Annotated in this window: 53 protein-coding genes and 1 pseudogene (1 of these 54 running past the window's edge); 23 read left to right on the top strand and 31 right to left on the bottom strand. The window is 59.9% G+C overall.

From position 1 onward, the window contains the following. The 5 genes from ACSQ2A_RS21060 to ACSQ2A_RS21040 all read right to left on the bottom strand — a co-directional run. A protein-coding gene (locus ACSQ2A_RS21060; RefSeq protein ID WP_436073817.1) for an iron-containing alcohol dehydrogenase crosses the window boundary here: on the bottom strand, nt 1-1,086 show its 5' portion. The gene continues 69 nt to the left of window position 1, outside the view; the window shows 1,086 of its 1,155 coding nt (coding positions 1-1,086); its start codon is at nt 1,084-1,086; the stop codon falls past the left edge of the window. Nucleotides 1,087-1,239: 153 nt separating this feature from the next. After that, complete coding sequence (locus tag ACSQ2A_RS21055) at nt 1,240-2,622, bottom strand: aldehyde dehydrogenase family protein (RefSeq protein ID WP_436073816.1); 1,383 nt, start codon at nt 2,620-2,622, stop codon at nt 1,240-1,242. A gap of 171 nt (nt 2,623-2,793) precedes the next feature. Continuing rightward, on the bottom strand, nt 2,794-4,152 hold the full coding sequence (locus ACSQ2A_RS21050; protein ID WP_436073815.1) for a glutamine synthetase family protein: 1,359 nt from the start codon (nt 4,150-4,152) through the stop codon (nt 2,794-2,796). A gap of 148 nt (nt 4,153-4,300) precedes the next feature. Continuing rightward, nucleotides 4,301-5,845, bottom strand: coding sequence for an amino acid permease (locus ACSQ2A_RS21045; protein ID WP_295414256.1), 1,545 nt, complete (start codon nt 5,843-5,845; stop codon nt 4,301-4,303). 42 nt (nt 5,846-5,887) lie between these two features. Next, entirely contained in the window at nt 5,888-6,658 is a 771-nt protein-coding gene (locus ACSQ2A_RS21040; RefSeq protein WP_436073814.1) for an N-formylglutamate amidohydrolase, read from the bottom strand. A gap of 92 nt (nt 6,659-6,750) precedes the next feature. On the opposite strand from ACSQ2A_RS21040, the gene ACSQ2A_RS21035 reads away from it, so the two are divergent. From ACSQ2A_RS21035 to ACSQ2A_RS21015, 5 genes are all read left to right on the top strand, one after another. Beyond that, nucleotides 6,751-7,584, top strand: a complete 834-nt coding sequence (locus tag ACSQ2A_RS21035) for a MurR/RpiR family transcriptional regulator (RefSeq protein ID WP_436073813.1) — start codon at nt 6,751-6,753, stop codon at nt 7,582-7,584. Nucleotides 7,585-7,717: 133 nt separating this feature from the next. Beyond that, nucleotides 7,718-8,755, top strand: coding sequence for an agmatine deiminase family protein (locus tag ACSQ2A_RS21030; RefSeq protein ID WP_436073812.1), 1,038 nt, complete (start codon nt 7,718-7,720; stop codon nt 8,753-8,755). Between the two features lie 66 nt (nt 8,756-8,821). After that, nucleotides 8,822-9,652, top strand: a complete 831-nt coding sequence (locus ACSQ2A_RS21025) for an amidohydrolase family protein (RefSeq protein WP_436073811.1) — start codon at nt 8,822-8,824, stop codon at nt 9,650-9,652. Between the two features lie 208 nt (nt 9,653-9,860). Further along, on the top strand, nt 9,861-10,694 hold the full coding sequence (locus ACSQ2A_RS21020; RefSeq protein WP_436073810.1) for a sugar phosphate isomerase/epimerase family protein: 834 nt from the start codon (nt 9,861-9,863) through the stop codon (nt 10,692-10,694). 4 nt (nt 10,695-10,698) lie between these two features. Further along, nucleotides 10,699-12,438 (top strand): PAS domain S-box protein, encoded by a 1,740-nt coding sequence (locus tag ACSQ2A_RS21015; RefSeq protein ID WP_436073809.1) that lies wholly within the window; start codon nt 10,699-10,701, stop codon nt 12,436-12,438. A gap of 17 nt (nt 12,439-12,455) precedes the next feature. On the opposite strand, the gene ACSQ2A_RS21010 is transcribed toward ACSQ2A_RS21015, so the two are convergent. From ACSQ2A_RS21010 to ACSQ2A_RS20945, 14 genes and pseudogenes are all read right to left on the bottom strand, one after another. After that, a complete protein-coding gene (locus ACSQ2A_RS21010; RefSeq protein WP_295414245.1) occupies nt 12,456-13,214 on the bottom strand; it encodes an iron ABC transporter ATP-binding protein in 759 nt (252 codons plus the stop codon). Then, nucleotides 13,211-14,200, bottom strand: a complete 990-nt coding sequence (locus ACSQ2A_RS21005) for an iron chelate uptake ABC transporter family permease subunit (protein WP_436073808.1) — start codon at nt 14,198-14,200, stop codon at nt 13,211-13,213. The genes ACSQ2A_RS21010 and ACSQ2A_RS21005 overlap by 4 nt, the downstream gene beginning before the upstream one ends. Further along, nucleotides 14,190-15,152: an ABC transporter permease gene (locus tag ACSQ2A_RS21000; RefSeq protein WP_436073807.1), complete on the bottom strand. Its 963-nt coding sequence runs from the start codon at nt 15,150-15,152 to the stop codon at nt 14,190-14,192. Before ACSQ2A_RS21000 ends, ACSQ2A_RS21005 begins: the two co-directional genes overlap by 11 nt. A gap of 55 nt (nt 15,153-15,207) precedes the next feature. Continuing rightward, entirely contained in the window at nt 15,208-16,131 is a 924-nt protein-coding gene (locus tag ACSQ2A_RS20995; RefSeq protein ID WP_436073806.1) for a siderophore ABC transporter substrate-binding protein, read from the bottom strand. A 182-nt stretch (nt 16,132-16,313) separates the two neighbouring features. Next, on the bottom strand, nt 16,314-17,225 hold the full coding sequence (locus ACSQ2A_RS20990) for a LysR family transcriptional regulator (protein ID WP_295414240.1): 912 nt from the start codon (nt 17,223-17,225) through the stop codon (nt 16,314-16,316). Between the two features lie 100 nt (nt 17,226-17,325). Then, complete coding sequence (locus ACSQ2A_RS20985; RefSeq protein WP_436073805.1) at nt 17,326-18,069, bottom strand: sulfite exporter TauE/SafE family protein; 744 nt, start codon at nt 18,067-18,069, stop codon at nt 17,326-17,328. Nucleotides 18,070-18,221: 152 nt separating this feature from the next. Beyond that, complete coding sequence (locus ACSQ2A_RS20980) at nt 18,222-19,523, bottom strand: hypothetical protein (protein ID WP_436073804.1); 1,302 nt, start codon at nt 19,521-19,523, stop codon at nt 18,222-18,224. A gap of 59 nt (nt 19,524-19,582) precedes the next feature. Further along, entirely contained in the window at nt 19,583-20,653 is a 1,071-nt protein-coding gene (locus ACSQ2A_RS20975) for a heparan-alpha-glucosaminide N-acetyltransferase (RefSeq protein ID WP_436073803.1), read from the bottom strand. After that, nucleotides 20,640-22,490: a DNA helicase RecQ gene (gene recQ, locus ACSQ2A_RS20970; RefSeq protein ID WP_436073802.1), complete on the bottom strand. Its 1,851-nt coding sequence runs from the start codon at nt 22,488-22,490 to the stop codon at nt 20,640-20,642. The genes ACSQ2A_RS20975 and recQ overlap by 14 nt, the downstream gene beginning before the upstream one ends. A gap of 77 nt (nt 22,491-22,567) precedes the next feature. Then, nucleotides 22,568-22,744, bottom strand: a pseudogene (locus ACSQ2A_RS20965) (plasmid stabilization protein); the annotation flags it as partial. Between the two features lie 204 nt (nt 22,745-22,948). After that, a complete protein-coding gene (locus ACSQ2A_RS20960; RefSeq protein ID WP_436073801.1) occupies nt 22,949-23,551 on the bottom strand; it encodes a DNA-3-methyladenine glycosylase in 603 nt (200 codons plus the stop codon). Then, a complete protein-coding gene (locus ACSQ2A_RS20955; RefSeq protein WP_436073800.1) occupies nt 23,502-24,563 on the bottom strand; it encodes a D-TA family PLP-dependent enzyme in 1,062 nt (353 codons plus the stop codon). Before ACSQ2A_RS20955 ends, ACSQ2A_RS20960 begins: the two co-directional genes overlap by 50 nt. Further along, the gene (locus tag ACSQ2A_RS20950; RefSeq protein ID WP_436073799.1) at nt 24,560-25,339 is read right to left on the bottom strand and encodes an SDR family oxidoreductase; all 780 of its coding nucleotides are present in this window, start codon (nt 25,337-25,339) and stop codon (nt 24,560-24,562) included. Before ACSQ2A_RS20950 ends, ACSQ2A_RS20955 begins: the two co-directional genes overlap by 4 nt. 213 nt (nt 25,340-25,552) lie before the next feature. Beyond that, on the bottom strand, nt 25,553-25,936 hold the full coding sequence (locus ACSQ2A_RS20945; RefSeq protein WP_035079531.1) for a RidA family protein: 384 nt from the start codon (nt 25,934-25,936) through the stop codon (nt 25,553-25,555). A 195-nt stretch (nt 25,937-26,131) separates the two neighbouring features. On the opposite strand from ACSQ2A_RS20945, the gene ACSQ2A_RS20940 reads away from it, so the two are divergent. Next, nucleotides 26,132-27,589 carry a M81 family metallopeptidase gene (locus ACSQ2A_RS20940; RefSeq protein ID WP_436073798.1) on the top strand — a complete coding sequence of 486 codons (1,458 nt, stop codon included), beginning with the start codon at nt 26,132-26,134 and terminating at the stop codon, nt 27,587-27,589. Nucleotides 27,590-27,768: 179 nt separating this feature from the next. Here the strand turns inward: ACSQ2A_RS20940 and nudI are convergent, their stop codons facing one another. The 5 genes from nudI to ACSQ2A_RS20915 form a co-directional block, all read right to left on the bottom strand. Then, nucleotides 27,769-28,188 carry a nucleoside triphosphatase NudI gene (nudI, locus tag ACSQ2A_RS20935; RefSeq protein ID WP_436073900.1) on the bottom strand — a complete coding sequence of 140 codons (420 nt, stop codon included), beginning with the start codon at nt 28,186-28,188 and terminating at the stop codon, nt 27,769-27,771. 129 nt (nt 28,189-28,317) lie between these two features. Then, the gene (locus ACSQ2A_RS20930; RefSeq protein WP_436073797.1) at nt 28,318-28,785 is read right to left on the bottom strand and encodes a hypothetical protein; all 468 of its coding nucleotides are present in this window, start codon (nt 28,783-28,785) and stop codon (nt 28,318-28,320) included. A 46-nt stretch (nt 28,786-28,831) separates the two neighbouring features. Then, a complete protein-coding gene (locus ACSQ2A_RS20925; protein WP_436073796.1) occupies nt 28,832-30,463 on the bottom strand; it encodes a tyrosine-type recombinase/integrase in 1,632 nt (543 codons plus the stop codon). 355 nt (nt 30,464-30,818) lie between these two features. Continuing rightward, nucleotides 30,819-32,750 (bottom strand): hypothetical protein, encoded by a 1,932-nt coding sequence (locus ACSQ2A_RS20920; protein WP_436073795.1) that lies wholly within the window; start codon nt 32,748-32,750, stop codon nt 30,819-30,821. Further along, nucleotides 32,747-33,865 carry a tyrosine-type recombinase/integrase gene (locus ACSQ2A_RS20915; RefSeq protein WP_436073794.1) on the bottom strand — a complete coding sequence of 373 codons (1,119 nt, stop codon included), beginning with the start codon at nt 33,863-33,865 and terminating at the stop codon, nt 32,747-32,749. The genes ACSQ2A_RS20920 and ACSQ2A_RS20915 overlap by 4 nt, the downstream gene beginning before the upstream one ends. Before the next feature lie 1,016 nt (nt 33,866-34,881). Between ACSQ2A_RS20915 and ACSQ2A_RS20910 the strand changes: the two genes are divergently transcribed. Further along, complete coding sequence (locus tag ACSQ2A_RS20910; protein WP_436073793.1) at nt 34,882-35,292, top strand: hypothetical protein; 411 nt, start codon at nt 34,882-34,884, stop codon at nt 35,290-35,292. A 95-nt stretch (nt 35,293-35,387) separates the two neighbouring features. On the opposite strand, the gene ACSQ2A_RS20905 is transcribed toward ACSQ2A_RS20910, so the two are convergent. After that, nucleotides 35,388-35,630: a DUF6894 family protein gene (locus ACSQ2A_RS20905; protein ID WP_436073792.1), complete on the bottom strand. Its 243-nt coding sequence runs from the start codon at nt 35,628-35,630 to the stop codon at nt 35,388-35,390. A 632-nt stretch (nt 35,631-36,262) separates the two neighbouring features. Next, nucleotides 36,263-38,374 (bottom strand): catalase, encoded by a 2,112-nt coding sequence (locus ACSQ2A_RS20900; protein ID WP_436073899.1) that lies wholly within the window; start codon nt 38,372-38,374, stop codon nt 36,263-36,265. Nucleotides 38,375-38,512: 138 nt separating this feature from the next. Here ACSQ2A_RS20900 and ACSQ2A_RS20895 point away from each other — a divergent pair, with 138 nt between their 5' ends. The 7 genes from ACSQ2A_RS20895 (at nt 38,513) to ACSQ2A_RS20865 (ending at nt 44,752) form a co-directional block, all read left to right on the top strand. Further along, nucleotides 38,513-39,010: a ferritin-like domain-containing protein gene (locus ACSQ2A_RS20895; protein ID WP_436073791.1), complete on the top strand. Its 498-nt coding sequence runs from the start codon at nt 38,513-38,515 to the stop codon at nt 39,008-39,010. 129 nt (nt 39,011-39,139) lie between these two features. Further along, nucleotides 39,140-39,331: a hypothetical protein gene (locus tag ACSQ2A_RS20890; RefSeq protein ID WP_436073790.1), complete on the top strand. Its 192-nt coding sequence runs from the start codon at nt 39,140-39,142 to the stop codon at nt 39,329-39,331. Nucleotides 39,332-39,492: 161 nt separating this feature from the next. Next, nucleotides 39,493-41,577, top strand: a complete 2,085-nt coding sequence (glgX, locus tag ACSQ2A_RS20885; protein WP_436073789.1) for a glycogen debranching protein GlgX — start codon at nt 39,493-39,495, stop codon at nt 41,575-41,577. Between the two features lie 100 nt (nt 41,578-41,677). After that, nucleotides 41,678-42,508 carry an ammonia-dependent NAD(+) synthetase gene (nadE, locus tag ACSQ2A_RS20880; protein WP_436073788.1) on the top strand — a complete coding sequence of 277 codons (831 nt, stop codon included), beginning with the start codon at nt 41,678-41,680 and terminating at the stop codon, nt 42,506-42,508. After that, nucleotides 42,501-43,097 carry a cysteine hydrolase family protein gene (locus ACSQ2A_RS20875; protein WP_436073787.1) on the top strand — a complete coding sequence of 199 codons (597 nt, stop codon included), beginning with the start codon at nt 42,501-42,503 and terminating at the stop codon, nt 43,095-43,097. The genes nadE and ACSQ2A_RS20875 overlap by 8 nt, the downstream gene beginning before the upstream one ends. Next, on the top strand, nt 43,094-44,050 hold the full coding sequence (locus tag ACSQ2A_RS20870) for a TIGR03885 family FMN-dependent LLM class oxidoreductase (protein ID WP_436073786.1): 957 nt from the start codon (nt 43,094-43,096) through the stop codon (nt 44,048-44,050). The genes ACSQ2A_RS20875 and ACSQ2A_RS20870 overlap by 4 nt, the downstream gene beginning before the upstream one ends. Nucleotides 44,051-44,059: 9 nt before the next feature. Beyond that, nucleotides 44,060-44,752, top strand: a complete 693-nt coding sequence (locus ACSQ2A_RS20865; protein WP_436073785.1) for a DUF421 domain-containing protein — start codon at nt 44,060-44,062, stop codon at nt 44,750-44,752. Nucleotides 44,753-44,761: 9 nt separating this feature from the next. Here ACSQ2A_RS20865 and treZ read toward each other — a convergent pair whose 3' ends face one another. Continuing rightward, a complete protein-coding gene (treZ, locus tag ACSQ2A_RS20860) occupies nt 44,762-46,600 on the bottom strand; it encodes a malto-oligosyltrehalose trehalohydrolase (protein WP_436073784.1) in 1,839 nt (612 codons plus the stop codon). Nucleotides 46,601-46,612: 12 nt separating this feature from the next. Beyond that, nucleotides 46,613-47,284, bottom strand: coding sequence for a DUF6766 family protein (locus ACSQ2A_RS20855; RefSeq protein ID WP_436073783.1), 672 nt, complete (start codon nt 47,282-47,284; stop codon nt 46,613-46,615). Nucleotides 47,285-47,431: 147 nt separating this feature from the next. Between ACSQ2A_RS20855 and ACSQ2A_RS20850 the strand changes: the two genes are divergently transcribed. The 3 genes from ACSQ2A_RS20850 to ACSQ2A_RS20840 all read left to right on the top strand — a co-directional run bounded on the left by ACSQ2A_RS20850 (nt 47,432) and on the right by ACSQ2A_RS20840 (nt 49,466). Next, nucleotides 47,432-47,674: a DUF982 domain-containing protein gene (locus ACSQ2A_RS20850; RefSeq protein WP_436073782.1), complete on the top strand. Its 243-nt coding sequence runs from the start codon at nt 47,432-47,434 to the stop codon at nt 47,672-47,674. A gap of 68 nt (nt 47,675-47,742) precedes the next feature. Further along, a complete protein-coding gene (locus ACSQ2A_RS20845; protein ID WP_436073781.1) occupies nt 47,743-48,285 on the top strand; it encodes an SRPBCC family protein in 543 nt (180 codons plus the stop codon). Continuing rightward, a complete protein-coding gene (locus tag ACSQ2A_RS20840) occupies nt 48,285-49,466 on the top strand; it encodes a zinc-dependent alcohol dehydrogenase (RefSeq protein WP_436073780.1) in 1,182 nt (393 codons plus the stop codon). The genes ACSQ2A_RS20845 and ACSQ2A_RS20840 overlap by 1 nt, the downstream gene beginning before the upstream one ends. 65 nt (nt 49,467-49,531) lie before the next feature. Here the strand turns inward: ACSQ2A_RS20840 and ACSQ2A_RS20835 are convergent, their stop codons facing one another. Beyond that, a complete protein-coding gene (locus ACSQ2A_RS20835) occupies nt 49,532-50,539 on the bottom strand; it encodes an SDR family oxidoreductase (RefSeq protein WP_436073779.1) in 1,008 nt (335 codons plus the stop codon). 278 nt (nt 50,540-50,817) lie between these two features. On the opposite strand from ACSQ2A_RS20835, the gene ACSQ2A_RS20830 reads away from it, so the two are divergent. Further along, nucleotides 50,818-51,648: a Ku protein gene (locus tag ACSQ2A_RS20830; RefSeq protein WP_436073898.1), complete on the top strand. Its 831-nt coding sequence runs from the start codon at nt 50,818-50,820 to the stop codon at nt 51,646-51,648. Here ACSQ2A_RS20830 and ACSQ2A_RS20825 read toward each other — a convergent pair. Together ACSQ2A_RS20825 and ACSQ2A_RS20820 are read right to left on the bottom strand one after the other, a co-directional pair. Continuing rightward, nucleotides 51,645-52,520 carry a Ku protein gene (locus ACSQ2A_RS20825; protein ID WP_436073897.1) on the bottom strand — a complete coding sequence of 292 codons (876 nt, stop codon included), beginning with the start codon at nt 52,518-52,520 and terminating at the stop codon, nt 51,645-51,647. The genes ACSQ2A_RS20830 and ACSQ2A_RS20825 overlap by 4 nt on opposite strands. Nucleotides 52,521-52,919: 399 nt before the next feature. Then, complete coding sequence (locus ACSQ2A_RS20820) at nt 52,920-53,051, bottom strand: hypothetical protein (protein WP_436073778.1); 132 nt, start codon at nt 53,049-53,051, stop codon at nt 52,920-52,922. A 181-nt stretch (nt 53,052-53,232) separates the two neighbouring features. Between ACSQ2A_RS20820 and ACSQ2A_RS20815 the strand changes: the two genes are divergently transcribed. From ACSQ2A_RS20815 to ACSQ2A_RS20795, 5 genes are all read left to right on the top strand, one after another. After that, on the top strand, nt 53,233-53,853 hold the full coding sequence (locus tag ACSQ2A_RS20815; protein WP_436073777.1) for a hypothetical protein: 621 nt from the start codon (nt 53,233-53,235) through the stop codon (nt 53,851-53,853). Continuing rightward, nucleotides 53,853-54,269: a phage holin family protein gene (locus tag ACSQ2A_RS20810; RefSeq protein WP_436073776.1), complete on the top strand. Its 417-nt coding sequence runs from the start codon at nt 53,853-53,855 to the stop codon at nt 54,267-54,269. Before ACSQ2A_RS20815 ends, ACSQ2A_RS20810 begins: the two co-directional genes overlap by 1 nt. Then, a complete protein-coding gene (locus ACSQ2A_RS20805) occupies nt 54,269-55,309 on the top strand; it encodes a DUF3618 domain-containing protein (protein WP_436073775.1) in 1,041 nt (346 codons plus the stop codon). The genes ACSQ2A_RS20810 and ACSQ2A_RS20805 overlap by 1 nt, the downstream gene beginning before the upstream one ends. A gap of 711 nt (nt 55,310-56,020) precedes the next feature. Further along, nucleotides 56,021-56,269: a hypothetical protein gene (locus tag ACSQ2A_RS20800; RefSeq protein ID WP_436073774.1), complete on the top strand. Its 249-nt coding sequence runs from the start codon at nt 56,021-56,023 to the stop codon at nt 56,267-56,269. A 249-nt stretch (nt 56,270-56,518) separates the two neighbouring features. Then, nucleotides 56,519-56,951 (top strand): hypothetical protein (locus tag ACSQ2A_RS20795; RefSeq protein ID WP_436073773.1); only part of this gene is annotated, 433 nt, incomplete at its 3' end.

Below are 56,951 nucleotides of genomic sequence, written 5' to 3'. Positions count from 1 at the left end.
GCCGCCAGCCGTCGGGTCGACAATGGCCATATCGCCAATCTTGTCCCGCTGCGCACCATCCACGCCAAAATCCCTCAGCGTATGGGGCACTTCCAATCGCAGCCGCAGCCCGATCACTGCATGCAGGAACGCGTCAAAACTCGGCGCCAGCCCGATATAGGCCGCCAGCCGCGCGATTTTTCCCTCGATGGCCGATTTATTCGCCTGCAGCACATAGGGCATGAACACGGCATTGGTCATGCCATGATGCGTATCATAGAGCGCGCCCACCGGATGGCTCAGCGCATGAATGGCCCCCAGCCCCTTCTGAAAGGCCGTCGCCCCCATGGCCGCCGCGCTCATCATATGGCCGCGCGCCTCGATATCGTTCGGGTTCGCCGCCACCTTGGGCAGGTTTTCAAACACCAGCCGAATACCCTCGACCGCAATGCCATCGGCCAGCGGGTGGTAGCCCGGCGCACAGTAGGCTTCGAGGCAATGCGCCAACGCATCCATGCCCGTACCCACGGTGATGAACTTCGGCATGCCCACCGTTAGTTCGGGATCGGCGATGACGACCTTGGGCATCATCAGCGGATGAAAAATCACCTTCTTGGTATGCGTCGTCTCGTCGGTGATGACGCCGGCGCGCCCCACTTCCGAACCCGTCCCCGCCGTCGTCGGCACGGCGACGATCGGAAAAATCCCCTTGGGATCGGCCCGCGTCCACCAATCGCCAATATCCTCAAAGTCCCACATGGGCCGCGTCTGCCCGGCCATGAAGGCAATCACCTTGGCCGTATCGAGCCCGGAACCACCGCCAAAAGCGATGACCCCGTCATAACCGCCCTCGCGCAGCACTTTTATGCCGGCCTCGACATTGGCCGAAATCGGGTTGGGTTTCACATCGGAGAAAAGCCCAACCTCGATGCCCCCAGCCTTCAAATCTGCCAGCACTTTTTGCGTTACCGGCAATGCCGCCAGCCCCGCATCGGTCACCAGCAGCGGCTTCTTTATTCCCGCCACCTTCAACGCATCGGGCAATTCGGCAATACGCCCCGCCCCGAAGCGGACGGCGGTCGGATAATTCCAGTTGGCTTTGGTCATGCTAGCCTCTTGTCCCTAACTAACTCTCCGTCGTCATTGCCGGGCTTGTCCCGGCAATCCATCTCACCTCCGCTGGGGACCACCGGGACAAGCCCGGTGGTGACGATAGAACGGAGAGAAGTCCTGGCGCCTCGAACCACGAGGGCATGGCACTCAAACCCGCCGGAGATGAAAACTCTTGGGCTGGGTCAAATTGTGGTAGCCGATCTCGCTCAGGCCCCCGCCCTTGCCGGTGTCTTTCACACCGGTCCAAACGAGCGCGGGGTCAAGATAGTCGCAGCGATTGGCGAAAACCGTGCCGGTCTCCACCTCGCCGCCGATCCGTCCGGCGGCAGCAATATCTGCCGTCCAGATCGACGCCGTCAGCCCATAGGGACTGTCATTCATCAGCGTAATCGCCTCGGCATCATCAGCCACCTTCATGATGCCCACAACCGGCCCGAAGCTTTCTTCGCGCATGACGCTCATCTGGTGATTGACCCCCGTCAGCACTTCCGGCGCGAGGTAAGGCGAACCCGCCATATCGCGCGTGTCACCCCAGTTGAGATGCCTCCTCGCGCCGCCGCGCACGGCTTCTTCTGTCTGCTGACGCACATGATCGGCAAAGTTGCTGCGCGCCATGGGACCGACAATGGTGTCGGGATCGAGCGGATCGCCCAGAGTCCAGCCCCGCGCCTGCTCAAGGAACCGTTCGACAAAACCGTCAAAAGCCTCGGCATGCACATAGATGCGCTCGACGCCGCAGCACGATTGCCCGGAATTGAAAAAGCTGCCATCGACGAGGTTTTCGGCGGCAAAATCGAGATTGGCATCGGCGCGGACATAGGCCGGGTCCTTGCCACCAAGCTCAAGGCCCAGTGTGGCAAAAGTCCCGGCCGCCGCCCTCTCGATCCGCCGCCCGCCTTCCACCGATCCGGTGAAATTGATGTGGTCGATCTCGCCCGACCCAACGAGTTTTTCCGTGTCGGCATGGCCAAGCACCAGGTTCTGGAAAATGCCCTCCGGCAGTCCGCCGGCCTTCGCCGCCGCCGCAAAGCGCTCGCCGGCCAGCAGCGTCTGGCTCGCATGTTTTAGGAGCACCGCATTGCCCGCCACCAACGCCGGAACGATGGAATTAACCGCCGTCAGGAACGGATAATTCCAGGGCGCGATAACCAGCACGACGCCCAGCGGTTCATGCGCGATATAGCGCACAAAGCCCTCTTTCTCGGGCCGCATGGAGGGCGCCAGCGTCGTCTCGGCGATGCCAAGCATATGCCGGCTGCGTTCCTCGACCCCGCGCTTTTCCGCGCCAAAGCGGATCGGCCGCCCCATTTGCCAGGCGAGTTCAGGCACGATCTCGTCGTTCATGGCGAGCAGCGCATCGACCATGCGCCCCACCGCCGCAACGCGCTCGGCCACCGCCACCGCACGCCAGACCCGCTGCGCCGCCTTGGCCCGGCTTACGGCCGCAGCGATGGCAGCCCCATCCAGCGTCTGCCGCTCGGCAAAGACTTTTCCGCTCACGGGAGAAATGATCTGGACCGTCTCGGTCATGCTTTTATTCCGTTCAAACTCAATGTCATTTTCGGGGGAGCCAACCGGCACTCCCCCTTCCTCCGTCACTACCGGGCTTGTCCCGGTAGTCCATGCCAGCCGCGAGATGGATTGCCGGGACAAGCCCGGCAATGACGACTAGGGATGATCCTCATCGAGGACGAACATCCCTCAGCTCCGCTCGAACCCACGCTTGCGCTCCCAGTCGGTCACGCGGCGATCATATTCGAACTGCTCCCAATTGCCCGTGTGCACATAGTGTTCCACCACCTCGGCCCCGAAAGCCTCGCTGAGCATTTTTGATCCCTTGAGCGCCGCCACCGCATCGCGAAGCGTCTTATGCACCTCGCGCAGCTTTTCGCCCGAATAGGCATCACCCGAAAAGGCCGGCTCCAGCGTGAGCTTGTCCTCGATCCCCTTCAGCCCCGCCGCCAGCAGCGCCGCAAAGGCGAGGTATGGATTGAGATCGGCCCCACCAATGCGGCACTCGACGCGCACGCCCTTGGTGTTCTCGCCGCAAAGCCGGAAGCCTGCCGTGCGGTTATCGCTGCTCCAGATCGCCTTGGTCGGTGCAAAGGTGCCGACCTGGAAGCGCTTGTAGGAATTGATATAGGGCGCAAGGAAATAGGTGATGTCGCCGGCATAGGTAAGAAGCCCCGCCATGAAATGCTTCATCAGCCCCGACATGCCAAGTTCGTCGCTCTCGTCGATGAACTGGTTTTTTCCATCTTTCGCCAATGACATATGGATATGCGCCGAAGACCCGGCGAGATCATAAGCCCACTTGGCCATGAAGGTGACGGCCTTGCCCTGGCCGAAGGCGATTTCCTTGGTGGCGTTCTTGATGACCACATGCCGGTCGGCCATGGTGAGCGCCTCGGCATAGCGGACGTTGATTTCTTCCTGGCCCGGCCCCCATTCGCCCTTGGAGTTTTCGACCGGAATGCCCGAGGCATGCAGCTGATTGCGCAGCGCCCGCATCACCCCTTCTTCCTTGGTCGTCTGGAAGATGTGGTAATCCTCGATGTAATATCCGGCCGCCGTCAGGTTCTGATAGCCCTTCTCATGGGCCGATCGGAACGTCTCGTCGAAGAGATAGAATTCGAGCTCGCTGGCAAAATTGGCCGAAAGCCCCAGCGCTTCCAGTCGCGCCAATTGCTTCTTCAAAATGCTGCGCGGCGCATGCGGAATGGGTTCGTGATGATGGTGGTCGACGAGATCGGCCAGCACCAGTGCCGTTCCCTCAAGCCATGTACATTTCATCAATGTGGAAATGTCGGGCTTCATGACGAAGTCGCCGTAGCCCTTGCCCCAGTTTGCCGCCGCATAGCCGGGCACCGGTTCCATGTCGATATCGTCGGCCAGCAGGTAATTGCAGCCATGGGTCTCGTCCATGGCGCCCTCGAGAAAGAATTCTGCCTGAAAACGCTTGCCGATCAGCCGTCCCTGCATGTCGGGAAAGGCGACCAGCACCGTGTCGATGCGCCCGGCGGCGACGTCTGCGCGAAGAGTGTCGAGCGAATAGCTCAATTTTATTCCCTCAGTTTCTGTCCCTCCCCAAGCACCGCGTCATTCCCCCGAAAGCGGGAATCTCCCTTGGCGGCGGCTGGGGTTTCCCGCTTTCGCGGGAAGACGTTGTGGATGGAAGGCGCAGCGGTGCCGCGCCTTCCCAATTTGGTCAGGCCTTTGGTGCCACCGCCGCCGCGACCGCGGCATCGCCGCGATGCTCAAGCGCGAACTCTTCTTCGGGCGAGAGGATCAGCTTGTTGCGCCCCACCAGGGCGAAATAGATGATGCCCACCGCACACCAGGCGATCACCCAGATGACGCCCTTGAAGAAGTTCGGGTCCTGCAGCTGGTAGAACAGTGTCACCGTGGCGATGATGATGGTCACGGTGGCCCCCGGCACGCCGAGCGGCGAGCGGAAGGGGCGTTCGATATTGGGCTGGTTGCGCCGCAGAAGGATGAAACTGATCCCCTGCATGATGTAGCTCAGCATGGCGCCGAACACGGCCATATTGAGCAGCACGGTGCCGATGAGATCGTCGCCGAGCTGGGTTTCCCCCGAGCCGCCGCCGCCATTGGCAAACCAGATCACCAGCATGACGGCGAGGCCGAGCAACGCGCCCGAAATCATGGCCACATGCGGGGTCTTGTACTTTTCATGCGTGACCGACAGCCCCGAAGGGAAATAGCCGGCACGGCTCAGCGAATAGACCTGCCGCCCCTGCGCATAGAGAATGGTGTGGAACGAGGCGATAAGCCCCGTCAGCGCCACCAGCCCCAGCACCACCGCACCCGCATCGCCATAAATGGCCCGGAAGCCGTCGAGCAGCGGTTCGAGCGAAGAGCCGAGCGCAAAACTGCCGATGCCGTTCACCGATGGGTTGAGCAGCACGATCATGAAGGCCGAGAGCAGGAGCGTCGCAAATCCGAGCAGAATGCCACGCGGCAGATCGCGCTTGGGATCGACCGATTCTTCGGCGGCCAGCGGCACCTGCTCAATGGCAAGGAACAGCCAGACCGCGAAGGGGAGCGTTGCGAGCACACCCTGCCAGCCGAAGGGGAACCAGGAGCCGTTGCCATCGGGCAATTCGACCGCCTTGCCGTCCTCGCCAACCCCGATATTGAGCGCCCAGCGGCCAAAATCCATATTGGGAATGGCCGAGATCCAGAACACCACCAGCACGGCCAGCGAGATCAGGGTGACGACCAGCGTCACCTTGTAGCTCAGCGCCACGCCATAGATGTTGAGCGCCAGAAACACCGCGAAGAAGACGATCCAGAGGATCGGATAAAGCGCGGTATCCATGCCCGTGATCGAACCAAAATAGCCCGAAATAAAGGTGACGATCACCGCCGGGGTCAGCACATATTCGACATTCTCGAAAAGCCCGGTGACGAAGCCACCCCATGGCCCCATGGAGGTACGCGCGAAGGAATAGGCCGCCCCCGTATGCGGCAGGGCCGGGCTCATTTCGGCAATGGAGGAAACGAGGCCCAGATACATCACCGCGATGATGGCGCCGGCCACCAGCATGCCGCCCCAGCCACCGGTCGCAAAACCAAAGTTCCAGCCGGAAAAATGGCCTGAAATCACCGCGCCCACGCCGAGCGCCCAAAGCGACCAGATGCCAGCATAGCGCTGCAGCCCCCGCTTTTCGAAATACGACTTGTCTCGTGTCGCATAAGCGACACTTCCCACCTTCTTGGTATCAGCCATGGTCCCTGTCCCCTTGGTTATGCTGAACCCTGTGTGTCCCGCCTAATGCGTCCGGGCCTGTTGTCGCGCCTCGCGCGCATGCTGCAGGCTCCGCGCGATGAGGCCAGCCCATTGGCCAACCCCGTCTGGCGAGAGAATTTCGTCGTTACGGATTTCGATCATGGTGGCTTCGAGCCCGCGCCCGTCGCCATGCTTTTCGAGCGTGAGCGTCACGCCATTGAGCGCGGCATAGGGCTCGTTCCAGCCGATATTGAGTTCGGGCCGCTCCGCCGCCATGGCATCGCGAAAAGCGCGGGTAAAGCGGTCGTCCCGCCCATGGATGACGCCGATGGGCCAGGGCCGCTTTTTGCCTAGAAAGACGGGGGTAAACGAATGCATGCAGACCACGATGGTCTCCACGCCCGCATGGCGGCGCGCTTCGAGCAGGACGTCGATGGCGCCGTGAAAGGGTCGATGATACTGGGCGATACGATAGTCCCGTTCTTCAGTCGTAATGTTTTCATTGGCCGCAATGCGCGTGCGCTCGGAGAGCGTCCAGATCAGGTCCGGCGCATCGAGGGCGCGATTACAGTCGATGATGAGGCGCGACACGGTGGATTCGACCAGCGGGGCATCGAGCAGCGCCGACAGTTCCCGGCTCACCGCCAGCGCGCCCGGATCCCAGGCGATATGGCTCAGCCTTTCGCTAGCCGACAGGCCGAGATCCCCATAGCGCTCGGGAATACGGTTGGAGGCGTGGTCGCACAGCAGGACGAAGGGCGAAGCCCCCCGCGCATTGGTCACCAGAACCGATTTCTGCGCCTCGCTGTCCATATTCCCTCTATAGGCAAGCGATCAATTTCTGTAACAGTAGTTCCACAACCATAATCTGTGTCAATATTGAAACGCAGAATTCAGGGGGCCGAATGGAGGGCAAGACCGTCGCCGCGCGGATTCACGATCTCGACGAGCAGCTGACCGCTGCCGGGCGAAGAGCCGCGCGCGGGCTTTTGGGCAATTATCCGCTGCTCGGCCTCGCGCCGGTCGCCGAGTTCGCTGCGGGCGCCGGGGTCAGCGCCGCCACCATCGTGCGTTTCGTCGCGCAATTGGGCTTCAAATCCTATCCCGATTTCCAGCGCGCCCTGCGCGAAGAGCTGGAAGAACGCTCGAAATCGCCGCTGCAGCGCGGCGCGACACCCCCGGGTCATGCCGGCGAGGCGCCCTATCTCTCGGCCTTCCTCGCCCAATCGGCCCGCCGCATGGAAGAAACAGCGGCCCTGATCTCGCCCGGTGAATTCGAGACCGTCTGCCGGCGCCTGGCTGAAACCAAGCGCGCCTGCTACCTCGCCGGCGGCCGCTTTACCGATTTTCTCGCCGGGTATCTGGAAGCCCATCTCCGGCTCATCCGCCCCGGCACCCGCCGCCTCGACGGGCGCCCCGCCACATCGGCCGACCAGCTTATCGACGTCAAACCGGGCGACCTCGCCATCCTCTTCGACGTCCGCCGCTACGATCCGGCTATGCTCGACATTGCCCACACACTCTCCCGGCGAAAAGCGCACATCGTCCTTATCACCGACGAATGGCTGAGCCCCATCGCCCGCCACGCCCGCTATTGCCTCCCCTGCCGCACCGAAACCGGCCGCACCTGGGACGCTAATGCCGTGCTGCTCGGGCTGGTTGAGGCGATCATTGCAAGGGTGACGGAACTGGGCTGGGAGACGGCCAGCGAACGCATCGGAGCGCTGGAGGGGGAGTAGGCGCTCGTTTGTTGCGCGTGCTTCCATCCGTTGCTACTCGTCTGCGATGAAGAACATCATGCACACGCGCCGGGCATTTATTAGGGACAGTCTCTCTTTGTCCGGCGCAGTGCTGGCCGGAGGCGCGTCGCTGATGAGCATTCCTCCCACCTTCGCCCAGAGCAACGGCGCTTCGTGGCGTATGCCCGATGAAGGCGATCCGCATGCCGCAACCTGGATGGCTTTCGGCCCCAGTGCAAAAATCTGGGGCCGCGATCTGTTGCCGGACGTGCGGGAAAACCTCGCCACCATCGCCAGAACGATCGCCGTCTATGAGCCGGTCAACATGCTGGTGCGGCAGGAAGACTTCGACCTCGCCTCGGACCTCTGCGGCCCCACAGTGAACCTGATCGTCATGCCGATCGACGACCTGTGGATGCGCGATACCGGACCCGTTTTCGTGAGGGATCAGACCGGCAAGATCAGCGGCGTCGATTTCAACTTCAATGGCTGGGGCGACAAGCAGGCCCATGCGCGCGACGCCAAGGTTGCCAGTTTCGTTGCCGGGGAAGCGCAGGCGCCTGTCCTCAATACCAGGCTCGTGCTCGAAGGCGGGGGCATCGAGGTTGACGGCCAGGGCACGGCAATCATCACGGAGAGCTGCGTACTCAACCCAAACCGAAATCCGGGCGTCAGCAAGGAGCAGTGCGAGGCCGAATTGTCCCGGCTTCTGGGGCTGGAAAAGATCATCTGGCTGCCTGGGATCAGGGGCAAGGACATTACCGATGGCCACACCGATTTTTATGCCCGCTTCGCGCGCCCCGGCGTTGTGGTTGCTGGCCTTGATCTCGACCCGGCTTCCTTTGATCACCCTGTTACCAAGCGACATCTGGAAATCTTGCAGGCCTCTACCGACGCACAGGGGCGCAGCCTCGAAGTGGTCACGCTGCCCGGTCCATCATTCGTGCGGGAGGAACTTGAGACCGACGATTTCGCGGCGGGCTATATCAACTTTTACCTCTGCAATGGCGCCGCGATCGCCCCCGAGTTCGGCGACGACGACGCCGATGGCCATGCCTACGACACGCTGCAAAAGCTGTTTCCGGATCGAGAGATCGTGCAGTTGAACATCGATGCCATTGCGGCCGGGGGTGGCGGCATCCACTGCACGACACAGCAGCAGCCTCTCTGAGTGCGGGGTAACCATCCCCCTGTGAACGCCGCAATTTTCTGCTAGCTAGGGCGCAGGAGGACAACCATGCGCATTATCGACACCCACCTTCACCTCATCTATCCCGACCGGCTTTCCTACCCCTGGCTCGGCAACGCTCCGGCCATCAACAAGCCGTGGAGCGTAGAGGCCTATTGGGCCGAGGCGAAGCCACTGGGCGTCGAAGCCGCATTCCATATGGAGGTAGATGTCGCTGAAGCCGATATCTTGGCCGAGACCGAATTCGTCCTCGGCCTCCCCGGCATCACGGGCGCCATCGCGGCGTGCCGCCCCGAGCATGCGGATTTCTCGGCCCAGCTCGAAAAACTGCTCGCCGTTGGCAAGGGGCGCATAAAAGGCCTGCGCCGCATTCTCCACGAAGTGCCGGACGATGTCAGCGAACCCCAACTCTTCGCCGACAATCTGCGCCTCCTCGCCCAGCATGGGCTCACTTTCGACCTATGCCTCCGCGCCGATCAGCTGTATCTGGGCGTCGCGCTGGCGAAAAAAGTCCCCGAAGTGACCTTCATCCTCGACCATTGCGGCAATCCCGACATCAATGGCATTGGCCTCGACCCATGGCGGCAGAGTCTCAGGCAAGTCGCCGCCCTGCCCAATGTCATGGGCAAGGTTTCGGGCATCGTAAATCACTGCGATCCGGACTGGACCCATGAAACCCTGCGTCCCTATGTCGAGCATGTCATCGACAGCTTTGGCTGGGACCGCGTCGTCTGGGGTTCGGACCATCCGGTCGTCACTCTCACCGGCTCGCTCACCCGCTGGGTCGAAGCGGCACGCGAGATCGTTGCGGGCGAAACCACCGAGAACCAGGAAAAGCTCTTTTCCCGGAATGCCGAGCGCATCTATCGCGTGGCGTAGGGTTGGATGGCGTTTACCTGACGCTCAGCCGAAAATGGCGGCTTGCGAGAACCGGAGCGGAGCGTACGTTGGTACGTGAGCGCTGGCGTTTGCAGGCGAGTGTCAGGTGAGCGTCGCCGACCCTAATCGTTTGTCGCTATAACAAATTGTATTGCAGCCCCTCCAAGTGCGTGAGATTCTGCACAAGGAGGAATTGGGGAGAGACTTTATGGCCCAGAGTGCTGACCGCATCGCGGTCTCCACCTGGTCGTTGCATCGCCTTTTGGGCACGACCTATCCGCATGATTTGACCACCAGCGCCGTTGGACCGGGCGACGACACCTATGGGGAAGGCAGCGAGTCGCTGCTCGGCCTGCCCTCGGTGCTCGCCAATCATGGCTATCACCGGCTGGAGATCGTCTCCTTCCACATGCGCAGCCGCGATTCCATTTATCTCGCCGAACTGCGGGACCAGCTGAAGGTCTCGGAAGTGACGCTTCAGACCCTGCTGATCGACGCCGGCGATATCACCCATCCCGAGAATGGCGCCCGTGACGAAGCCTGGATTGCCGGCTGGCTCGACGTTGCCAATGAACTCGGCGCCGAAAATGCCCGCATCATTGCCGGCAAGCAAAAACCAAGCAGGGCCAATATCGACCACTCCGTCGCCGCGCTCAAACGCCTCGCCGCCGGCAATGCCGGATCATCGGTGCGGCTGGTGACGGAAAACTGGTTCGACCTGCTCTCCACGCCGGAAACCGTGCACGAAGTGCTCGATCGGCTCGAAGGCAAGGTCGGCCTTTTGGGCGATTTCGGCAATTGGGGCGGCGACAGCAAGTACGAGGATCTCGCCTCGATCTTTGCGCGGGCCGAACTCTGCCACGCCAAGGCGAGCTTTGTCGGTGGCCAGCTCGACGAGGCCGATTACGGCGCCTGTGTCGGGGCGGCCGAAGAGGCCGGCTACAAGGGCCCATACACGCTGATCTTCGATGCCGACCAGCCGCACGAATGGGCGGGCCTCGCGCTCGAACGCGATTTCATCCTCTCGCTCATCGAGGTTTGATGGCATGAGCCTCGCGCGCACGGCGCAACGGCGCGTGACACGGCCACGGCGCACCCAGCGCGCCGTGCCGGTGCTGTCGCGCCTTGCCGAAATCGCGCCGGTCGGCATGCTCGTCACCGGGCTCGATGGCGCGGTGCGCTATCTCAATCCCGCCTTTACCCGCCTACTCGGCCACAAACTCGAGGTCGGTCACAATCTCGATGGCTTTGGCCTCATCCACCCCGACGATACCGGCGCGGCGCGGCAGCATCTGGTGCGCCTCGCGCGCGGCGAAACCACCCATTATCGCGGCGAACACCGCCTGATCCATGCCGATGGGCACCCGATCTGGGTCATGCTCGCCGCCGCCCTCTCGACGGACGATGACGGCCATCCCGATTGTCTGATCCTGCAGGTCACCAGCATAGAATTGCAGAAGCGTGCCGAAGAAGCTCTCGCCTATTCGGAAAGCCGCTGGAACCACGCGCTCGAGGGCGCAAGGCAGGGCGTCTGGGATCACGATATCCGCAGGGATACGATGTTCTATTCGCGCATGTGGCGAAAGATGCGCGGCATCCCGGCCGACGAGGAAGTCGATGGCGATCAGGTCAAGTGGCTGCAGCGCATCCACCCCGAGGATCGCCCGCATGTCATGGCCAATGTCCATCGGCAGGATCAGGGCGACAATAGTTTCGACGCGCTCGAATATCGCGAGCTGACCCGCGACGGCCGCTACATCTGGATTTTGAGCCGCGGTCGCCCAGTCGAATGGGACGAGAGCGGCGAGCCGCTGCGCACCATCGGCACCGATACCGACATTACCTATCTGAAAACCGTGGAGCAGGAGCTGGCGGCCGAAAAGGAGCGCCTGCGCGTTACTCTGGAAGCCATTGCCGATGGCATGATCGCCACCGACGGCGAAGGCCGCGTGACCTTCATCAATCCCGCCGCCGAGCGTTTTACCGGCTTTTCCGCCGCCGAGGCCAAGGGCCTTTTGGCCGAGGCCGTCTTTCCTCTCCGCCATGCCCATTCCAATGAGGCGGCGCCCTGCCCGGCAGTCGCTTGCCTCACCCATCGGCAGGCGATGGAAGTGGAAGACGAGGTGGTGCTCGTGTCGCGCGATGGCCAGGCCCGCGACATCCGCTGCTCCGCCTCCCCCGTCACCACGCCCGACGGCAAGGTTTCGGGTGCCGTCCTCGTCTTCCAGGATATTACCCAGAGCCGCGCCCTGCAGCGCCAGCTCGTCCACTCCGCCAGCCACGACGTGCTCACGGGCCTGCCCAATCGCGCCGCCTTCGATCGCGCCATGAGCACCGCCATGACCTCGGCGCGCGATGGGCAGCGGCAGCATTGCCTCCTCTATGTCGATCTCGACCGGTTCAAGCCGGTCAATGACACGGCCGGCCATGCCGCGGGCGATGCGCTGCTCAAGCAGGTGGCTGAAACCATTCGCGGCGCCTGTCGCGGCCACGACCTTGCCGCCCGGCTCGGCGGCGACGAATTCGCCGTCTTGCTGGAAGACTGCCCGCTCGCCAATGGCCGCAAGGTCGCCGAAAAGATCGTGCGCGCCATCGCCTCGCTCGCCTTTTCCTGGAATGGCCGCCTCTATCGGATCGGCGCCAGTATCGGCGTCACTGTCATAAAATCGCGCTCGGAATCGGGCCTTGGCTATCTCGGCGAGGCCGATGCTGCCTGCTATGCCGCCAAGGCCGGCGGCCGCGGCCAGGTCGTGTGCTTTGCGGAAATGACCGTCGATCAGCCGTAGTAAACGCTGATCTCGGATCAGCCGTAGTAGACGCTGATCAACTGCCCGCCGATTTCGTGCACCTTGATGTCCATTTCATAAATGGATGAAAGCACGTCGGGCCGGATCATTTCACCTACCGACCCTTGCGCCGCCACCTTGCCATGCTTCATGGCGACGATGTGGGTGGAGTACCAGGAGGCGAAATTGATGTCGTGCAGCACCAGCACGACGGTCTTGCCCAATTCGCTCGCCGCCCGCTGCAACAGCTTCATCATGCCCATGGCATGCTTCATATCGAGATTGTTGAGCGGCTCGTCGAGCAGCACGTAGTCCGTGTCCTGGCACAGCACCATGGCGACAAAAGCCCGCTGCCGCTGCCCGCCCGAAAGCTCGTCGAGAAACCGCCCCGACAGGGCGGTGAGATCGAGATAGCCGATGGCTTCATCGATATGCACCTTGTCGTCGGCATTGAGCCGCCCCTTGGAATAGGGATAGCGCCCGAAGGAGACGAGATCGTGCACCGTGAGGCGCGCGGTCATGTGATTGTCCTGCCGCAGGATCGAAAGCCGCCGCGCCAGCACGTCGCCCGGGGTCTTGCTGACATCGAGCCCGTCGACCGTGACCGAGCCCTTGTCCATCGCCATCAAGCGACTGACCATGGAGAGCAGCGTCGATTTCCCTGCGCCATTGGGCCCGATGATGGAGGTGATGCCGCCCTTGGGCAGGCTCAGCGACACGCCGTCGACAACAGTGCTCTCGCCATAGGATTTGCTGACATCGGAGGTGATGATCATCGGGCCGATCTCCGCAGCACCAGGACAATGAAAACGAGGCCGCCCAGAAACTCGATGATAATGGACAGGGCCGTATCGAAGGCAAAGACGCGCTCCAGCAGGGTCTGCCCGCCCACCAGCGCAATCACGCCAAGCAGCACCGCCGCCGGCAGCACATAGCGGTGCTTTGAATTGCCGATCAGCGAATGCGCCAGCGTCGCGACGAGGAGGCCGAAGAACGTCACCGGTCCCACCAGCGCTGTCGAGACCGACACAAGGATCGCAACCAGCACCAGAATGACGGCGACAGTACGCTTGTAGTCGACCCCAAGATTGATCGCCTGCGCGCGGCCGAGCGAAAGCACGTCATAGGTGTGCATCAGCCGCCAGCCAACAAAACTCGCGATCGCCACGATGACGGTCGCAATGCCCAGCAATGTCGGATCAGTCGTCGCGAACGAAGCAAACAGTGTGTCCTGCAACACATTGAAAGCGCCGGGATCGAGCATGCGCTGCATCAGTTGCGACAGACTGCGGAACAGAATCCCGAAGACGATGCCGACGAGCACGAGCAGATGCAGGCTCCGCTCTTCGCCCAGAAACAGCCAGCGGAACAGCAGGAAGGAAAACCCGACCATGACGAAGAGTTCGACGACGAACTGGAGCTGGCTATCGATCGACACCAGCGCCGAAACGCCGAAGAAGAATACGACCGCTGTCTTGATCAGCACATAGAGCGCATCAAAACCCATGATCGAGGGCGTCAGGATGCGGTTGTTCGTAACCGTCTGGAACAACACCGTCGACACCGCCACCGAATAGGCGACCAGCACCAGCGAGAGCAGTTTCTTGCCGCGGAAGGAGAGCACAAAGCTCCAGCTCCCCTTGGCATCGAGCGTCATGAACAGCGCGATGGAAACGAGCGCCGCGACGCCGAGCGCGATCAGCACCAAAGCCGGCCGCGACAGCCGTTTCTTCCCAACTTCCAAAGCGAGGTCAGCTTGCATGACGCGGCGTCCTCAACAGGAGATAGAGGAACACGGCGCTGCCCACGACGCCCATGACCACGGCAATCGGGATTTCGTAGGGAAAGCGGATCAAACGCCCGACGATATCGCAGGCGAGCACAAAGCCTGCCCCGCCCACCGCCACCCAGGGCACGGTGCGGCGCATATTGTCGCCGACAACGAGGCTGACGAGATTGGGCACGATCAGCCCCAGGAACGGGATCGACCCAACCGAAACCAGCACCACGGCGCTGACCACGGAGACGATCACCAGCCCCAGCACCATGACGCGCTTGTAGTTGAGACCGAGATTGGTGGTGAAATCCTTGCCCATGCCGGCAACGGTAAAGCGATCCGCCGCGATATAGGCGAGAATTCCCCCTGCCAGCCCAAGCCAGAGCAGCTCATAGCGCCCACGCAAGACGCCCGAAAAATCGCCCATGTTCCAGGCGAGCAGCGAGGCCATGAGATTGGTGCGATAGGCGATGAAGGCGCTGACCGCACCGATGACGCCGCCGAGCATGATGCCGACCAGCGGCACCAGCAGCACATCGCGCAGCGGTACCGCGCGCAGGATGCGCAGGAACAGCGCCGTGCCACCCAGCGCAAAGAGCGCCGAAACCGCCATCTTGGCCATCAGCGGCCATTCGGGCGCCAGCAGCGTCACAACCAGAAAACCCAGAGCCGCGGATTCACTCGTGCCCGCCGTCGAGGGTTCGACGAAGCGATTGCGCACCACCATCTGCATGACGAGACCGGCAATGGCCATGGAGGCGCCGGCAAGCATCAATGCCAGGGTGCGCGGCACGCGGCTGATGAAGAAGATTTCGACAGCGCGCGCATCCGCCGTGCCCGACAGCAAGGCAGGCAGCGACACATCGCTGACGCCGACAAAGAGGCTGATGAAAGCCAGGATCAGCGTCGCGAGAAAGGCAAGAAGCAGAATGCGCAAGGAGGGGCCTTAAGCAAAGCCGGTGGCCGGATCGCTCCGGCCACCTGTTTAGTCTTTAGCTATTCAGCCCAGCCAGAACCTGGTCGAGCAGCAGCAGCACGCCCTGGTAGCCGTGCATGGAAATGTAGGAGGCCTGCGGATCGACATAGACGATGTGACCTTCCTTGGCGGCCGTCGTCTGGTTGAAGAGTTCGTTGTCGAGCAGGGCCTGGGCAGCGCCAGCGTTTTCGCCGGTGCCGGCATCACGATCGACGACGAACACCCAGTCCGGGTTCACTTCGAGGAGGAATTCGAACGACACGGAGTCACCACCGTGATCGCCGTCCTTCACGCCATCGAGCGCCGAGGGCATGCCCACTTCGTTGTAGATCCAGGAAACGCGCGAATCCGGGCCATAGACGCCGAGCTTGCCGGCATTGGTCACGAGCACCAGGGCATTGCCCTTGCCTTCGGCCGCAGCTTTCACTTCAGCGACCTTGGCATCGAGCGCGGCATTGAGTTCGGTGGCCTTGGCTTCGAGGCCGAAGATGTCGCCAAGCGTCGTCATGTTCTTCTTGACGCCTTCGACGATGGAGCCGTTGTCGACCGAGAGGTCGATCGTGGGCAGGATGTCCTTGGAGGTGCCGATGGCTTCGCGCGAACGGGCGGCGATGAAATAGACATCGGCTTCGGCTGCGGCAATGCCTTCAAAGTCGGGCTCGAACAGCGAACCGATCTGGATTGCATCGGCCGGAATCTTGTCGCCGAGATAGGTCGGCGCGTTGGACGACGGAACGCCCGCGACAACAACGCCCAGGGCGTTGAGATCGTCGAACACGGCCCAGTCCTGCACCAGCACTTTTGCCGGCACGCCGGTCAGCGTGGTTTCACCCTGAGCATGGGTGATCACCTTGTCCTGGGCAAAAGCCATAGGGGCGAGCACAGCGGCACTGGCAAAGAGGGCCGCAGCGAATGCAGTGGTGCGGAAAAGCGATGTCACGGGAACGATCCAATCGGTTTGCATCAAGGGACACGCCATCGAAATCCTGACAGCGCTTATCAAGGTTCCTAGCCAGCACATTTGGGCGAGTCAAAGGAAAATATGACGCAGCCAATCAGACTTTTGTCAGATTAGAATCGCTTTTATTTTGCGTGGTTTACGCAGCCCGTTGCGAAAACGTTTCAGCTGGAGGGCGCGTATGTCTCGGCGCAGAGCGCAATAAAGCTCTTCATTGCCGCCGAGAGCGGGCTCGACTTGCGTCGCGCCACCAGCAATTGCCGCATGGCCCAGCTTTCGGCCAGCGGCGCGCAGACAAGGTCGGTGCCGGCAAGCAGATGCAGGCTCGTCGACCGCAGGAAGCCGATACCAAAGCCGGCCTCGACCATGCGCACCAGCGCGGGAAAACTTTCCACCCGCAGCGTTTCGGTCAGTTTTTGCCCCTTGGCATTCGCCGCCTCCGAAAGCAGGCGGTCGAGCGAACCGGTATGATGCACCCCGACCATGGCATAGGGCAGCGCCGCATCGAAGGAGATGGCCTTGCGCGGCTCGATCTGCTTTGCCAGCGGATGATCGGGCGGCGCCAGCACCCAGACCCGTTCATCCTCGAAGGGCCTGATATCAAAGCGGGCAAAATCGTAATTGTCCGAAACGATGGCCACATCGGCCCGGCCCTCGTCGAGCGCCAGGAGCGCCTTGGCGGCGCCCATTTCGGCGATGGCGATTTCGATGCCCGGAAATTTCTGGGCGTAGCGAGCAAGCAATTCCGGCAGGCGGCCGGTCAGCGCCGAGCCGGTCGAGGCGAGGCGCAAGCTCCCGCGCAGGCCCGAACCGAATTCGGCCATGACAGCATCGAGATCGGCGATCGAACGTAGAACCGTACGACAACCTTCGGCATAGGCCTCGCCGGCGCTGGTCAATTTGACACCCTGCGCCGAACGATCGAACAGCACCACGCCCAGCCGCGCTTCGAGATCGGACACGCGCCGGCTGACGGCCGAAGATGCGATCCCCTCGCGCTCGGCGGCGCGGCCGATCGAGCCTGTTTCAGCCAAAAGCAGGATAAGTCGCGCGGTTACGCTGTCGAAAGGTGCCATGTCGTCTCCCACGCGCACCATAGAGGGCGATTGCGGGAGTTCAAAACCACTCGGCGTATTTTTGGGCATTTGATTGTGCGTAAGCCCGCAAATGAGGGGTTTAGCCAGCGGCCAGCGCCATCAACCCACGCGAAAGATAGAAAAGGCCGATACCGGTGACGATCCAGCGCGTCCATTTACGGAAATTGTCATCGGTCAGCCGCTGCAGGATGCGGTAGCCGACATTGGTACCGAGAATGGCAAAGGGCGCGGCAACGAGGGCAATGGCCCAATCGCCCACACCCACGGCCGAGGCCACGGCGCCATAAAAGACGATCTTGGCGCCATGCGAGAGCACCTGCGCCGCCGCTTTGGTGGCAATAACCGTGCGGCGGTCCATCTCGGTGCGAATGAAAAAGATGTCGATGGTCGGTCCGGCAACGCCCACCGCAAGGTTGAGCCCTGACCCGAAGAAGCCGCAGAGAAAGCCATGCAACGGCTTGCTGGCATCGAGCGCCAGCCAATCCTTGGGAATCCAGACAAGGATCGGCATAAGCCCCACGGCGATACAGACGGTGACGAAATCGGGCGTGTAGCGCACGATGAACAGCAGCGTCGCCGCGGTGATCAATCCCAGACAGATGGTCCCGAGAATCCGCCAGTCGATATATTGGCGGGAGAAAATGGCGCGCGAGCCATTGGCAACAAGCTGGATGACACCCTGCACCGCAATGGCCGTCGCCACTGGCAGCACAGTCATCAGTGCCGCCAGCAGGATCATTCCCCCAGCCATGCCGAAAATCCCCGACAGGATCGAGGTGCAGAAAGTGGCTAGGGCGATAATGGCAAGGAGCAGCGGGGACATGACCTCTTCATGACCGAGCTTTGCCCCTGTCGCCAGCGATGCTTTGGCAAGGGGCCATGCCGGGGCCAGCTTCTTTGGATCCCTCTCCCACCCTCACTCTCCCCATCAAGGGGAGGGATCAAAGGTGGGGGTAAACGGGAGGCACGATCAAACTACAATATCCCCGGAAAATAGTCCGCAGCCCCCTTGCCCAAAAACTGCTTCACCTCATCCAGTGGCGCCGAGAACAGATCGCCATTGCACACCGATATGACGTGGGGAAAGCCCGAGAGGGTGAACGTCACCGCATCACGCTCGCTGAACCGGATGTCGAGATTTTCGGCAATGGCTTGAGGGTTGATACATTCGGACGCAAGCTCGGCATCGAAGAGATCGGAGGGGATATTGTCCCGCACATAGGCGATCAGGCCAAAACTCGGGCCCCAGAAGTAGGCATCCGGATTGGCCGCAGCCGCCTCGGCATCGGCGACCTCATCAACCGCCGCGCCCCATTCGCGCGGCACCCAGGCCGAAAACACCTGTGCCAGATCGAGCGGCTCGCCGGTCTCGACGTCAAAGGTGTAGCTGTCGATGTGATTGTAGGGATGCGCCCCGGTGCACCAGAGACTGCCCGACTGCACCCAGCTTACCAGTTTTGGCGAAGCATAGCTCAGGGTCACCAGCTCGCCGTCATAGTCGCCCAGCGTGCCGCCCATGGAGCCCATATATTCGCCCTTGCCATAGGTCGCATAGCGGAAGGCGAGGCAATCGAAGGCCGAAAGGTTCATGCGGCCATGACGTTCGGACAGGATGGCATTGACCTTGTCGACCGGTGCGCCATCGGCAAAAGCCGTCACGCGCGGAAAGGCGAATTTGGTCCGCGGATCGGTCACGTCGCGAAAAGTCGCGTCGCCGAGCGCCTGTTCCGGCCCTTCGTCAAATTCAACGTCAAGCAGGCTCATTTCATAGGGTGCAGCGCTCCAGTCGAGCGCGGCACCCTCATGGAAACCGAGGGCCGCGGATCGATCATGAAGCCCAAAGGGCGTCAGGGTTTCGGACGAGTCTAGGTCGCGCCAGGCGAGCACTTCGAGCGTGAGATCGACGGTCTTGGGCTTGCTGTCCAGCGTCGTGCGCTTGCCCGTGGCCATGTATTCCGTCGGGTCATAGGTCAGCTCCCAGACGGCGGCGAGCGGCGGATCGACCGCCTTGCCCTCGTCGTCGGTTTCGCAGGTGGTTTCGTCGCAGGGCGCTTCCTCGTAGAGCGCAAAGGCATTGCCTTCCTGCGACACGGCCAGCAGCGGCACGTCGCCGCCAGTGTCCTTGAACGTGTAGCGCCCCACCACTGGCCCGCTCTTCGCGTCAGTCAGTTCGACCAGAATTTCTCGTCCATTGAGCGTACCGAGAAAGGTGCGGACCTCATCTCCCAGTGCGGGGGTGGCGGCAAACAGGGCGAGCAGGAAGGCGGCGTGGCGCATGGCAGGGCTCCTCTGCCCCTTGCCCTATCACGGCGCCCTGAACTGCGCCTGAACAATTGCTATTGCGCTGGTGCTTCGAGCAATTCGGGATAGATCAGTGCCGAACATTGCCGGTTGTTCTCATCGAGCTTTGTCTGCTGCTCCGGGCTCAGCACGCCGGTATAGACCGCATCCCAAAGTTCGTCCTCGTCGAGCCCTTCGAGCCCGCACTGGCAATAGGTCGTGCACATCTCCGCCGTGGTTCCTGCGCTTTCGCAGGTCGATTGGCACGAGCGCAGAAAATCCTGCTCGCGCAGCGCATCCTGTGTACCGAAGAACATTGAGAGCGGCACGATCACCGCCAGCAAGATGGGCTGGTGGATGAGATAGAACGGCAGGCTCCAGCGCCCCAGAAACGCAAAGCCTCGCGGCAGTTTTCCGGTCGGCTGGATAGTCGCCAGTTTCGGCAGAAGCGCGGTCTTGCCCAGCCGCGTCACCAGGACGCCAATCAGCACCGCGCCGAACCACGGAAAAACCGGCACGAGATCATTGGTGATGGGCGGGGTCACCCAGAAGCCAAGCCAGGAGAAAACCTTCTCGTTGAACAGCGGATCGGCAAAGAAGAAGGGCGGCAGGATGAAAGCCAAAGCCACCAGCGCCACAACCACCACCGGCACGAAAAGAAACGGCAGGGCCATGAGCATGAAGAGCGCAATGGCATGCAGCACGCCAAAGTAGACAAAGCTTTCCGGGAAGGCGATGAGCGTGCCGACGGTGATCGCCAGCGCCCCGCCAAAGGCAAAAAGCCAGCGCCGCCAAAAGCTTTTCCAGCGTATCCCCTCGCCATGCCCGAGCACGAGGCCCACACCGACGAGCAACAAAAAACTCGCCAGGATCGTGCGGGCAAAGAACACCCAGCGCGGATCAAAACCCACATCGGCTGCCAGAAACCCGAAATACCAGAGGTCCCAGCAGAGATGATAAAAGGCCATAGCGAGAATGGCGACGCCACGGGCAATGTCGATGATGGGGAGACGTGGGCGTTTGGGCTGGCTTTTACTCTCTGAGCCGCCTCCGCCTCGGGAGCCCCCTTCGGACTCGGAAACACCTTCGACCATATCGAAGATCGCGGGAAGCTTATTCTCCGGCATACCCAATCACCACCGCCAAAAACGCCTCGCCATAGCGATCGAGTTTGCCCTGCCCGACGCCGGGCAGATTGAGCATGTCATGCGGATGCGTCGGGCGCGCCAGCGCCATGGCGCGCAGCGTCGCATCATGGAAAATCACATAGGGCGGTACGCCCTGGCTTTTCGCGATTTTCAGCCGCTCGCTGCGCAGGGCATCGAAAAGCCCCTGCGCATGCTCTGGCAGATTGACCGCCTTGCTGAGCTGCCGCCGCACTTCGACCGCCTTTTTCGGCCGGTCTTTCCGTAGCGTTACGCCGCGCTCTTTCTTGAACACCGCCCGCGCGCCTTCGCCTAGCGTCAGCGCGCCGTGATTGGCATGGTCGACGACAATCAGCCCCATGGCCGTCAATTGCCGCAACACCGATTGCCAGGCCTTGGCATCAAGCTCGCGCCCCTGCCCGAACACCGGCTGGTTCTGGTGCCCAAAACGCTGGACCTTCTCGGTCTCCTTGCCCACCAGCACGTCGATCACATGCGCCGCGCCAAAACGCTGGCCAGTCCGGAAAATCGCCGCCAGCCCCTTGATCGCCGCCTCGGTCCCGTCCCAGCTTTCCACCGGCGAGCGGCAGGTATCGCAATTGCCGCAATTGCCGGCATGCGCCTCGCCGAAATGGTTCAAAATCGCCTTGCGCCGGCATTCCGCCGTTTCGCAGACGCCGAGCAGCGCATTGAGCTTGCCGTGTTCGAGGCGCTTCACCTCGTCCGGCGCCCCGCCCTCGTCGATCATGCGCCGGCGTTGCACCACGTCGGCCATGCCATAGCTCATCCAGGCATCGGCTGGCTGCCCGTCGCGCCCACCGCGCCCAGTCTCCTGGTAGTAAGCCTCAATCGAAGCCGGCAGATCCATATGCGCCACATAGCGCACGTCCGGCTTGTCGATGCCCATGCCAAAGGCGACCGTCGCCACGAGGCACAGGCCTTCTTCCTTGAGGAACGCATCCTGATTGGCACTGCGCAGGTCTGCCGACATGCCGGCATGATAGGGCAGCGCCCGGATCCCCTTGCGCGAGAGGTAGTCGGCCATGTCCTCGACCTTGGCGCGGGAGAGGCAATAGACAATGCCGCTCTCGCCCTTGTGGCCGGAGAGGAAATCCAGCAATTGCTCGCGCGGCTTGTCGCGCTCGACGATGGAATAGGAAATGTTCGGCCGGTCGAACGAGGTGGTAAAAACCTTGGCCTGTTCGAGCCCCAGACGTTCAATAATATCTTCGCGTGTCGTCGGATCGGCCGTGGCCGTCAGCGCAATGCGCGGCACGCCGGGGAACAGCTCCACCAGGTGAATAAGCTCGCGATATTCCGGCCGGAAATCGTGCCCCCACTGGCTCACGCAGTGGGCCTCGTCGATGGCAAAGAGCGCGATATCGACACCCGAAAGCATATTGGCAAAGCCCGGCGTCGCCACCCGTTCGGGCGCCACATAGAGGAGGTCCAATTCCCCGGACCGCAATTGCCGGCGCACCAAACTCGCCTCTTCCGGCGACAGCGAAGAATTGAGCGCCGCCGCGGCCACCCCCGCCTGCTTCAGCGCCTCCACCTGATCGCGCATCAGCGCAATGAGCGGCGACACCACAATGCCGACGCCCGGTCGGCAAATGGCCGGAATCTGGAAGCACATGGACTTGCCGGCGCCCGTCGGGAACAGCACAACCGCGTCGCCGCCGGCGACGAGCTGGTCGATCACCTGATCCTGCTGACCACGAAACTGCTTGTGCCCAAAAATGTCGCGCAAAACCTCAAGCGGGGTCGGCCGCTCGGCACGGTGGGGCGAAAACAGGTCAATTGAGTCGAGCGCTTGCACGCCTCTCTTGAATCACGCGACTCACCCGGGCGCAACACGCCAGTGGCGACTATCACCTAGTGATGCGTCGCGCCTTTCCTCCGCGCCCGGCCCGAACCCGACTTCTTGCCGCCGCCATCCTGTTTGTTGACCGTGGCCCAGGCGCGGCTCTCCGCTTCATCCTCGGAAAGCCCCTGCTCCTTGTAGCTTTCCTCGATATGCGCCGCCTTGCGCTTCTGCTTGTCGGTATAGGCGGATTTATCGCCCTGGGGCATGGCTGGCTCCTCTCGCTCCGAAACGGGAACGAAGGCATAGCGCGGATGGGACAGAGGCTCGGCTGCCATTTCGTTGGCCGGGCGGGAAACCGGAAAAACCTGCCCGTTCCTCATACCACCGCGTCCGGTTGACGCGCGCTATGCTTCGTCAAAGTGGAACGAATGGAGCAAAGGCCGGTTGCGCCGCGCGCGATCACAAGGTGACTATTTCAGCGGCTTGCTGAGATAAGGCGACCCCCGCTCGACAAACCGCCAAGGCGTTTCGACGCCCTTGGTAATGCCGATACGCAATCCGGTCGCCACTTCGCGCGGCGCGGTCGCGGCAATCAATTGAAACGGCTCTTCGTCCAGCGCCAATCCATTCTGCGTGAGATCGAGCCCCAGTGCCTCGGCCAGTTTTCCCGGCCCCGAGCACAGCTGCTTGTCGACCACCCCGCCCCGCCGCTCGTGCATGGCGTCAAAACCCACCGTTGGCCGCAGCGCCCGGATCAGGATGGCGCTACCCGGCCGGCAAACGAAGTTGAGACAAAAATGAATGCCGTAGATCTTGTAGAGATAGGCATGCCCCGCCGGCCCGAACATGGCGGCATTTCGCGGCGTCGGTCCGCGAAAACTATGCGAGGCGGGATCGCTGTCGTCATAGGCTTCCACCTCGACGATTTCCCCACCCACTCCATCAACAAGCAAAGTCGCGCCGACCAGTTCCGGCGCGACCTCCAGCACGGGGCGATCAAAGAAGGCGCGCTCAAGCACGAGCTCAGTCCACCCGCCCCCGCGCCGCCACCGGCACCGTCTCGAGCACCTCATCGCCACGCACCAGTGTGACCGTGTCGAAGAGATTGCTCACCGGGCAGCAGTGATTGGGAATGATGCGGATGACGTCACCAATTCTGGGCTTAACCGCACAAGCCGACACATCGAGCGTACCGTGCTCCTCGCTCAGCCCGGCGATTTTTGCGTCCGGGAAATCCACCACATAGCCGTGGCCTTGCATACCCAAGAGATCGCTGGTCAGCGTCTTGGTCCCGGCATCAATGATGGCCCGGCCATCTGTTGGCCGCGACACAACCGTCGCCAGCACGGTCAGCGCGCATTGCTCAAAGGTCGCGGCGCCGGCCACAACCTGCGAGCGATCCATATAGATATAGGTGCCCGGCCGATATTCGGTCGCGACGCCCGCTTCGCTCATATGCCAGATATCGGGCGTACCGCCCGTCGTGATCTCGGGCAGAGCCACACCCGCGCCATCGAACAGCGCCTTGGCATCAGCCAGCCACTGCTGGGCTTCCTTGTACTTTCCGGCAGCCGGATAGGTCATCAGCCCGGCAAAGCTCAGCCCCGGCGCCGCCGCGATCTTTTTGGCCAGTTCCAACGCTGCCGCAGGCGATTGCACGCCACAACGCCCCATGCCGGTATCGCATTCGACAAAAACCCCGAGCGGTTTTGCCGGATCAACAAAAGTCTCGGCCAGTCCAGCAACCGTCTCGGCGCTATCGGCAACGACGCGAATATCAACCCGATCATGCAGCGCCTTCAGCCGCGCCCGCTTCTTCGCCCCAATGATGTTGAAGGTAAGAAGCAGATCGGTCAGCCCGGCATCGGCCATCACCTCGGCCTCGCCCAATTTTTGGACCGTGATCCCAACCGCGCCCAGCTCCACCTGGCGCTTGGCAAAGCGCGGCAGTTTGTGGGTCTTGATATGCGGCCTGAGCTTGATCCCCGCCTTGTCGGCGGCATCCTGCGCGTTCTTCAGGTTCGCTTCGGCCTTGTCCAGGTCGACAAGGACAACCGGGGTTTCGAGTTCAAAAATGGAGGTCATTTGCCCCTCAGCACTTCATCGACAAATCTGAGATTACCCGCTGTCAGCCCGGCATCGACCGGCAACAGCGTGCCGGTAATCCCTGAAGCCGCATCCGAGCACAGGAACAGCGCGGCGTTGGCCACTTCCACAGGGGTGACCATGCGTCCCAGCGGATAGTGCGGCAGCACATTGTCGAGCAGGGTCGAATCTGCCGCAAGCCGATGGTCCCAGGCCGGCGTCCGCACCGAACCGGGCGCCACGACATTGGCGCGCACACCTTCCGCCCCACGCTCGACAGCAACACCCTTGGCATAGGCAACCAAACCGGCCTTGGCCGCCGAATAAGCGGGGTTGCCATAGTGACCCATGGCGTTGACCGAAGAGATGAACACCAGCGCGCCACGACCCAGTATGCCCATGGCCGCAATGATCGGATCGGTCAGCGCATAGGCGCCATTGAGATTGATATTGAGTTCGCTGGTCCAGACGGCATCATCGACCATGCCAAAATGCTCGGCCCGGGTGAACCCGACATTGGCAACCACCGCATCATAGACGCCATGCGCTACAATATCGGCCGAAACCGCAGCCCGCGTCCCGGCCATATCAGCCTGGTCGAACAGCACTTTTCGCACGAGCGGCAGCCCGTCGAGCAGCGCGGCTTCGCGATCGGCACCGACGACATTGGCGCCCGCCTCATGAAACACCGCCACGAGCGACCGCCCGATGCCGCCACCGGCCCCGGTGATGAGCACGGTCTTTCCGTCAAGCCGGAAGGGGGAGGTTTGCGTCATGTCTTGTCCCTTAGTCCTGGGAGTGCGCACCCTTCGCGCGCCATCCCCGATATCTCCACCATCGTCACCACCGGGCTCGTCCCGGTGGTCCATGCCATTCGCAGAATGGCATGCCATCCGCAGGATGGCGGGCCTCCCCAAGATGGATTGCCGGGACAAGCCCGGCAATGACGACACTACAGGGAGCAGCGCATTCAGCGCAAAAGAGAGGCCTCACGGCCCCTTATACGCCACGCAGTCGATCTCGACCTTGCAATCCACCATCATGCGGCTCTGCACGCAGGCGCGGGCCGGCGGATGCTCGCCAAAATAGCTCTTGTAGACGCCATTAAAGCTCCAGAAGTCCCGCGGGTCATCGAGCCACACACCAACGCGCACGATGTGCTCCGGCCCGTAGCCAGCCTCTTCCAAAATAGCCAGCACGTTCTTGATCGTCAGATGCGTCTCCTCGACGATACCACCCCTGACGATCTCGCCATCCTTCATGGCCACCTGGCCCGAAACATAGAGAAAGCCGCCGGCTTCCACGGCACGGGCGAAAGGCAGGTTCTGGCCACCGGCACCGGACTTTTCCGCGCCATAACGCTTGATGGGCATGAGGCCCTCCTTGAGGCAAAATGAAATTCTATTACTCTTTTGGCGCAGGATTGGTCGAAAATATACCCAAAACCCCCGTCTGCCACCCCAAAGAATGTAAATTTCTTACGTGAAGCCCTGCAAACGATATGCTAGTGTCACAATTGCCGACCTCTCTTTCGGCACCTTCATTTGTTCATTTGCTGGAAGCTTCTCGTGCGCGTTTTCACAGCCGCCCTCGCCACCGAGACCAATACATTTTCCCCCATCGCCGTCGACAAGCGCGCCTTTGAAGCTTCGCTCCATGCCGGCCCCGGCGAACATCCGGCGACCCCGACCCTCTGCACCGCACCGATCACCGTCGGCCGCGAAGTCTGCGCGAGGGAAGGCTGGACCCTGATCGAGGGCAGCGCCAGCTGGGCCGATCCGGCTGGCCTTGTCGCCCGCACCACTTATGAAGAGCTGCGCGACGCCATTTTGGACCAGCTCCGCGCCGCCATGCCCGTGGACGGTGTCGTCCTCGGCCTTCACGGCGCCATGGTCGCGCAGGGCTATGACGATTGCGAAGGCGACATTCTTTCCCGCGTGCGCGAGATCGTCGGGCCGGACATTCTCGTCTGTGCCGAACTCGATCCGCACAGCCATCTCACCAGGAAGCGCGCTGAAGCCGCCGACTTCTTCGTCTACTTCAAGGAATTCCCGCATACCGACTTCGTCGATCGTGCCCGGGATCTCTGGGACATCGCCGCCCGCGCCCTCAAGGGCGAGATCAAGCCGGTGATGACGGTCTTCGATTGCCGCATGATCGACGTCTTCCCGACTTCGCGCCAGCCGATGCGCGGTTTCGTCGACAAGCTCATGGCGCTCGAAAAATCCGAGCCGGGCCTGCTTTCCCTCTCCGTCGTCCACGGCTTCATGGCCGGCGACGTGCCCGAAATGGGCACCAAGGTCTTGGCTGTTACCGACAACGATCCGGAAAAGGGCGCAGCCCTTGCCGAAAAGCTCGGTCGCGAACTCTTTGCCATGCGCGGCACCACCATGGTGGCCCAGGTCGATGAAAAGGTCGCCGTGGACGCAGCCCTCGCGGCCGCAAAGGGCCCCGTCGTCGTCGCCGACGTCTGGGACAATCCCGGCGGCGGTACGGCGGGCGACGCCACCGTTCTCCTTGCCGAATTCATCTCCCGCGGCGCCACCGACGTCGCCGTCGGCACCATCTGGGACCCGATCGCGGTTCAGATCTGCTTTGCGGCCGGCGAAGGCGCCGAAATCCAGCTCCGCTTCGGCGCCAAGTCCGCGCCTGATACCGGAAGCCCCATCGACAAGCGCGTCACGGTGAAAAAACTCGTTCGCGACGCTGAAATGCGTTTCGGCGAAAGCTTTGCGCCGTTTGGTGACGCCGCCTGGATTCACTTCGACGGCATCGACGTGATCCTCAACTCAACCCGCGCGCAAAGCTTTGACCCGAGCCTTTATTCCGCCCTCGGCATCGACCCAAAATCGCGGAAAATTCTGCTCATCAAGTCGACCAACCATTTTTACGACTCGTTCTCAAAAATCGCGTCGGAGATCATCTACTGCTCGGCCGGAAAACCCTATCCGAACCGCCCCGCGGAAACGAACTACCGCAAAGCGCGCAAGGATATCTGGCCGATGGTGGAGAATCCGTGGGGCTAAGCCTCTGGCCCTCCCTCGCCCCTTGAGGGAGAGGGAAAGACCAACTTTGCGTTCAGCAAATTGGTCAGGGTGAGGGGTAGCCATCCTCCGCAGAGGAGGTAGTTGGGCCATCGCAAGAATACCCCTCATCCGGCGCTACGCGCCACCTTCTCCCACAAGGGGAGAAGGAAGATCGGTGACTACAAAAATCCCTTCGCGGCGAACGTCACGCGCGTCGCCGCGTTGAGGTCATATCCGGCTAAATCTTCCGGCCGGACCCAGGCATATTCGTCGAACTCTTCGTTGATCACCACATCCCGGTTCGCCGCGTGGCAATCGAAGATCAGATAGATCATGTAAATCTCTTCCGTCCGCCCATCGGCATAGGTCTTTACCCGAAGATCATCGCGGAACCGGAACGGGGTCACCGTCTCGATCACCAGCCGTTCGCCCAGCTCCTCGCGGATTTCGCGACGCAGCGCCTCTTCCATCGTCTCGCCCGGCTCCATGCCGCCACCCGACAGTGCCCACTGACCAGGAAACACGCCACGATCCCTCGGCATGCGACAGAGCAGAAATGCCCCACCGTTAGGTGAACACGAATGCCAGTTTAGACCGATAAATCAGATCGTTGGCAGTCGGCATATATGCCGTGATATATTCCGGTGACAGCGTCGAGAGGTGCGTCCAGGATTGCGGGCTGGCGACTGCGCGCGCCGCTGCCCGCAGTCGGGGGCGGCGGGCAGGGCTCAGGGAGAGGTGGATTGATTGATTGAGTGGATGTTCGCGCCGGCGATGCTGGCTCTTAGTCGACGATTTTCTCGCTCCAGCTCCTCGCAGTGCTCTCTCAATTCTGCGTTCTGCCGTATCGTTTCAACGTACTCGAGTTCGGCCTCTAGCCAAACTTGGCGAAGCTGCTTCATTTCCAAACGCGCGGAATCTACCCGGTCCGTTACAGACTTTCGAACGCTTTTGGCGCCTCGTGCGAGCTTAGACTGAACAACCCGAACCCAAGTATTTACCTCGAGTCTGAGCTCGCGGTTTGCAGGTTTCTGTAGGGCGGCCGAGGAAAGTCCGGCCCGGTGAAGCACCTCTGATGCTGAGATTTTGCCGTTTGAATTCGGGTAAATGCCGTCGTTGATTTCGATGTCTTTCGAAATTGCTTCCATCGCATCCTCGATGGCGGCGCGAGTATTTCTTCGTTTCAACCGCGCCACGGACCGCCCCTTATCCGCGATGGAAAGGGGCCTCTCCGGCAACTCCCTATGCACCATGAGCCGCTTCCCATATCCTTTTTGCGTTGGGGCTGCTGCTCAGAATTCTCTCTCGAACTTCCGGCCAGCGCTTCAAGCTGGCTAGAACTTGTCCCTCAAGGTTTGCAATCAACATGACGAGCCCTTCACTGTACGCTTGTGCGAGCTCCGCGAGGAGGGCATTGAGCAGTTCCTCGCAGTCTCTGCGTGCCCTCCCCGACTCGAGACGATGATCACAGCCAGTACGGCACGCACCGGGATCTGGCCTTCCGCGGCCAGACGTGCAAGGGCCGTATTCGCCTAGGGCTTTAGTGCAAATTATCCCAGGGCGAACAAGCTCCCAGTATCGACCCCCAAAGGTCAAAATATGGGTCAGCTCGCGAAGCGTGTCGGCCGAAAAAGTGTCTTCGCCCCGACGCATTCTCAGCGCTTCGAGCCTGCTGCGCAGGGGTTCTGCGGCCGGTCCACCCGCATTACCGGAAATAACATCTCCAATTGCTTCTTCGGCCACAGCGTAGGCCGCCTCTTCGGCTACGGCGAGCGCCTCTTGGGCAATCTCGGGATCCGAGAGCATATAGCGGAGCGTCATTTCAACATCGCGATGACCAAACAAATCCTGGAGCACCTGCGGGGCCGCTGTAATGGTTAGCGCGATAAGTCGAGCCACCGTGTAACGCCATCTGTGTGGGTGGTGTGCATCGCCGTCGAGCAGGTGCTCCAACCCGAGTTGGCGCACAACAGCGAGATGCATGCCATTTGCGTCATGCAACAATGATCCGGGCTCTGCTCCTTGCCGCATCGTGACCCAGATATGATCTTCGCCATCATCCCTTATTACTGAAGCAAGCTGTATTTGGATTTCTAGTGCGTTCAGAGCCGCGGGATGGAGGGGCCAGTCCTTGGCGTGTCCTTGCAACTCGTCATTGACTTTGAAGATCCGAGAAAGAAACCGACCATGATCGCGGTCTAAGGAGGCGTCAGTGGCAGCGAGTATCTCGCTCTGTCGAGCGCCCGTGCAGAAGGCCAGAACAGAAAAGTTCATCGCCTGCAGCAGACCTATTGCTACCTTGAGGTTGAGGAAATCTGTCGGAGGCCACGCACTTATCGGCACCGGTTTGCCGTTGTGTTTTTGGGCCCTCCAGGGCCATGGCAGCTCTCGTAATTGCCTACCATTTGCATCACGCCAATCAAAGGAAGCAATAATCTCTTTCCTTTCGGCGATGACCCGAGGAAGCGAAGTATAGCTCCACACCACTGGGCGCGGGGTGACGTCACGCGCCAGTCGCCAGCACTCGATGAGTTGAGCGGCAAGGTTGGCCTGAACCCAAAGCGCGCGCGACAGGAACGAAGTTACGAACTCGTCCGAAAGGGGCTTATATTGCGTTGGCGCAGGGCGCTCTTTTGGCAGCTGAGCCGGCAGACCGCGGAGGGATCGTTCAATGGCGGTCGTTTCGTGTCGACCGAGCACGCCAAAATCAACCATCGGATAGTCGCTTAACAGGCCACGCAGTCCGACGTCGCGCAAACGAACGGCGACATGGGGACTTCTATTCCCGATGATCTCTCGCCAATTCTCTTCGCTGAGATGCGACCATAAGGTACCATTGGCGGATGATGTGTGTTCTATCGACCATCGCGCCATCGACATTACCTGAGGCGCGTACCCCACCCAAGTACTTGGCTTCAAAGTCAGAATGCCCCTAGCAGTCATTCTCGGCATGATCATCGCCACCAGCGATCTGCGTAGACTGCGCCCCACTTCGGAATCAGACGAAATAACCCTTCCATGTCCGTCGACTAGGGCAATCGATCGTCTGGAAAGACGACGAAGCCCACCCCTGGGCAACCACTCGCCCGGCACGACGTACTCATCGTCCCCCACCTTCACCCCGGGCATAAATTCTACATTGGATATCTCACCCCAAGGGCGAGCTCCAAGTTGGTCAAAATTCCCCAACTCCCCCGAGAGCATATCGATCCACGACGACGGCCATACGCTAGTAATTTGGGTAGACATCGTGCACCTTCACCTTGCCACTTTGAATAAGATTGGCCCATGATTGTTTGGCCTTTTCCACAGCATTGGGGTCGAAACACTTAAGTGTTTCAGAAATTGATACCTCTTCGTCCTCAAAAGAACTACCCACCCAGGCATTTAGTGGAATTGTTTTTTTGATTTCGACCAACTCAGCATGGCATCGTGCGAGAAGATTTAGGCTGTCTTCGAAGACAACTCCATGTTCGCATCCAGTGCAGCGCTGAATCTTGCAGTAGGTGCCTTCCATGTGGTTGGGAGCGATCGCACGCGGAGGTGTCGTCGGCGATAGGCAGCCCATGCCGAGGCGGGTGCGTTGCCTGAGGTCCAGCAACCGACGCTCTGCCTCCGGAGTTATTTGCCCAGTCTCGACCAACAGTCGCAAACGAGTTGGGTCGACGACCCTGCCCCCAGCGATCTCTTCGAGGATCGCGTTTTGAAGCGAGCGAACCTTCTTCTCACTTGTCGCCCGCAACTGGTGAGACCTAAGGTAATGTCGGAGTGTTTTTAGATTGCTGTGTTGACTAGCGAGGCGCGTCAGAAGCAGATGATATCCACTTGCGTAGTAGGCATGACCAATCCAGGCACGTCTGACGTCCATCGTGGTAATGTCGATGATTTGTTGATTAATGTTCTTTATCCCGTGCGCAGCAACGATACTCCTAATGACTCCGTTTATTTCTTCGGTTTCATCAACTAGCGCATCGACGACACCAGTCCGGCCCATGCGGTGAAAGAGCCAAGGGCTTTTTATGGCCTGATCGATTGTCGCAATGCGGCGTTGCGCTTTGAAGTTTCCAGCGCGTCCGCTCTCAAGCAGAGCTTCCTTCTCATTCACAAGCGTCGCCCGAAGACCGGCCGTTCTCGCGATCATGAACGTGACCAATTGATATGGGTGGAACTGCGGCTCCTCCATACTCAAGGTGAACTGATGCCTATCCGCTCGATCTTTGAAAGCATGAATTATCCGCATGCCAGACTTTTGCGGATGAACCTCCATCCATTTCTCGGTGGTCGATATATCCAGAGAAAGCGCTGTAGCTAGATTCCATCCTGTGCCGATCAAGAACAACCACAGAAAGACGATCGTCTCAGCTTTGCTTGGGTGAAACCAACGCAGCGCTCCTGTGACACCCGCAGTTCCCAGCATCATCCCTGGTACCACGTAGCTTGGTCCGTGCACCGTTCTCTCTATAAGCTCGTTACAACCCAACGCACGAAGCTCCGACCTGCCTCGAGGCAGCCCAGCTTCACTGATTTTATTGATAACGAATGCCTGATTGCTTCGGTCCCGCCAGGCTGCCTTTCTCCCGCCGAGCGGCAACTGCCGGGGATCGACACCCTTTCGCGCGAGATCCTGCCCTTCGCGAAACATGGCCATGATCCCGTGGGCTTCCTTTTTCAGGGCCCTGTAAACCTTCCAGACTGCTTGCATTTCCAGGTCGTCCAGTTGTTTCAGACCTTCACGCGGCGGCGCGGGCCAGAGAACGACTGGCAACTCACGTTCGCGTAGCAGCGAAGTTACAAGCCATCTCACTCCAGAATAGGGGGAAGCAAAATCGGGGTCGCGGAAAAGCAAGAAGCCATGGTGATCACTAAGGTCACCGACATCCTTCACGACACGATGTTCATCGTAGCGGTCAAGAAAACGCAGAAGGCTCCGCATCGCCCCCCTAGCGGCTGTTGCGTTGTGTTCCTTCGGCCTCTCGCTATGAAACCATTTTCTTAGATCTGCCGCAAAGCCGGAGCGACCTTGGAAGTCGCCAGACCATATTCCCTTTAGCTTGGCTAAAACTGAAACTCCTGAACGTCCGTGGGCGAATTCGGAAAGATCAACTTCGTAAGGAATCCCGTCGTCGGGCATTACGACGAACTTCAAGTCGTCGGTGCTCATTCGCTTTCCCCACTCAATGATTCATGCCATGAGACGTAGAGATCTTGGACCCCCACGGCGGTGGCCAGCCAGATCAGGTACGTTTCTGTCGTTTTCTGGTTTACGTGGCCCATGTGAATTTGGAGCAGCTTCAGGTGAAATGAGCCTCGGCTGTACACCCAATCCGCCCCCATACCATGCAGATCCGAGCGCATGATCTTCGCTTCATATTGAAGTGCGTGGAGGACGCTGAAGCAGGCGTAGGCATGGCGCCCGAAATGCGGATGCCACTTGATTGGACGTGGTTTAACGCCTTTGAACACCCGGTAGAGGGTTGTCGCGGACACCGGTCTACCCTCGTGACCCCGACTGTCTGAAATGAATAGGAGATTTGATGCCGGCAGACCGGTTCGTCGGCTCCAGCGGAGCTGCATGGTTAGCCGTTTGGTGTCTATCCAGTCGCGAAGCTCTCGTAAGAAGGGAAGTGCCACAGCGATCTCTCGCTCAACTGAACCCTTGGTTTTGGTGAGCCGTATGAAGCCCACCCTGCCCCCTCGAGTTGCGAGGAAGTCGATTTGTTGCATAGACGGGATCATGTCTACGGTGATGTTTACGGTCTCATCTCGCCGAGTTCCGGTTTCGAGAATAAACTTCGCCATCAGATACTTGCAGACGCCCCTTACAAGCTTGACGCGGGCAAGCCACTCAACGATTTCTTGCAGGGGAGGCAACAGCGAAATGGCAGCGATGCTGGCGACCCGGGCCTCCTTCGCCCTGCCCTTGCGAGTTTGAGAGAGCGCCATTCCCGGACGAACCGACGTACCGGTGTTAAATTGATGATGCGACTCAACGCGCGGGACCGTGAAAGTGGGCCGAAGCGTGTGCCTAGCCGCCCACTCAAGAAAGGCGGTTGCCTCGGTTGCACGCAGGTTTGCAGTCACTGGCGATAATGCCCGGCCACTTCCTGTTCCATGGCCCTTCATCATGTCATTCTGGAAAGCGAGAACGTCATCGTAGGACAGATCTCTCCAATGCTTCGAGTTTCTCGCGCACCAGTCGACAAAAACTGACAAGGACTCTGCGACTTGCTTCACCGTGCGCTTCGAGGGCGCATTGACAACGACGGCCCGCTCCATCGTAGATCTCGGTGACCATCGACCCATGGCTCGGTCTCGTAGGTACCGACTGTGTTCTCGAAGCAACCTCTCGTCGTTATCAAAGAGCCAAGGCACATCAACCAGGGCAACGAAACCAAGGTCTTGGAGCCTGCCACCATCCGGCATGAACACCTTTGCCATGTCAGGGATACTTGCAGGGGTAACAAGTCTGCAGGTCGCGGCAACGGATGGCCGTGTTGACTAAGACGGTGCATGCCAGGCCCAATTGCTTGTTCCGCGGCGATGGTGAGCTCTGAGCCCGCTTGTCCAGTGCATCCTGCAGGCGCCTAAGCGCATCTGCCATATCGACGCTGATCGTCGGTTCGTCGTCAAAGTTCATCGCTATTCCCCCGTTGTGACCAAACGGGCACGATCATTGATCTTGGAAAATTACGTGTCAATATCTTCACTTCATAGGAAAAATATTCTACCTAATTAGGACTAGAACTTCTCTTGATAGAAATTGGTTCTCCGTGACAAGGATTAGAAATGCCCCAAAAAATTCGAGGAAAGGATTAGAAAGGAAGGAATTTGCTCGTGGACAATGGGTGCGTTCGACGAGAAAAATGCCCGTCGCCATGGGACAGCGCTGCCAGGCGGTCGTAAGGCGTCGATTGAATGCACCATTCCGAGCACCTTCAACGCGGAACATTCGATCTGTTGGGTTCGGAATGACCCGTGAAGAGGTCGTGGGATTTTCGATCAGCACGAGGCTGCCGAAAGCGAGGGTCTAGCAGACAGGCACACACCTGATCTGGTCCCGGCACTCGCAACCCGAAGTGTCAGTCGCTTCCAAGAGTCGGGCTCGGTCCAGAACTGTCCGAGCATTTTGGGGTAGTTTCAAAACCCTGGGGAATGCCTCGGGGTAGCGCTCGACCATATGCCAGCTGTTGCAGGCCCTGGATCAACGAAGTCAAAAAAGTCGTCCGGTGGTGTTGAATCGAAGTCGCTTTGCTCTGACACTTTTTCCAATTGAGTGATTCAGAGTTCTCTTTATGTGCAATCGAGCGACGCCCTTCGACCACGACCGCTTTCCCGACAAGGTTGAGTATTTCTTCAACTCCACCCGGTTCCAATGCTCCTTCGGTGTCGGTGAGGACTGTTTGGCCGCAGCGCTCAAGAACGTTCTGGATTGGACCGCATGCGAATACCTTCGAGCCACCAGACTCTCCTTGTCGGGCGGAAGCGACGCCGGGCAGACATATTGGCTTGAGTTATCCTACCCTTATCGCGACACGCCGGGGCCGCATTATTCTTCGGTACTGGCCATCCTCAATTCGCCTAACAACGTCGCCATCGACACCAGCGGCAAATGGTTTCGGATGCTTGCACGATTGGAGTCGGACGATCCTGAACCGATGGTTCGCACTCTGGGCACACAAAGTCTCTGGCATAGCGCCGTCTGAAACGCCGACAGCGTTTGGGGCGCCCCCGGGCGCCCCATTGATTTTCATTAATGAGCTTAGAGCAGCTTCTCGGCATCTCTTTCGGAGAACAAAGTTCAATCCGCTTGATCTGACTGGCTCACGATCGCATCGCGACGACCGATTTCGTTCCCGGCGTCCTCCCTTACGACGATCTGCACCTTGAACTCCGGATGACGCATGGCCTCATCCTGCAAAACGCTTATCAGTGTGCGCGAAGCAACGTCCAAGGCTTGATCAGGACAATCTAGTTTCACGCCGATGACGTCGTGGGTAATCGTCCCATCTCGCTCGAGCACATCGAAAAAATACATCGGCATAGCGTCCTCCCTGAGCGGAAAACGACGATTTCAGGCTGATGTTCCCCTTCTTCTATTCACAAGAGAAGGCCGACATGGCCAATACCGGCGATTTAGGATCTGGAGCACTTCCCTTGGGATGGCGATGGTCGATTTCCTGCCGGAGGTGGCCAGCAGCGCGAGTGGGGAGAAAGCCAGTATAGACAAGGCTCCAGAAGCTTCGGAACGTCTTTGGCAACCCAGATGCGATCTTTGCTTTTAGACTGAATTCATCACCTGGCCGGCGACTTGACCGACTATGACCTTACCGACGACAAACAGGAGATACCCGGCTCGTTATGCTCGCTGGAACTGCAGAGCGCGATGTGTCCAAGCTACTGTCCCTTTAGGATGAAGGCGGGCCGAAACTTTCCCACGCTCGGAGAATCTGGCTCTCGGACCAACCGGCGAGCCCTGGCCGGCCGGGCAGAAGCACCTGGAGGCGCAGCCGTAGACGAAGAGGCCGTCCGAGGCCGGCCCATTTGAAGCGCGTGCCCTACCGGGGCTACTGGCCTGACAGCGTCGACCAGGTGAATATGGCAGGGAGTACCGGGCCTCGTGGAAGCGGGCGCCGCGAAGAGCGACGCCTTCGACCAGTGTTGGTTCTGCAAGCGTTAGGCACCGTCAGGGCGATCCCAAAACCGCAGATTGCGGCAGGCTTCGACGAAGTCGGTTGCGGTTACAGTGCCCATCTCCACAAAGCCGTCATCGAGGTCTTCCGGAATGCCCACCTTGGCAAAAAGCTTGGCGGCGGGCGGAGTGAATGCGATGAACTTGTAGTGGGCGTAGGCATCACTGACAAAGTCTCGTGCTGGGGGGAGCTTGAGGAGAGCGAGAATGCCTTCCTCGGATGGGATAACAGCGACCGCGTCGAACAGCACCGAAGGTCCGCCATCAATCTTGTGGTGAGCGGGCTTAATAGTCCCGTCGCTCAGTGTCACCCCGCCTACTGTGGGGGCGATCAGTTCCACGCTGGCTCCCTCGGTAGCCACTGCAGCCTCAAGATCCGCCAGCATCGTTGCGTCTGTCCCATCGGTGACGAGAACGCCGATCTTGCGGCCGGCGAAGGAGGCCGGCGGGTTTTTGAGAATGCTCAGCAAATCTGACGGCGGCAGGTCTGTGCGTGGTTTCTGGCTCGGGGGGGCCGCAGGTGGCAGATCCTTGAGGCCAAGCCCGTCGGCGACGGTCTGAGCGAGATCGGAATCGATATTGCGTAGGTGTCCAACCATCCGCTCGCGAATAGCGGGGAACTCGCATTTGCTTAGTTCGAACACCAGGGCATCGCCAATATGGCGTTGCTCGATCAGGCTTTGGCTGATGAAAAATTGCCGCGCCTGACTGTAGTGATCTCCAAAGCTCTCGGGGCGCAGGCGCACTTTGGGGCCCTCGGGCTCCTGCGGGAATGTTTCAAAACCCTGTTCTCTGGATTCCCGTGGGCCGCCGATGTCTGGCCCCCAGGAATTGGGCTCATAGTTGGCACGACCGCGGGGGTTCTGCATGGCCATGTGGCCGTCTTGTTGAAGGTGATGGAAGGGGCACTTTGGCGCATTGATCGGCAATTGCGCAAAATTAGGACTTCCAAGCCGTTTCAGCTGCGTGTCCAGATAGGAAAAATTGCGGCCTTGCAGCAAAGGATCATTCGAGAACTCGATCCCCGGCGGCACGTTTTGGGTCATAAAAGCGACCTGCTCCGTCTCGGCGAAGAAGTTTTCCGGCATGCGGTCGAGCACAAGACGGCCGACCGGTTCGGCGGGGAGCAGTTCTTCTGGGATGAGCTTTGTCGGATCAAGGACATCGAAGTCGAAGCCATCGGCAAAATTCTGGTCAAACACCTGCAAGCAAAGTTCCCATTCTGGGAAGTTGCCGGTCTGAATGGCATTCCACAGGTCGCGGCGATGGAAGTCCGGATCAGCGCCGTTGATTTTGACCGCTTCATTCCACAGCACCGACTGCATGCCGAGCTTGGGCTTCCAGATGAATTTAACGAAACGGGAAGCGCCCTTGGCATCAACCAGGCGGAAGGTGTGGACACCAAAGCCCTGCATGAAGCGGAACGAGCGGGGAATGGCCCGATCCGACATCACCCACATGATCATGTGCATGGATTCAGGGGTGAGGGAAATGAAGTCCCAGAAATTGTCATGCGCGCTTTGCGCCTGGGGGAAGGCCTTGTCAGGCTCCGGCTTGACCGAGTGGATGATGTCGGGAAACTTGATGGCATCCTGGATGAAAAAGACCGGGATATTGTTACCGACGAGATCCCAATTCCCTTCCCGGGTATAGAATTTGACCGCGAAACCGCGAACGTCGCGCGCTAGATCGAACGACCCTTTGGAGCCGGCGACGGTAGAGAAGCGCACGAATACTGGGGTCTGTTCACCCTCGCGCTGAAAAATATCGGCTCGAGTAACCTTGCTCAGCGATTTGTAGGTCTCGAAAAAACCGTGCGCGCCGTATCCGCGAGCATGCACCACGCGTTCGGGAATGCGCTCATGGTCGAAGTGAAAAATCTTCTCACGGAAGTGGGCGTCCTCAATAAGCGTCGGACCTCGCGCGCCCTGCTTGAGCGAGTTCTGGTCGTCGGCAACCGGAATGCCTTGCTGGGCGGTAAGAACGTCGTATCCGTCTTCCGCAATCTGGTGCGTCTCCCCACCCTGGCCGCGGCGCAACGTCTGGTCGCCATAGGTGACTTCTTCAAGACCGGTGGTTTTCGGACGTCTCGCCATGATTGCCTCCGCACAATGGTCGACCACCAATCGTGCAGAGGGGGAAACGTTCCGCCACAGCTGCACATTTGAAATTTGGCGGAACCCATCCAGAGGCCCACCGTTCTCCGGTCCCCAAATCATGGAAGCGAGAGACGCATGGCAACCTCAAACGAAAAGACCCTCGACGACCTCTTCCTCGATACCCTCAAGGATATTTATTACGCTGAGAAGCAGATCGTAAAAGCACTGCCCAAAATGGCCAAGGCCGCTCAGTCAGCCGAACTCAAAGCTGGGTTCGAACAGCATCTGGTGGAAACCGAGGGTCATGTTGAGCGCCTCGAACAGGTCTTCGAACTCATCGGCAAGCCGGCTCGTGGCAAAACCTGCGACGCGATCCTCGGCATCATTGAGGAAGGCAAGTCGATCATGGATGACTTCAAAGGGACCGTTGCCCTTGACGCAGGCTTGGTGGCGGCGGCCCAAGCCGTCGAACACTATGAGATCGCCCGCTACGGCACGCTCAAGACCTGGGCGGAGCAGCTAGGTCTCAGCGAGGCCGTGACATTGTTCGATGCGACGCTTCAGGAGGAAGTCGCGACTGATCAGAAACTGTCCGACGTTGCTGAGACGGCAGTCAACGCCAAGGCAGCATAATTTGAGGCCCCGGGAAGTCCGGGGCCCTTTCGTAGGACCGGGCGTAAAAAAAACCTCCAAGCGACCTACACTGACGCGGAACTCTTCGGGCCGTCTTCTGTTGTGGGCTGCGCAATTAAGGAGAATGCCATGAACCTCGACTGGATGAAACTTACCGCATCGCAGCGCAGCGCCGTGTCGCTCCTTTGTGAGCAGGGACCAAGCGGCCTACCACGCGACTTGGGCGAGCAGCTGCTCAGCCTGGGGCTCGCTGAGTGGGCTGATGGCGTGTACTGCATCAGCGCTTTAGGTACCACCATGCGGCCCAGCGCTGCCCATTAGTGCGGCACTGAGAGCGTCTCAAGTCACAGGGGTTGTCGTCAGACCACGGCAACCCCTTTTCAGTTGATGTGACGTTGTGCAAAGCGCCAAGCGTACTTTGGAAATCCTAGCAACCAGCTCGCGAGCCAGCCGTTAGGCGCCCTGAAACAGGGACATCCTCCATGCCATCAATACCGACGTCTTCATCTCGTCAGGTTCTAGCCGGCGACCACACAACTTTAGGCGCAACCTGGGATGGCGAAGGTACGAACTTTGCCCTTTTCTCAGCGCATGCCGCCAGAGTTGAGCTTTGTCTGTTTGATGAAAGCGGCAGTGAGACTGTACGGGTCACCTTGCCGGAATACACCAACGAAATCTGGCACGGCTATCTCCCAGGCGTCGGCCCGGGAACCCTGTACGGCTATCGCGTACATGGTCCCTACGAACCTGGCCAGGGTCACCGCTTCAACCCCAACAAGCTCCTGATCGATCCCTACGCTCGCGAACTCGTCGGCGAGGTAAAGTGGTCCTCAGCCCACTTCGGTTACCGCGCTGATGCCGAAGACAAGGATTTATCCTTCAACGAGGAGGATAGTGCGCCGGTAACACCCAAAGCGCGTGTTCTCGACCCACGCGCATACGATTGGTCAAGCGACACCAAGCCTGGCATTGATTGGGCAAGGACCATTTTCTATGAGACCCACGTCAAGGGCTTCACGCAGCTCCATCCAGCGGTGCCGGAGAACCTTCGGGGCACTTTCGAAGGTCTAGGGCAGCGTGAAGTCATCGACTACATCAAATCCACCGGCGTAACCTCGGTGGAGCTGCTGCCAATCCATGCCTTTCCAGATGACTCTTTTCTCCTTGAGAAGGGCCTTAGGAACTATTGGGGCTACAATACTCTAGGGTTCTTCGCGCCCGCTAGCCGCTACTATGGCCCCAATGGGATCGATGGCTTACGGAATACCATTCGTGCGTTCCACGACGCCGGCCTCGAAGTCATCATGGACGTGGTCTACAACCACACCGCCGAGGGCAACGAGATGGGACCGACCCTTTCTTGGAAGGGCATCGACAACTTCTCCTATTACCGGACCATGCCAGGCGACCCGCGCTACTACATCAACGACACCGGCACTGGTAATACGGTCAACACGAGTCATCCCCGCGTTCTGCAGATGATCACTGACAGCCTCCGCTATTGGTCCGAGGAAATGCATGTTGACGGTTTCCGCTTCGATCTAGGCACCATTCTAGGCCGGGAACCTGAGGGCTTCGACCAGCGCGGCGGCTTTTTTGACGCCGTGGGCCAGGACCCAACCCTTGCGAAAGTGAAACTGATCGGCGAACCCTGGGATATCGGACCCGGCGGCTACCAGGTCGGTGGCTTCCCGCCCGGCTGGTCGGAGTGGAACGACAAATACCGCGATACAGTCCGCGACTACTGGAAAGACACCGACCACACCTCCGGCGACTTCGCCGCCAGGTTCACGGGCTCAGGCGACATATATGACAAGCGCGGCCGCCGCCCTTGGGCCGGCGTCAACTTCCTCACCGCCCATGATGGCTTCACCCTCCATGACCTCGTTTCCTACAACGAGAAGCACAACGAGGCGAATGGCGAGGGCAACAACGACGGGCACAACGACAATCGCAGCCACAATTATGGAGCCGAAGGCGAGACCGACGACGACGCTATCGTCGCCATCCGGGAGCGTCAGAAACGCAATTTCCTCGCCACGCTTTTCCTCTCCCACGGTGCGCCTATGCTCCTCGCAGGCGACGAATTTAGCCGCAGCCAAAGCGGCAATAACAATGGCTATGCCCAAGACAGCGAAATCAGCTGGGTTCATTGGGAGTGGAATGATAACGCCAAAGCGCTCGCCGAATTTGTGCGTAAGCTCGCCGCCATTCGTCAGTCCCAACCGCTCATTCATCGAGACAACTGGCGCGATATGATGAGCGTTACCTGGTACAATCCCGGGGGTGGCGAACAGCAGGCCGCTCACTGGCTCGATTCAGGCGCCACGACGCTCGGCATTCGTCTTTCCCGCGATGATTTGAAAAGCCAAGAGGGTATCTGGTGGGAACTGGTCGTTCTCTTCAATCCGCACGATGGCGAGGTTGATTTTACAGTGCCGACCCGGGAAGGCGGCTCCCTCTGGACCGCCGAAATCGACACGGCTGACCCGACGGGAGATCCCCGATCGGTGAATGGCGGCGAGGCGATCAAGATGGCTCCCCGTTCGCTGCTGCTGCTGCGCTGACCATGACGAGCGTGCGCAGGAACTGTTTGCCACGGGCGCCCGTTGCCACTGCGATCATTATGGCAACCCGCCCGATGCCGCAGAGCAACATTCCCGAAACATGACCAGCCAGTTCGAAATCATGCGCGATTTGGGCGTACAGCCCGATTTCGACGTTGCGGGTGAAGCAAGCCGCCGTCGCGCCTTCCTCAAGTCCTATCTGCTGCGCTCCGGGCTCCACAATCTCGTCCTGGGGATTAGCGGCGGTGTGGATTCAACCACTGCTGGCATTCTCGCCCAGCAGTCGGTCAAGGAACTGCGCGCGTCCGGCTTCAATGCTCGCCTTATTGCCGTGCGACTTCCCTACGGTACGCAGGCCGACGCTTCAGACGCCGATGCCGCGCTTGCCGCAGTAGACCCCGATCTAACTTTCGAAGTCGATATCGCTCCTGCCACAGACGGGATGTGGCAATCCCTGCGCCGGGCAGGATTTTCGCCGGCCAGCGCTGCCCAAGCCGATTTCCTGCGTGGTAATGTGAAAGCCCGCCAGCGTATGATCGCCCAATACGCTCTCGCCGGCGGCACCGAGGGGCTCGTCATCGGCACCGATCACGCCGCCGAGGCGGTAATGGGCTTTTTCACCAAGTTTGGCGACGGGGCAGCTGACCTCCTACCCCTAGCTGGGCTCACAAAGCGACGCGTTCGCGCCCTCGCAGCCCATCTTGGGGCGCCCGATCACTTGGTCAACAAGGTGCCCACAGCCGATCTCGAGGATCTAGCGCCACTCCGCCCCGACGAGGACGCCTACGGAGTCACTTACGAACAGATCGACGACTTTCTCGAAGGCAAATCGGTGGAAACCTGGGTGGCGCAAACTATCCTCTCCCGCTACCGAGCCACTGCCCACAAACGGGCCTTGCCGGCTTCTTTTGCGAATGTGTCCGATGGCTGAATGGCATGGACGTTTGGCGCATCTTTGCATCGACGTGCAGAACCTGTTCACAGACGGCACCGCCTGGCACACGCCATGGCTGAGCAAAGTGCTTCCAGCTATCGAAGCTCTCGTCGATCGTGCTCCTGCCAGCACGATTTTCACCCGCTTCATTCCGCCCGCTCGGGTGGAGGATGAGACGGGAACCTGGCGGGAATACTACGCTCGATGGCCATCCATGGTGACGTCGCGGCTGGCTCCCGACATGCTTCAGGTTGTGCCGACCCTCGCCCGTCACATGCCGCCGGCTATGCATTTTGACAAGAATAGATACTCTCCCTGGCTGTTCGGCGATCTAGACAAGACCCTGCGCGAAAACGGTGTCGACACGCTTGTCGTCTCAGGCGGCGAGTCGGATGTCTGCGTGATGGCCACGGTCCTGGGCGCGGTTGATCTCGGCTACCGCACGATCCTGTGCACGGATGCAATCTTTGGGTCGGCGGACCAGACCCATGACGCCGCTGTCACCGTGTTCCAAAGCCGTTTTGGGCAACAGCTCACGACCTGTACCACTCAAGAACTGCTGGACAGCTGGAAGGAGCTGGCATGACCCTTATTGGCTATCATGCATCCCACGAGCAGTTCGCCCCAAGCGAACTTCTCAGCTTGGTCATCGACGCTGAAAGGGCCGGTTTTGCTTGCGCCAAGTCTTCCGACCACTTTCATCCTTGGAGTGAACGCCAAGGCCACTCTGGGTTCGCCTGGTCTTGGCTCGGGGCCGCTTTGCAGGCAACGCGATTTGGGTTCGGTATGATTTCAGCCCCCGGCTATCGTTATCATCCCGCGGTGCTGGCACAGGCTGCCGCCACCATCGGCGAAATGTTTCCCGGCCGCCTTTGGCTATCGCTCGGCACCGGCGAGGCTATCAACGAGGCGATCACCGGCGAATATTGGCCGGAGAAAGCCGAACGCAACGCCAGACTGCGCGAATGTGTCGACATCTTCCGATCCCTCTTCGATGGTGAAACCGTGACCCATCGTGGCAGGGTCACCGTGGTCGAGGCCAAGCTCTACTCACGGCCCGCGGTCACTGTTCCCTTGCTCGGTGCCGCCGTAACTCCTGAAACCGCGGAATTCTGTGGACCCTGGGCCGATGGCCTACTTACGACGGGTGGTAACATCGAGACCGTGAGCCGCGTCGTGGAAGCGTTTCGAGCAAACGGTGGCGAAGGCAAGCCGATCCACATCCAGCACGCCTTGTCTTGGGCGGAGCGAGAGGACGATGCCATGGCTGAGGCTTTCGACCAATGGAGAGCACCCTCCATCGGAGGCGATGCGGCCTGGGATCTGCGCCGGCCGCGAGACTTCGACGTGGTGGGAAGCAGCGTCACCGAGGATCGTCTGAGACAATGCGTGGCCATCTCCGCCGATCCGGGACGACATCGAGCAGATATAGAGGCCCTGGTCGCTTTGGAACCCGCTGCAATTCACCTTCATTGCGTCGGACGTAACCAGCGAGCTTTCATCGAAATGGCCGCCAAGCATCTCGTATTGATCGCGTAGGAGGCGAAAGTGGAAGGCATCGACTGGCAGCGCATGTTCGTCGGCGATGAGCCGCCGATCTTCCTCCTCGAAATCGTCATTCGAACGATCGTGATCTACTCCTACACCTTGATTTTGCTTCGACTGCTAGGCAGTCGCGCCATCGGGCAACTCTCGACGGTCGAATTCCTGCTGGTTATCGCTTTAGGTTCGGCGGTCGGCGACGCGATGTTCTATCCCGAAGTGCCACTTGTTCACAGCCTGCTGGTTGTCACCGTCGTTGTGGTCGCCAACAAGCTGATCGATCTCGGCATCGCCAGGAGCAAGTCAATCGAACACGTCATCGACGGCAAACCCGAACAGGCGGTCCTCAACGGCGTGGTATGCCTCCCCTTCCTCGACAGTAGCTCTTTGGGCACGAGCGAACTATTCCAGGAGCTGCGCGAGAAGGGTGTCCGGCAATTGGGCGAGGTCGAGCATGCAATCGTCGAAGCCGATGGAGTGCTAACGGTGTTCGAAGCTTTGCGCCCGAGACCAGGGTTGCCCATCGTACCGCCGTGGGAGATCGAGAGGCCCGCCGAGGTCGACCGCCGTTCCACTGATCAGTTTCTGAGTTGCATGCATTGCGGCCATACCTCGACCGACCGTTCAACTGACAAATGCACTCACTGCGGTCACGACCGGTGGGCGAAGGCCATCGTCACTGGTAGCGGGGAGCACTGACCCGTGGCGCTACAGCTCTACGGTCCAAAGGACCGTCCATGGTCCTAGGCGTGCCTCGTCGGCATAGCCTTGAAGGAACATCCTCCTGCCCCTTATGGCCTGAACTCCCTCCTGGGTTTCCTCGGAAAGGTTAGCGTAAAGGCGCAACGTCGACCCGTCGCCCATCACCCATGTCACCAGCACGGACTTTATCCCCAGCAGCTCGTATTTGCCCGCGAATCCGTTCTGACCCAAAAGGCGAGGAACGATTTCCATACGGCGGAGATCAATCAGGGAGCGATAGTGCTGCAGCCAGAACTTGTGCGGATCCTGTCTCAGGTTGGACCAATCGAGCTTGGCGGACGCAAAAGTCTTCGTACTTGTGGGGTCGACAGCCTCCTCGACGTTGGGCTTGTCGGGATCCGCATGCTCCGGGGCGCTCTTCAGCTCCTCCTGGCGCCCCTTACGAACGGTTTCCCGTAGTTCGACGGGCACGTCTGAGAAGAATGGGAATGGCCGCGAACTGGCCCATTCCTCGCCTTGGAATAGCATTGGGATCTGCGGAGACAATAGATATATGGCCGTCAGTGCCTTCACGGCATCGTCGTGGGCGATCCTGGTGATGCGGTCGCCTTTTACGCGGTTGCCCACTTGATCGTGGTCCTGCATGTAAACGACGAAGGCCGTCGCCGGCAGGCCTCCGCTCGGCTCGCCTCGCTCCATGCCTTCGTGCGGTTTCATCTCGCCTTGGTAAGCGAACCCCTCGGCTAATGCCCGGCCGAGCATGCCTGAACGCTCTTCGAAATTATCGAAGTCAGCATAGTATCCGGTATTCTCACCGGTAGCCGCGGCATGGAGAAGATGGTGGACGTCATCGTTCCACTGGGCCGTGTAGTGGACCGGCTCTGCGCCGCTATTACGCCGCAACCACACTTCCTGGTTATCTGAATTCTCGACGATTAAGTGCGTATGCCGATGGGGTCGAGATGCACGTAGCCGCGCCGAGAGGACTTCGAGGATGTGTGTCGGAGCATCATCGGCCATGGTGTGAACGGCATCGAACCGCAGCCCGTCGAAATTGAACTCGGTTGTCCAGTATAGAGCACTCTCGACAACGAGTTCGCGTACGACCTCAGCACCGGGGCCATCGAAGTTGATCGCCTCGCCCCATGGGCTCTCGTGCTTTTTCGTGAAGATCGGGGCGATGGCCGGCAGATAGTTTCCGTGCGGTCCGAAATGGTTGTAGACGACATCGAGAAACACCATCATCGAACGCCTGTGGGCGGCATCAATGAACGCCTTCAAGTCCTCTGGGCGTCCATAGTTGGCTGACGGAGCGAACCACATTGCGCCGTCGTAACCCCAGTTGAATTTGCCGAAGAACTCGGCGACCGGCATGAGCTGAACGGCCGTTACACCCAGGTTGACCAAATGGTCCAACCTTGAGGCGGCTGCGGCGAACGTCCCCTCCTCAGTGAACGTCCCGACATGGAGTTCGTAGATGATCGCTTCTTCCCATGGTCGGCCCTTCCAGTCCCGGTCGGTCCACACGAAGGTTCGCGGGTCGATGACTTCGCTGAACCCATGAATGCCCTCGGGCTGGTGCCTTGAGGTCGGGTCGGGGATGGCTGTTCCATCCGGGAGAACGTACTTGTAGAGCGTTCCCGCTCCGACGCCCTCGACGTCGACCCGGTGCCAGCCGTCACCGACGGCATCTAGGTCGATCAGAGAGCGCTGTCCTTTCAGCTTGAGCTTCATGCTCTTGCATTTTGGCGCCCAGATCTTGAAGCGGGTGCTGCCGTTTCGGACTTCTGCGCCGAAACGCATTTTGTGGCTGCGGAGAATGGTGTCGGGAGTGGGCCGCTGCATGTGGAAACTCTACTAGTGACCTGTTTTGGAGTGAGGATCGGCCACGGCCTTCGATTCAGGCGAACCGCGATGGCGAAGGAATATCGAAAGGACGACGAGCACCGCGGTCGAGAGAAATTCGGACTGCCAGTTCTGGAACGACTCGAACCACAACGTAGGATTCCCAAGGTATTCGAGAGCCGACTGGGCCACCCCGCCATGCATCAGGGCATGCTCGTTGGCTGCCGCGGTGCTTTGCAGCCAATGCAGCACGAATGACGCAGCAAAGAGCGCCAGAAGAGCTATGCCGAGCGAATAGGAATAGAGGAAGGACCAGAGCCCACCCGCCCTGACGGGCCACGGCGTGTCCTTACTCCGACGTTGTTTATCTGGGGTGGCATCCTCTGGATTGTCCTTGTCCGGGTCCTTGGATTCCGATGAGCCCCGCTGAAACAAGAAGGCCGTCATGATCACATAAGCGGACATCTGGAGGAATTCGCTCTCCCAATTCTCGAACAGTGCGGACTGGAAGGACGGGCTCAGGAAGTAGTCGATGACGCTGAGCGGGGGCTGCCCGTGATCGGCGAGCGCTGCGTTGTGGTCGAGCCAGCCGGACCACACCATGCCAAGCAAACAGACGGCAAATACGCCGACGAGAGCAATCGTTAGCCCGTTGTCGCGAAAGAACGAACCGGCTTTCGACATGGGACCTCCGGAATGGGAAAGGTGGGCAGGCTCCGTTCAATGGCTTCCTCTCCAAAGCGTTCCGTCGCGCAACTGGTTTCGCATGCCTACCCCATGCAACCTCCAAGTGGCTTGGCCATTGCAGGCGGACCGCACTTAGGAGGCACCATGCTTGACACGCCACATCTATGGGGTCGTCCGTTGACCATTGCTCTCGATGGGCAAACCCGCATCATTTCGGGACCTGCCGAAGCGAGGAGAATATTGCTGCTCGAGTGGCCGGTTGATCCTACCGACAAGCACAAGGCTGCCAGCGATACATGTCGCGCCGCGATGGAAGGAGCAGCAGCGGAACCTTCCTGGGTCGCCTTCATGGAGGTTGCGATCGAAGCCGGCATTTTCGTCGAGTGAAAACACTCGGCAACCACCGCCTCCTCAAACCATTGGTCGCGCGATTGTAGAACCATCAGGAGGAACGGATGAGCGACGAGCCGAAGGACGATGCGCCCAAACGGGCAGAGCGCGACGACCGGGACGGGCACCTTGCGATCGTTGGTAAAAGCGTGACGATCAACCGGCCCCGTGCCGAACTGTTTGCCTATTGGCGGGACTTCGCCAATCTCCCGACCTTCATGAATGCCATTGAGAGAGTCGACCTTCAGGGTGAGACGCGCTCGAGCTGGACGATAAAGGCGCCGGCGGGACAGCAGGTTAAGATCGAGACAGAGCTCGTCGATGTGATCGAAAACGAGGCCATAGGCTGGCGCTCGGTGGATGGCTCGCAAATCCGGACAAACGGCAAGGTCACCTTTGAGGATGCACCTGCCGATCGAGGGACGATTGTCACGGCCGAGATTGGCTATGAGCCGCCGGGCGGTGATTTGGGGCGCCTGATAGCCAAGCTTTTTCAGGCCGAACCGAATGTCCAGGCTCGCCACGAGCTCAAGCGCTTCAAGATGCTGATGGAAACCGGCGAGATCGCCACCGGCGCCAACCACAAGTCCAACGACGGAGAGCAGTGATGCGCGCACTAACCTGGCACGGGAACAACGATGTCCGCGTTGACACCCATCCCGATCCCGACATCATCAATCCCCGGGACGCCATCATCAAGGTGACCTCCACTGCCATCTGCGGCTCGGACCTTCACCTCTATGACGGAGTCATTCCCGGCATGAAATCGGGCGACATCCTGGGCCATGAGTTCATGGGCGAGGTCGTCGAGGTGGGGCCGAAGAGCACGCTGAAAAAGGGGCAGCGCGTTGTCGTACCCTTCACCATTTCCTGCGGCCAATGCTACCACTGCCAAAAGCTGCAGTATTCGGCCTGCGACAACAGCAATCCGGTCGAGAAGCAGGACGCCTCCGAAATGCTCTATGGCCATGCTATGGGCGGGGCCTTCGGCTATTCACACCTGACGGGCGGCTATGCCGGAGGACAGGCGGAATATGTCCGGGTTCCTTTTTCCGACGTTGGCCCCATCGTTATTCCCGATGGCATGCAAGACGACGAGGTTCTGTTTCTCTCAGATATCCTGCCAACCGGCTGGATGGCTGCGGAGAACGCCCAGATCGAGCCGGGCGACACGGTTGCGGTTTGGGGCGCGGGACCCGTAGGGCACTTCGCGGTCCAGAGCGCCGTCCTCATGGGCGCGGAGCAAGTGATCTGTATCGACCACCATCCACACAGACTTGAGCTGGCGCAGAAGTTTGGCGCGAAAATCATAAACTTCGAGGAGACCCATGTGCGCGAAGCGCTCATGGAAATGACCGGTGGGATTGGTCCTGACGCGGTGATCGATGCCGTGGGAATGGAGGCGCACGGTTTCGTCGTTGACAATGTTCTTGATCTCGTCAAACAGAAGATTGCGCCCGGAGCCGACAGGGGTCATGCGCTGCGTCAGGCGCTGCTCGCCTGCCGCAAGGGTGGGCGGGTTTCTGTCCCCGGCGTCTATGGTGGCATGCTCGACAAATGGCCGCTCGGGGCAATGATGGAGAAAGGTCTCACCATCAAATCCGGCCAGACCCACGTGCAGAAATATACCAAGGACCTGCTGCGGCGCATTCAAGAGGGCGAGATCGACACCACTTTCCTTATCAGCCATCGCCTCACCCTGGAGGAGGCGCCTCAGGGCTACAAGAATTTCCACGACAAGCAGAATGAATGGACCAAGGTGGTCCTGAAGCCGGGCGGACTGCGCTAGGCACGACAGGGCTTGCATGACGAAGGCCGCCGTCTGCGGACGGCGGCCTTGGCTACGGCATTCTCCTAGCGGCGGCTCCAGCGCTCCGCGCCGATAGCGGCGGCGGCGCCGATCAGCAATGCCGCGCCCAGTGTGAGCACGGTATTGGTCTGCACCGCAGTCGTTAGGCTGAAGCCGCGACCGCGACCGAAGCGCGAACGCTCATGGCCCTCCTCCGGCACGACGTAGAGGCTTTCGTCTTCGGGCATGTGGCCATAGTCGATCAGCTTGTCATAGCCCCAGGATTTCTGCTGGCCTTCGATAGCAGCCGGAGCGAGGGCGCCAAGCGGACCGCCAATGGCTGCAGTGGCGCCGACGGCAATGTCGCGCTGGCGATGTTCAGCGGCATAGAGAATCGCCTCGGCCACCACCTCCGGCGCGTAGTTCGGGCCCGGCGCCTTGCCCATACCTCCTAGATTGGTCTTGGCGTGGTCGAAAAAGGGCGTATCGATGGCGCTTGGCTTGATTAGGGTGACCGAGATAGGCAGGGCTTTCTGCATTAATTCTACCCGCAGCCCGTCGGTAAAGCCCTTGATGGCGTGCTTGCTCGCCGAGTAGGCGACCGACAGAATCTGGGGAATGTCGGACACGACCGATCCAAGGTTGATGAGGGCGCTTGGCCTGTTTTCTTCCCGAAAGTGGCGTACGGCCGCCAGCGACCCGTAGACGAGGCCGAAATAATTGACCTCGAAGATGCGATGGTGATCTGCGCTGGTGGTGTCTTCGGCTGTGCTGATGAGCCCCACACCGGCGTCGTTGACCCAGGTGTGGAAGCCGCCGAAGCGCTCGACGGCGAACCGCGCCAACGCTTCGACCTGCTCCTCAAAGCTCACATCGGTCGCAATGGCGGCGGCAGAGCCGCCTTCCCGCTCGATTTCTTCGACGATCCGGGCGAGCGCAGCCCCATCTCGAGCCGCGAGAACTACATTTGCCCCGCGCTCGGCCGCCAGACGGGCCGTTGCGAGGCCGATGCCCGAGCTGGCACCAGTGATTACGATCGTCTGTTCGGAGAGGGGCGAGAGATGGAAGGACATCGGCAACTCCTAAGCTTGCCTGGTCCAACGGTGTCTTGTGGCGCCGGTTGCACGAACTGTCCGAGCAGACGGTAGAGCCTGAGGACGCCGATTGGCATACCCTTAAACAGAGCCACGCACCGGACCGCAGGAAGTTTCTGCCTTGCCGTTGGTCCAACAGCCTGATTGTGAACCGGCGCAGCGGTGCATCCGCGATCTTAGCCCCCTCAACAGCGGAAACACTCCGGGAACAGCTGCTCGTATCAAAGCGTTGCAACCGCAACCAACTGGAGGCGAAAATGGCAGTGCGACCTTACTGGAGAGGCTACCTCAAGCTCTCGCTTGTCAATTGCCCCGTCACCCTCTCCCCGGTGACGACAGATGGTGAGAAGCTCAAATTCCACACCATCAATCGAACCACCAATCACCGCATAACGACGCGCTATGTGGACGCTGTCTCCGGCAAGGTGGTCGACAAAGATGATCAGGCTAAGGGCTACCCGAAGGCTGAGGACGATTACGTCATAATAGATGATGACGAACTCGACGAGGTGAAGCTTGAAAGCGTCCGCACGATCGACATCGACGAATTCGCTCCATCGGACTCCGTCGAGTGGACATATTTTGACAGCCCCTATTTTGTCACGCCCTCCGATCAGGTCGGCGAGGAGGCTTTCATCGTCATTCGACAGGCAATGCAGGACGCCGATGTCGTTGGCATCGCGCGGCTCGTGATCAATGGCCGCGAGCGCGCGGTGATGCTCCAGCCCTGGAACGAGGGCATTGTCCTCTGGACCCTGCGCTTTGGCGACGAGATTCGGGACGAAAACGAGTATTGGAATGAGGTGGACGACAGGCCAGTCGACAAGAAGATGCTGGCCATGGTGGAACAACTGATTGAGGACCGAACCACAACTTGGTCGGATGACATGGTGGAGGATCCTGTGCAGGATCGCCTCCTCGACATGATCAAACAAAAGCAGCACTCTAAAAAGAAAAAGGCTCCCTCGAAAGCTGTTGATGAAGGAGACGTCGAACAGCCCAATAACGTAATCGACCTAATGGCCGCCCTCAAAAAGAGCCTTGAGAGCAAGCCGGACGAGGCACCGAAAAAGAAATCCCGGCGCTAGCTCGCCTTCCGCCGAGGAGGCGCGCGCTTGGGCGCGACCTCTTCCGTCTTCTTTGTCCCAACCTTCTTGCCCCGCGATTTCGCCGCTGGCTTATCATCCTTGCTACCAGCGCTAAGGCGGAGCGCCTCAAGCAGATCGTTTGGCTTGGTGGTTTCCGGACGCTTGAACGGAATGATCTTGCGGCCTTCGATCTTTGCCTTCACCAGTTCAGCCAAGGCATCCTCGTAGCGATCCTCGAACTTGCCGGGGTCGAATTCCCCGGCTTTGGTCTTGAGAATATGCTGCGCCAGCTCAAGCATTTCGTCGGCGATCTTGAGCTTGGGAATATCCTTGAACGCCTGCTTGGAGGAACGAACCTCGTAGTCGAAGTTCAACGTCGTCGCGATCAACCCCTTGCGATGCGCCCGAATAAGTACCGGACGAAGTCGGCGGAACAGCACTGTATAGGCAATCGCGGCCGCCTTCTTTTGTCGCAACGCCTCCCTGATCAGAACGAACGCCTCCTCCCCCACATCGTTGGCCGGCAGCAAATAGTAGGGCTTGTCGAAATAGGTCGTTTCGATCTGGCTGCAGGTGATGAAATGATCGACCTCGAGCACCTTGTCGCTGTCGGGTACCGCGGCGCTGATTTCTTCGGGCTCTAGAATTACATAGGAGCCGTCATGGGTCTCGTAGCCCTTGACTTGATCATCCTTTTCGACCGGCTTTTCCGTCTTGTCGTCCACGTAGATCCGCTTCAGCCGGTTGCCGCTCTTGGCGTTGACCATGTGCAAGGAGATGCGCTCTGATGTAGTGGCTGCCGTGTAGAGCTTTACTGGGCAAACGAGTTCCGCGATCTTGATGACACCCGTCCAAACGGCACGTGCAGCCATGGTTAAGTCCTCCGATACCGAAATCGGAGAACGTGCCGGACTAGCAACCGTTCCTGGGCTGCCCCCCCAAAGCTCATTCCTGCATTTGATCTTGGCAGTCGGGTCATATTTCATTGCCACAGATGATGGGATCGCATCGGTTGCCATGGATGGACGACGTACCGAACACTGTTGATCTGCTTCGCGGAACAGGTGTCGCCACCGCCGGCCGGGCGGGAGCGGGCAATTCCCTGGCCGTTTGGGTGTCATGGCCTCGCGGCACATCGACTGGCTGGCCAACTGCGGGCTTTCCAAAACCAAATGAGGAGCGGAGCATTAATTGCGAGCGACTAGCGCACACGCCAAGCTGACAAAAAGGTGGCTGCGCGCCCAACCTCGGACGCCCCGCCGCATCTCCCGTCAAGCGTTGGTGATAGAAGGTAGCACGGCGGAAAGAGCAGTCCAGGTCAGCAATCCGAGCAATACCACCATCGTGACGATCCAGACGATGGACGCAATGGTCGCGCTCTTGCTGATCCGTTGCTGTTTCATCCACTCTCCAAAAGCCTGAACATACAATCGAGATGCTGACGGACCGATTACAACTCCAATCAGCAAAGCTTTGATTTCAAAAGTGATCGTACTCTCCGCTCGGACAAGGGAACGGCGCGGCCCGGGTGCCATTGTGCCTCTCAAGCGGCAGATGGCCGCCATTAATCTGGAGGAGGCTGCGATGAACAACGATCCAAACGGTCACGAACCTAGCTCGGGATCGGCGAACCTTCCCGAACGCGCTGGAGAAGACCTCAAGGAAGTCACAACGCGGGCAAAGGAAGATCTGGACGCCATTACACGAAAAGCCGCATCAGATGCCCGCGATTTGGGTAGTCAGGCCCAGGAAAAGATCGGAGAGGCAACCGAAAAGGCCAAGTCTTTTGCGGGCAGCCAGAAAGATTTGGCTGCTAGTCAGATCAATGGCGTCGCCGATGCGATTTCGAAAGTTGCCGACGAACTTGCTGGGTCCAATCAGGCAACCGTCGGCAGCTACGCTCGAGACCTGGCAAAGGGCCTATCGAATTTCGGCAAACAGGTCGAAACACGCGATGTCGATGAGCTTCTCGAAACGGCTCAAGATTTCGGCCGCAATCAACCTGTCGCCTTCCTCGGCCTTGCGGCTCTGGCTGGCTTTGCCGCCAGTCGCTTTGCCTTAGCCTCGAGCCATCGGCGTGGAACGCAAGCCACGGCGAGAGAAACCAACTCATATCCGGGAAGCTATCAGTCGGATGTTGAAGTGTCCGCTGGCGGGAATGTCCAGAACACCCAGAACCTGAATAACCAGTCGGGAGGCTTGTGATGTCGCAGCCCCCTGATGGCAGACCCCTCCCCGAACTCATCGGCGGCCTCGTCGGCGATCTTTCCAACCTTTTCCGCAAGGAAATACAGCTTGCCAAGACCGAAGCATCCGAGAAGGTCTCCGAAGTCGGCGGCGCTGCCGGCTCGGTCGCCGTTGGCGGGATATTGTTGCTGGGCGCGCTAGGGGTGTTTCTCGCCGCCATCGTCTCCCTTCTCGCCGCTTGGTTGGTCAATACCGGCATGAATCCAACCTTGGCAAATGCGCTCGCGGCATTTCTCATTACCGTCGTTGTGGGGATGGTGGGGTGGACGACCCTGTCGAAGGGTCTCAACACGCTCAAAGCGAGCAACCTTAGCATGAACCGTACTGCGACCTCGCTGGGCCGCGACGCCAATGTCGTAAAGGAGAGGCTGTGATGGCCTACGATCGCGAACACAAGACCGCCGAAGAGCTGCAACGAGAAGTCGAGATGCAACGCGACAAGGTGGAAAGCACCATCGACGAGATTCAGGCAAAGTTGTCCCCGGGTCAGTTGGTCGACGAGCTGCTCGCTTACACCAAGGGCGGCGGAGGGGAATTCGTTTCTACCCTGCAGCGGCAGGTTACTGCCAATCCCTTGCCCGTTGCGCTTCTGGGCGTAAGTCTCGCCTGGCTCATGGCAAAGCCCCAGGACAATGGCCCTAAGCGAACGTCAGATCAGGCATGGGATGACAGCATCAACCGTAACCGAGGCTACGGGCTGGACAATGAAGAATATGGGGACCACCCCGTGACGGTCATAACTGGTAGCAGCCTCCAGCGCAGAACGCGGGCCAGCGACGCTCATGGCCGTAGTGTCTCCGAGTTTGCCGATGAAGCGGGACGAACCTTCAAGGCGCTGACCGACGAAAGCGGTAGACGAGCCGGTCATTTCGTCGATGAGTCCGGAGCTCGGTTTAAAGGCTTCACGACGGCAACGGGAGAACAGGTCCAGCAATTCCAGGACGAGGCCGGCAACCTGATTGAAGGGGCTGCGGACTGGGCATCCCACACTTGGCAAAAAGCCCGCGAGAAGCTGCACGATCTGCGGGATACAGCCGGCGCCCAGGCCAGCGCCGGACGCGCGAGTGCTCAAGACGCGGCCGGATCCGTCAAAGCGCAGCTGGATACCCTAAACCAATCGATCCTTCACCAGTTTAGAGACCAGCCCCTAGTTGGAGGCGCCCTCGCCTTCGCGCTCGGCGCAGCCTTGGGCTCAGCGCTTCCCCATACGCCCCAGGAAGACTCGTTGCTTGGGGACGCGGCGGACGCAGTCAAAACCAAAGCAGGCGAGATCGCCTCTGGCGCTTATGAGCGGGGTAAGGAAAGGGCTTCCGAGGTCTATGAGAGCGCCGCTGAAAAAGCAGTTGACCTCTACCAGGAGGCAAAGGATGGCTTTTCTGGAAGCCTGCAGAACTCAACAGATCAATCGAGGTAGCCCTCCGCATTGAGCTCTTGGGGAGGCTAACCGCCTCCCCAACTAATTTTGAGGGCAGGATGGCGGTAAGCAGGACACTTTCCAAGACGGGCGGGGCCGAGTGTCGTTACTGAATTAATGACTCATCGGTCTCCTGCGTGTCACATAGTCTCCGCGTTGGCGGGAGTGCTCGTAGAACTTAAATTAGATCCGTCTCACTTCTTTGAAGCCACATCACGTGTTGATATCTACGTCCGCTTTGCGGGGCTGGCGGTCGGTGGCGGCCCCGCGTGCGCTAATGGCAGTGGGTCAACAGCGGCGAGAAATAGCTACTTCCGCGGTTCGCGAGATATTCCCAGGCGGTCAGCCTCCTGACCTGCGGCCCAGAGAGCCGCGATACGGCTATCGAAAGGCCCCAGTTGGCTCCGCGATGTTCGCTGATAGATGTGCACGTAGTGCTCATCTTTCACCGAACCAATGCATATGCATGGGGGCATCATGTTGTCTTGCATCCGAGCGTTCTCCCGCAGGAATTACACGCCGACGCGAGATCGAAGGCAAATCAATTGCTCCGCGCAGGTTGGCAACCGTGAGATGGATAAAGGTGCGGAGTGAAGTGAGCCCAATGGCTAAAATTGTAGCTTCCGCCGGAACTTTCCGTTGGCGTTCGACGTGCAAGCTCACCAGATGGAATCGACTGGCTCTATTGATTGCCGACTAAGGAAGTCGCTGATGTTGCTGCGCGGCTGGCGCTGGATGTCGCTTGTGTCCACGCAGCGCGAAGAGGCGATCGGCATTCTGGGCAAAGAGGCGAAATTTCTTGTCCAGTTGGGGCCAAAGCATCCTGAACACGCAAAGCAAATAGGCAGGCTGATCGTCGCGTATCAGCGGCTCATTTCAGCAATGAAGGAAAGCGCATGCCCGAAGGCTGCTGAAGAAACGGATTCGATGCCGCTTCGACGCGCCGATTCGATCAGCTAGCCCCTCGGACCCACGAAGGCACGTGGCGGACGTGTGCAATGGCACGAGAAATCGCGCGGCTTTTGGGAAGTATGGTTTCGTCGCGGACAGCCGAAACGAGCTGTGCGCTAGACCGGCACCAGTGGGGTGGGGAGCTGACCGGCAGCTTTCGGCCAAACGGCTACGAAAGCTGACCCGTAAGATCTCATTGCATAATGTTGCGTAGAGGTTGAGTGTACTCCTCTTCTCGGTAGCATGGGTGGGGACGCCATGGCTCTGTTCGTAGTTGCGCTGGTTTTCTGCTTTTATTCGCTTGGTGCGAACGCCGTTGAAGGCTTGATCAATTACCCCTCCTGGAAACTTATTCCGGAGGCGTCGTTTCGAGCCTACCATAAGCACCTCGATCGGAGTGTTCCCATTTGGGTTGTGCTCCCTACGCTGGTATACACGGTGGCGACGGCCCTTCTCATCTTTCTTGGGCCGGATGGCCTTCCGAAACCACTCGTTGTTACGGCCCTGGTGCTTCAACTTGTAGGATGGGCGACGTCGTTAGCGATCGCCATTCCCATCCAGATCAGTTTAAGCAAAAATGGCTGGTCAGCAACCAAGGTCGCCAGACTGATGCTTACCGACAGATTGTTCAGGCAACTACCGGCGCTGCTATCTGCATGCATTTATGTTGCGCTGCTTTGGCGTTTGCTAA

Origin of the sequence: Devosia sp. LjRoot3, from assembly GCF_964252865.1 — a bacterium.
In the GTDB taxonomy this organism is placed as follows: domain Bacteria; phylum Pseudomonadota; class Alphaproteobacteria; order Rhizobiales; family Devosiaceae; genus Devosia.
This window is presented reverse-complemented; position numbering and strand designations above follow the sequence as displayed.

Bases quoted from the DNA above. Each gene is read 5' to 3' on its own strand.
- ACSQ2A_RS20900 (WP_436073899.1), bottom strand. From the start codon at position 38,374: ATGGCGAGACGTCCGAAAACCACCGGTCTTGAAGAAGTCACCTATGGC.
- ACSQ2A_RS20920 (WP_436073795.1), bottom strand. From the start codon at position 32,750: ATGAGCACCGACGACTTGAAGTTCGTCGTAATGCCCGACGACGGGATT.
- ACSQ2A_RS20910 (WP_436073793.1), top strand. From the start codon at position 34,882: ATGTGCAATCGAGCGACGCCCTTCGACCACGACCGCTTTCCCGACAAG.
- ACSQ2A_RS21035 (WP_436073813.1), top strand. From the start codon at position 6,751: ATGGAGGGCAAGACCGTCGCCGCGCGGATTCACGATCTCGACGAGCAG.
- ACSQ2A_RS21025 (WP_436073811.1), top strand. From the start codon at position 8,822: ATGCGCATTATCGACACCCACCTTCACCTCATCTATCCCGACCGGCTT.
- nadE (WP_436073788.1), top strand. From the start codon at position 41,678: ATGACCAGCCAGTTCGAAATCATGCGCGATTTGGGCGTACAGCCCGAT.
- ACSQ2A_RS20805 (WP_436073775.1), top strand. From the start codon at position 54,269: ATGGCCTACGATCGCGAACACAAGACCGCCGAAGAGCTGCAACGAGAA.
- ACSQ2A_RS21020 (WP_436073810.1), top strand. From the start codon at position 9,861: ATGGCCCAGAGTGCTGACCGCATCGCGGTCTCCACCTGGTCGTTGCAT.
- ACSQ2A_RS21040 (WP_436073814.1), bottom strand. From the start codon at position 6,658: ATGGACAGCGAGGCGCAGAAATCGGTTCTGGTGACCAATGCGCGGGGG.
- ACSQ2A_RS20945 (WP_035079531.1), bottom strand. From the start codon at position 25,936: ATGCCCATCAAGCGTTATGGCGCGGAAAAGTCCGGTGCCGGTGGCCAG.
- ACSQ2A_RS20815 (WP_436073777.1), top strand. From the start codon at position 53,233: ATGAACAACGATCCAAACGGTCACGAACCTAGCTCGGGATCGGCGAAC.
- ACSQ2A_RS20980 (WP_436073804.1), bottom strand. From the start codon at position 19,523: ATGCGCCACGCCGCCTTCCTGCTCGCCCTGTTTGCCGCCACCCCCGCA.
- ACSQ2A_RS20955 (WP_436073800.1), bottom strand. From the start codon at position 24,563: ATGACCTCCATTTTTGAACTCGAAACCCCGGTTGTCCTTGTCGACCTG.
- ACSQ2A_RS21030 (WP_436073812.1), top strand. From the start codon at position 7,718: ATGAGCATTCCTCCCACCTTCGCCCAGAGCAACGGCGCTTCGTGGCGT.
- ACSQ2A_RS20990 (WP_295414240.1), bottom strand. From the start codon at position 17,225: ATGGCACCTTTCGACAGCGTAACCGCGCGACTTATCCTGCTTTTGGCT.
- ACSQ2A_RS20925 (WP_436073796.1), bottom strand. From the start codon at position 30,463: ATGGCGCGATGGTCGATAGAACACACATCATCCGCCAATGGTACCTTA.
- ACSQ2A_RS21015 (WP_436073809.1), top strand. From the start codon at position 10,699: ATGAGCCTCGCGCGCACGGCGCAACGGCGCGTGACACGGCCACGGCGC.
- treZ (WP_436073784.1), bottom strand. From the start codon at position 46,600: ATGCAGCGGCCCACTCCCGACACCATTCTCCGCAGCCACAAAATGCGT.
- ACSQ2A_RS21055 (WP_436073816.1), bottom strand. From the start codon at position 2,622: ATGACCGAGACGGTCCAGATCATTTCTCCCGTGAGCGGAAAAGTCTTT.
- ACSQ2A_RS20960 (WP_436073801.1), bottom strand. From the start codon at position 23,551: ATGAGGTGCTCGAGACGGTGCCGGTGGCGGCGCGGGGGCGGGTGGACT.
- ACSQ2A_RS21045 (WP_295414256.1), bottom strand. From the start codon at position 5,845: ATGGCTGATACCAAGAAGGTGGGAAGTGTCGCTTATGCGACACGAGAC.
- ACSQ2A_RS20975 (WP_436073803.1), bottom strand. From the start codon at position 20,653: ATGCCGGAGAATAAGCTTCCCGCGATCTTCGATATGGTCGAAGGTGTT.
- ACSQ2A_RS20845 (WP_436073781.1), top strand. From the start codon at position 47,743: ATGAGCGACGAGCCGAAGGACGATGCGCCCAAACGGGCAGAGCGCGAC.
- ACSQ2A_RS20830 (WP_436073898.1), top strand. From the start codon at position 50,818: ATGGCAGTGCGACCTTACTGGAGAGGCTACCTCAAGCTCTCGCTTGTC.
- ACSQ2A_RS20985 (WP_436073805.1), bottom strand. From the start codon at position 18,069: ATGTCCCCGCTGCTCCTTGCCATTATCGCCCTAGCCACTTTCTGCACC.
- ACSQ2A_RS20895 (WP_436073791.1), top strand. From the start codon at position 38,513: ATGGCAACCTCAAACGAAAAGACCCTCGACGACCTCTTCCTCGATACC.
- ACSQ2A_RS21005 (WP_436073808.1), bottom strand. From the start codon at position 14,200: ATGCAAGCTGACCTCGCTTTGGAAGTTGGGAAGAAACGGCTGTCGCGG.
- ACSQ2A_RS20890 (WP_436073790.1), top strand. From the start codon at position 39,140: ATGAACCTCGACTGGATGAAACTTACCGCATCGCAGCGCAGCGCCGTG.
- ACSQ2A_RS20905 (WP_436073792.1), bottom strand. From the start codon at position 35,630: ATGCCGATGTATTTTTTCGATGTGCTCGAGCGAGATGGGACGATTACC.
- ACSQ2A_RS20840 (WP_436073780.1), top strand. From the start codon at position 48,285: ATGCGCGCACTAACCTGGCACGGGAACAACGATGTCCGCGTTGACACC.
- ACSQ2A_RS20800 (WP_436073774.1), top strand. From the start codon at position 56,021: ATGTTGCTGCGCGGCTGGCGCTGGATGTCGCTTGTGTCCACGCAGCGC.
- ACSQ2A_RS20915 (WP_436073794.1), bottom strand. From the start codon at position 33,865: ATGGAGCGGGCCGTCGTTGTCAATGCGCCCTCGAAGCGCACGGTGAAG.
- ACSQ2A_RS20850 (WP_436073782.1), top strand. From the start codon at position 47,432: ATGCTTGACACGCCACATCTATGGGGTCGTCCGTTGACCATTGCTCTC.
- glgX (WP_436073789.1), top strand. From the start codon at position 39,493: ATGCCATCAATACCGACGTCTTCATCTCGTCAGGTTCTAGCCGGCGAC.
- ACSQ2A_RS20870 (WP_436073786.1), top strand. From the start codon at position 43,094: ATGACCCTTATTGGCTATCATGCATCCCACGAGCAGTTCGCCCCAAGC.
- ACSQ2A_RS20820 (WP_436073778.1), bottom strand. From the start codon at position 53,051: ATGAAACAGCAACGGATCAGCAAGAGCGCGACCATTGCGTCCATCGTC.
- ACSQ2A_RS20835 (WP_436073779.1), bottom strand. From the start codon at position 50,539: ATGTCCTTCCATCTCTCGCCCCTCTCCGAACAGACGATCGTAATCACT.
- ACSQ2A_RS20855 (WP_436073783.1), bottom strand. From the start codon at position 47,284: ATGTCGAAAGCCGGTTCGTTCTTTCGCGACAACGGGCTAACGATTGCT.
- ACSQ2A_RS20810 (WP_436073776.1), top strand. From the start codon at position 53,853: ATGTCGCAGCCCCCTGATGGCAGACCCCTCCCCGAACTCATCGGCGGC.
- ACSQ2A_RS21010 (WP_295414245.1), bottom strand. From the start codon at position 13,214: ATGATCATCACCTCCGATGTCAGCAAATCCTATGGCGAGAGCACTGTT.
- ACSQ2A_RS20950 (WP_436073799.1), bottom strand. From the start codon at position 25,339: ATGACGCAAACCTCCCCCTTCCGGCTTGACGGAAAGACCGTGCTCATC.
- ACSQ2A_RS20875 (WP_436073787.1), top strand. From the start codon at position 42,501: ATGGCTGAATGGCATGGACGTTTGGCGCATCTTTGCATCGACGTGCAG.
- ACSQ2A_RS20825 (WP_436073897.1), bottom strand. From the start codon at position 52,520: ATGGCTGCACGTGCCGTTTGGACGGGTGTCATCAAGATCGCGGAACTC.